Annotated in this window: 52 protein-coding genes and 2 pseudogenes (1 of these 54 cut by a window edge); 32 read left to right on the top strand and 22 right to left on the bottom strand. The window is 72.0% G+C overall.

Going from position 1 to position 55,957, the window contains the following annotated elements; all coding sequences use genetic code 11:
• Both AB0K03_RS23545 and AB0K03_RS23540 read left to right on the top strand, forming a co-directional pair.
• Positions 1-457, top strand: the 3' portion of a protein-coding gene (locus tag AB0K03_RS23545; RefSeq protein WP_364688220.1) for a hypothetical protein. The gene continues 47 nt to the left of window position 1, outside the view; only the last 457 of its 504 coding nucleotides appear in the window; the start codon falls outside the window, past its left edge; it ends in the stop codon at positions 455-457.
• A 1-nt stretch (position 458) separates the two neighbouring features.
• Entirely contained in the window at positions 459-1,046 is a 588-nt protein-coding gene (locus AB0K03_RS23540) for a hypothetical protein (RefSeq protein WP_364688218.1), read from the top strand.
• 21 nt (positions 1,047-1,067) lie between these two features.
• Here AB0K03_RS23540 and mgrA read toward each other — a convergent pair.
• Together mgrA and AB0K03_RS23530 are read right to left on the bottom strand one after the other, a co-directional pair.
• A pseudogene (gene mgrA, locus AB0K03_RS23535) lies at positions 1,068-2,074 on the bottom strand (L-glyceraldehyde 3-phosphate reductase).
• A gap of 35 nt (positions 2,075-2,109) precedes the next feature.
• Complete coding sequence (locus tag AB0K03_RS23530) at positions 2,110-2,535, bottom strand: phage holin family protein (protein ID WP_364688216.1); 426 nt, start codon at positions 2,533-2,535, stop codon at positions 2,110-2,112.
• 122 nt (positions 2,536-2,657) lie between these two features.
• Between AB0K03_RS23530 and AB0K03_RS23525 the strand changes: the two genes are divergently transcribed.
• The 6 genes from AB0K03_RS23525 to AB0K03_RS23500 all read left to right on the top strand — a co-directional run bounded on the left by AB0K03_RS23525 (position 2,658) and on the right by AB0K03_RS23500 (position 7,299).
• The gene (locus tag AB0K03_RS23525) at positions 2,658-3,209 is read left to right on the top strand and encodes a sigma-70 family RNA polymerase sigma factor (RefSeq protein WP_364688214.1); all 552 of its coding nucleotides are present in this window, start codon (positions 2,658-2,660) and stop codon (positions 3,207-3,209) included.
• Positions 3,206-4,009 (top strand): hypothetical protein, encoded by an 804-nt coding sequence (locus tag AB0K03_RS23520; protein ID WP_364688212.1) that lies wholly within the window; start codon positions 3,206-3,208, stop codon positions 4,007-4,009. Before AB0K03_RS23525 ends, AB0K03_RS23520 begins: the two co-directional genes overlap by 4 nt.
• 28 nt (positions 4,010-4,037) lie before the next feature.
• Positions 4,038-4,844, top strand: coding sequence for an ABC transporter ATP-binding protein (locus AB0K03_RS23515; protein WP_364688210.1), 807 nt, complete (start codon positions 4,038-4,040; stop codon positions 4,842-4,844).
• The gene (locus AB0K03_RS23510; protein ID WP_364688208.1) at positions 4,841-6,169 is read left to right on the top strand and encodes a hypothetical protein; all 1,329 of its coding nucleotides are present in this window, start codon (positions 4,841-4,843) and stop codon (positions 6,167-6,169) included. Before AB0K03_RS23515 ends, AB0K03_RS23510 begins: the two co-directional genes overlap by 4 nt.
• Positions 6,166-6,768, top strand: coding sequence for a hypothetical protein (locus AB0K03_RS23505; RefSeq protein WP_364688206.1), 603 nt, complete (start codon positions 6,166-6,168; stop codon positions 6,766-6,768). The genes AB0K03_RS23510 and AB0K03_RS23505 overlap by 4 nt, the downstream gene beginning before the upstream one ends.
• A 264-nt stretch (positions 6,769-7,032) precedes the next feature.
• Positions 7,033-7,299, top strand: a complete 267-nt coding sequence (locus tag AB0K03_RS23500) for a GlsB/YeaQ/YmgE family stress response membrane protein (protein ID WP_364688204.1) — start codon at positions 7,033-7,035, stop codon at positions 7,297-7,299.
• Positions 7,300-7,355: 56 nt separating this feature from the next.
• On the opposite strand, the gene AB0K03_RS23495 is transcribed toward AB0K03_RS23500, so the two are convergent.
• Complete coding sequence (locus AB0K03_RS23495) at positions 7,356-10,013, bottom strand: tetratricopeptide repeat protein (RefSeq protein ID WP_364688202.1); 2,658 nt, start codon at positions 10,011-10,013, stop codon at positions 7,356-7,358.
• A 224-nt stretch (positions 10,014-10,237) separates the two neighbouring features.
• On the opposite strand from AB0K03_RS23495, the gene AB0K03_RS23490 reads away from it, so the two are divergent.
• The 3 genes from AB0K03_RS23490 (at position 10,238) to AB0K03_RS23480 (ending at position 11,589) form a co-directional block, all read left to right on the top strand.
• Entirely contained in the window at positions 10,238-10,723 is a 486-nt protein-coding gene (locus AB0K03_RS23490; RefSeq protein ID WP_364688200.1) for a hypothetical protein, read from the top strand.
• Between the two features lie 48 nt (positions 10,724-10,771).
• A complete protein-coding gene (locus AB0K03_RS23485; RefSeq protein WP_364688198.1) occupies positions 10,772-11,152 on the top strand; it encodes a YccF domain-containing protein in 381 nt (126 codons plus the stop codon).
• Positions 11,153-11,229: 77 nt separating this feature from the next.
• A complete protein-coding gene (locus tag AB0K03_RS23480) occupies positions 11,230-11,589 on the top strand; it encodes a hypothetical protein (RefSeq protein ID WP_364688196.1) in 360 nt (119 codons plus the stop codon).
• 57 nt (positions 11,590-11,646) lie between these two features.
• On the opposite strand, the gene AB0K03_RS23475 is transcribed toward AB0K03_RS23480, so the two are convergent.
• Both AB0K03_RS23475 and AB0K03_RS23470 read right to left on the bottom strand, forming a co-directional pair.
• Complete coding sequence (locus tag AB0K03_RS23475; protein ID WP_364688194.1) at positions 11,647-12,525, bottom strand: SMP-30/gluconolactonase/LRE family protein; 879 nt, start codon at positions 12,523-12,525, stop codon at positions 11,647-11,649.
• A 29-nt stretch (positions 12,526-12,554) separates the two neighbouring features.
• Entirely contained in the window at positions 12,555-13,616 is a 1,062-nt protein-coding gene (locus tag AB0K03_RS23470) for a LacI family DNA-binding transcriptional regulator (protein ID WP_364688193.1), read from the bottom strand.
• A gap of 110 nt (positions 13,617-13,726) precedes the next feature.
• On the opposite strand from AB0K03_RS23470, the gene AB0K03_RS23465 reads away from it, so the two are divergent.
• The 4 genes from AB0K03_RS23465 to AB0K03_RS23450 all read left to right on the top strand — a co-directional run bounded on the left by AB0K03_RS23465 (position 13,727) and on the right by AB0K03_RS23450 (position 18,353).
• Entirely contained in the window at positions 13,727-14,881 is a 1,155-nt protein-coding gene (locus AB0K03_RS23465; RefSeq protein WP_364688191.1) for a Gfo/Idh/MocA family oxidoreductase, read from the top strand.
• Between the two features lie 29 nt (positions 14,882-14,910).
• Positions 14,911-16,032, top strand: a complete 1,122-nt coding sequence (locus AB0K03_RS23460) for a dihydrodipicolinate synthase family protein (RefSeq protein WP_364688429.1) — start codon at positions 14,911-14,913, stop codon at positions 16,030-16,032.
• A complete protein-coding gene (locus AB0K03_RS23455) occupies positions 16,029-16,832 on the top strand; it encodes a sugar phosphate isomerase/epimerase family protein (protein ID WP_364688189.1) in 804 nt (267 codons plus the stop codon). Before AB0K03_RS23460 ends, AB0K03_RS23455 begins: the two co-directional genes overlap by 4 nt.
• 99 nt (positions 16,833-16,931) lie before the next feature.
• Positions 16,932-18,353, top strand: a complete 1,422-nt coding sequence (locus AB0K03_RS23450) for an amino acid permease (protein ID WP_364688187.1) — start codon at positions 16,932-16,934, stop codon at positions 18,351-18,353.
• Here the strand turns inward: AB0K03_RS23450 and AB0K03_RS23445 are convergent.
• On the bottom strand, positions 18,348-18,743 hold the full coding sequence (locus AB0K03_RS23445) for a VOC family protein (RefSeq protein WP_364688185.1): 396 nt from the start codon (positions 18,741-18,743) through the stop codon (positions 18,348-18,350). The genes AB0K03_RS23450 and AB0K03_RS23445 overlap by 6 nt on opposite strands.
• A gap of 114 nt (positions 18,744-18,857) precedes the next feature.
• On the opposite strand from AB0K03_RS23445, the gene AB0K03_RS23440 reads away from it, so the two are divergent.
• Complete coding sequence (locus AB0K03_RS23440; protein WP_364688183.1) at positions 18,858-19,427, top strand: DM13 domain-containing protein; 570 nt, start codon at positions 18,858-18,860, stop codon at positions 19,425-19,427.
• Positions 19,428-19,726: 299 nt separating this feature from the next.
• On the opposite strand, the gene gap is transcribed toward AB0K03_RS23440, so the two are convergent.
• Complete coding sequence (gene gap, locus AB0K03_RS23435; RefSeq protein ID WP_364688181.1) at positions 19,727-20,722, bottom strand: type I glyceraldehyde-3-phosphate dehydrogenase; 996 nt, start codon at positions 20,720-20,722, stop codon at positions 19,727-19,729.
• A gap of 196 nt (positions 20,723-20,918) precedes the next feature.
• Between gap and AB0K03_RS23430 the strand changes: the two genes are divergently transcribed.
• Positions 20,919-21,464, top strand: a complete 546-nt coding sequence (locus AB0K03_RS23430) for a hypothetical protein (RefSeq protein WP_364688179.1) — start codon at positions 20,919-20,921, stop codon at positions 21,462-21,464.
• A gap of 50 nt (positions 21,465-21,514) precedes the next feature.
• Here AB0K03_RS23430 and AB0K03_RS23425 read toward each other — a convergent pair whose 3' ends face one another.
• From AB0K03_RS23425 to AB0K03_RS23400, 6 genes and pseudogenes are all read right to left on the bottom strand, one after another.
• Positions 21,515-22,471 (bottom strand): helix-turn-helix domain-containing protein, encoded by a 957-nt coding sequence (locus AB0K03_RS23425; protein ID WP_364688177.1) that lies wholly within the window; start codon positions 22,469-22,471, stop codon positions 21,515-21,517.
• Between the two features lie 54 nt (positions 22,472-22,525).
• Complete coding sequence (locus tag AB0K03_RS23420) at positions 22,526-22,981, bottom strand: DUF6924 domain-containing protein (protein ID WP_364688175.1); 456 nt, start codon at positions 22,979-22,981, stop codon at positions 22,526-22,528.
• 96 nt (positions 22,982-23,077) lie between these two features.
• Positions 23,078-26,443: a family 16 glycoside hydrolase gene (locus AB0K03_RS23415; RefSeq protein ID WP_364688173.1), complete on the bottom strand. Its 3,366-nt coding sequence runs from the start codon at positions 26,441-26,443 to the stop codon at positions 23,078-23,080.
• Positions 26,444-26,524: 81 nt separating this feature from the next.
• The gene (locus AB0K03_RS23410; RefSeq protein WP_364688427.1) at positions 26,525-26,899 is read right to left on the bottom strand and encodes a substrate-binding domain-containing protein; all 375 of its coding nucleotides are present in this window, start codon (positions 26,897-26,899) and stop codon (positions 26,525-26,527) included.
• Positions 26,865-29,018 carry an alpha-galactosidase gene (locus tag AB0K03_RS23405; protein ID WP_364688171.1) on the bottom strand — a complete coding sequence of 718 codons (2,154 nt, stop codon included), beginning with the start codon at positions 29,016-29,018 and terminating at the stop codon, positions 26,865-26,867. Before AB0K03_RS23405 ends, AB0K03_RS23410 begins: the two co-directional genes overlap by 35 nt.
• A gap of 118 nt (positions 29,019-29,136) precedes the next feature.
• Positions 29,137-29,208: pseudogene (locus AB0K03_RS23400) on the bottom strand (TetR family transcriptional regulator); the annotation flags it as partial.
• A gap of 129 nt (positions 29,209-29,337) precedes the next feature.
• Between AB0K03_RS23400 and AB0K03_RS23395 the strand changes: the two are divergent.
• The 3 genes from AB0K03_RS23395 to AB0K03_RS23385 all read left to right on the top strand — a co-directional run bounded on the left by AB0K03_RS23395 (position 29,338) and on the right by AB0K03_RS23385 (position 32,734).
• The gene (locus tag AB0K03_RS23395; protein ID WP_364688169.1) at positions 29,338-30,741 is read left to right on the top strand and encodes an AMP-binding protein; all 1,404 of its coding nucleotides are present in this window, start codon (positions 29,338-29,340) and stop codon (positions 30,739-30,741) included.
• 4 nt (positions 30,742-30,745) lie between these two features.
• The gene (locus AB0K03_RS23390) at positions 30,746-31,717 is read left to right on the top strand and encodes a pyridoxal-phosphate dependent enzyme (protein WP_364688167.1); all 972 of its coding nucleotides are present in this window, start codon (positions 30,746-30,748) and stop codon (positions 31,715-31,717) included.
• A gap of 81 nt (positions 31,718-31,798) precedes the next feature.
• Positions 31,799-32,734 carry a DUF5995 family protein gene (locus tag AB0K03_RS23385; protein WP_364688165.1) on the top strand — a complete coding sequence of 312 codons (936 nt, stop codon included), beginning with the start codon at positions 31,799-31,801 and terminating at the stop codon, positions 32,732-32,734.
• 67 nt (positions 32,735-32,801) lie between these two features.
• On the opposite strand, the gene AB0K03_RS23380 is transcribed toward AB0K03_RS23385, so the two are convergent.
• On the bottom strand, positions 32,802-33,470 hold the full coding sequence (locus AB0K03_RS23380) for a GGDEF domain-containing protein (protein ID WP_364688163.1): 669 nt from the start codon (positions 33,468-33,470) through the stop codon (positions 32,802-32,804).
• Between the two features lie 767 nt (positions 33,471-34,237).
• Positions 34,238-34,714 carry an Hsp20/alpha crystallin family protein gene (locus AB0K03_RS23375; RefSeq protein ID WP_364688161.1) on the bottom strand — a complete coding sequence of 159 codons (477 nt, stop codon included), beginning with the start codon at positions 34,712-34,714 and terminating at the stop codon, positions 34,238-34,240.
• Positions 34,715-34,924: 210 nt separating this feature from the next.
• On the opposite strand from AB0K03_RS23375, the gene AB0K03_RS23370 reads away from it, so the two are divergent.
• Positions 34,925-36,043: a pyridoxal-phosphate dependent enzyme gene (locus AB0K03_RS23370; protein WP_364688159.1), complete on the top strand. Its 1,119-nt coding sequence runs from the start codon at positions 34,925-34,927 to the stop codon at positions 36,041-36,043.
• 48 nt (positions 36,044-36,091) lie between these two features.
• On the opposite strand, the gene AB0K03_RS23365 is transcribed toward AB0K03_RS23370, so the two are convergent.
• Together AB0K03_RS23365 and AB0K03_RS23360 are read right to left on the bottom strand one after the other, a co-directional pair.
• Entirely contained in the window at positions 36,092-37,417 is a 1,326-nt protein-coding gene (locus AB0K03_RS23365; RefSeq protein WP_364688157.1) for a TIGR04013 family B12-binding domain/radical SAM domain-containing protein, read from the bottom strand.
• A 514-nt stretch (positions 37,418-37,931) separates the two neighbouring features.
• Complete coding sequence (locus AB0K03_RS23360) at positions 37,932-38,681, bottom strand: hypothetical protein (RefSeq protein ID WP_364688155.1); 750 nt, start codon at positions 38,679-38,681, stop codon at positions 37,932-37,934.
• Here AB0K03_RS23360 and AB0K03_RS23355 point away from each other — a divergent pair.
• Positions 38,680-38,811 (top strand): hypothetical protein, encoded by a 132-nt coding sequence (locus AB0K03_RS23355; RefSeq protein ID WP_364688153.1) that lies wholly within the window; start codon positions 38,680-38,682, stop codon positions 38,809-38,811. The two genes, AB0K03_RS23360 and AB0K03_RS23355, sit on opposite strands and share 2 nt — an antisense overlap.
• Here the strand turns inward: AB0K03_RS23355 and bla are convergent.
• The 3 genes from bla to AB0K03_RS23340 all read right to left on the bottom strand — a co-directional run bounded on the left by bla (position 38,795) and on the right by AB0K03_RS23340 (position 41,438).
• Positions 38,795-39,700 carry a class A beta-lactamase gene (bla, locus tag AB0K03_RS23350; RefSeq protein WP_364688151.1) on the bottom strand — a complete coding sequence of 302 codons (906 nt, stop codon included), beginning with the start codon at positions 39,698-39,700 and terminating at the stop codon, positions 38,795-38,797. The genes AB0K03_RS23355 and bla overlap by 17 nt on opposite strands.
• An 88-nt stretch (positions 39,701-39,788) precedes the next feature.
• Positions 39,789-40,766, bottom strand: a complete 978-nt coding sequence (locus tag AB0K03_RS23345) for a CPBP family intramembrane glutamic endopeptidase (RefSeq protein ID WP_364688149.1) — start codon at positions 40,764-40,766, stop codon at positions 39,789-39,791.
• A 21-nt stretch (positions 40,767-40,787) separates the two neighbouring features.
• The gene (locus tag AB0K03_RS23340; protein ID WP_364688148.1) at positions 40,788-41,438 is read right to left on the bottom strand and encodes a hypothetical protein; all 651 of its coding nucleotides are present in this window, start codon (positions 41,436-41,438) and stop codon (positions 40,788-40,790) included.
• A gap of 99 nt (positions 41,439-41,537) precedes the next feature.
• On the opposite strand from AB0K03_RS23340, the gene AB0K03_RS23335 reads away from it, so the two are divergent.
• The 3 genes from AB0K03_RS23335 (at position 41,538) to AB0K03_RS23325 (ending at position 45,236) form a co-directional block, all read left to right on the top strand.
• Positions 41,538-42,149: a TetR/AcrR family transcriptional regulator gene (locus AB0K03_RS23335; RefSeq protein WP_364688146.1), complete on the top strand. Its 612-nt coding sequence runs from the start codon at positions 41,538-41,540 to the stop codon at positions 42,147-42,149.
• Positions 42,150-42,276: 127 nt separating this feature from the next.
• The gene (locus AB0K03_RS23330; RefSeq protein WP_364688144.1) at positions 42,277-43,254 is read left to right on the top strand and encodes a hypothetical protein; all 978 of its coding nucleotides are present in this window, start codon (positions 42,277-42,279) and stop codon (positions 43,252-43,254) included.
• A gap of 5 nt (positions 43,255-43,259) precedes the next feature.
• Complete coding sequence (locus AB0K03_RS23325; RefSeq protein ID WP_364688142.1) at positions 43,260-45,236, top strand: M48 family metalloprotease; 1,977 nt, start codon at positions 43,260-43,262, stop codon at positions 45,234-45,236.
• A gap of 23 nt (positions 45,237-45,259) precedes the next feature.
• On the opposite strand, the gene AB0K03_RS23320 is transcribed toward AB0K03_RS23325, so the two are convergent.
• Both AB0K03_RS23320 and AB0K03_RS23315 read right to left on the bottom strand, forming a co-directional pair.
• Positions 45,260-45,571 carry a MarR family winged helix-turn-helix transcriptional regulator gene (locus AB0K03_RS23320; protein WP_364688140.1) on the bottom strand — a complete coding sequence of 104 codons (312 nt, stop codon included), beginning with the start codon at positions 45,569-45,571 and terminating at the stop codon, positions 45,260-45,262.
• A 162-nt stretch (positions 45,572-45,733) separates the two neighbouring features.
• Complete coding sequence (locus AB0K03_RS23315; protein ID WP_364688138.1) at positions 45,734-46,507, bottom strand: DUF4142 domain-containing protein; 774 nt, start codon at positions 46,505-46,507, stop codon at positions 45,734-45,736.
• Between the two features lie 263 nt (positions 46,508-46,770).
• Between AB0K03_RS23315 and AB0K03_RS23310 the strand changes: the two genes are divergently transcribed.
• The 7 genes from AB0K03_RS23310 (at position 46,771) to AB0K03_RS23280 (ending at position 55,691) form a co-directional block, all read left to right on the top strand.
• The gene (locus AB0K03_RS23310; protein WP_364688425.1) at positions 46,771-47,871 is read left to right on the top strand and encodes a uroporphyrinogen-III synthase; all 1,101 of its coding nucleotides are present in this window, start codon (positions 46,771-46,773) and stop codon (positions 47,869-47,871) included.
• The gene (locus AB0K03_RS23305; RefSeq protein ID WP_364688136.1) at positions 47,868-48,509 is read left to right on the top strand and encodes a CbiX/SirB N-terminal domain-containing protein; all 642 of its coding nucleotides are present in this window, start codon (positions 47,868-47,870) and stop codon (positions 48,507-48,509) included. The genes AB0K03_RS23310 and AB0K03_RS23305 overlap by 4 nt, the downstream gene beginning before the upstream one ends.
• Before the next feature lie 69 nt (positions 48,510-48,578).
• Positions 48,579-50,672 (top strand): molybdopterin oxidoreductase family protein, encoded by a 2,094-nt coding sequence (locus AB0K03_RS23300; protein ID WP_364688134.1) that lies wholly within the window; start codon positions 48,579-48,581, stop codon positions 50,670-50,672.
• Between the two features lie 2 nt (positions 50,673-50,674).
• A complete protein-coding gene (gene nirB / locus AB0K03_RS23295) occupies positions 50,675-53,134 on the top strand; it encodes a nitrite reductase large subunit NirB (RefSeq protein ID WP_364688132.1) in 2,460 nt (819 codons plus the stop codon).
• The gene (locus AB0K03_RS23290) at positions 53,131-53,445 is read left to right on the top strand and encodes a Rieske 2Fe-2S domain-containing protein (RefSeq protein WP_364688130.1); all 315 of its coding nucleotides are present in this window, start codon (positions 53,131-53,133) and stop codon (positions 53,443-53,445) included. Before nirB ends, AB0K03_RS23290 begins: the two co-directional genes overlap by 4 nt.
• Complete coding sequence (locus AB0K03_RS23285) at positions 53,442-54,773, top strand: nitrate/nitrite transporter (RefSeq protein WP_364688128.1); 1,332 nt, start codon at positions 53,442-53,444, stop codon at positions 54,771-54,773. Before AB0K03_RS23290 ends, AB0K03_RS23285 begins: the two co-directional genes overlap by 4 nt.
• Positions 54,774-54,866: 93 nt before the next feature.
• Positions 54,867-55,691 carry an SAM-dependent methyltransferase gene (locus AB0K03_RS23280; protein ID WP_364688126.1) on the top strand — a complete coding sequence of 275 codons (825 nt, stop codon included), beginning with the start codon at positions 54,867-54,869 and terminating at the stop codon, positions 55,689-55,691.
• Positions 55,692-55,957 lie beyond the last annotated feature (266 nt).

Raw genomic sequence — 55,957 nt, 5'->3', positions numbered from 1 at the left:
GCTGGTCACCCGGCTCACCCGGCAGGTTCTCGCGGACACGGCGCCCGAGGAGATCGCGGCGTTCGACGCGTACCGGGCAGGATTCCTCACCGGCGGTGCCGTCGGGGAGGGGCACGGACGAGAAGATCCACTCGGGTTCGGGGTCGAGGCGAGCGGCCTGCTGACCCCGTACGTGGTCGTCGCTGCCACGGCGGCGATCCGGTTGCTGGCCGCCACCTTCCCGAGCGCACCGGGGGCCGAGGCCAAGGTCGCCGCGGCCACATGGTTGCGCCGGCTGCTGGACGGGAACGGTGACATCTCACCCTCGCCGTCCGCGGTTCTGGCCCGGGTGCGCGAGGCCACCTTCCAGGTCTGCCGGCGAACGGGTGTCGATCCCGCGGACGCCCTTCTGGTGTCGGACGCCGTGGTCGGGCGCTTGAGCAGTTCGCGGACCTCGGTCGAACACGGGGGTGGCTGAGGTGAGCGGGCCGGCCGACGCCACCGGTCAGGCGGCTCCGAAACCGGGTGCAGGCAAACGGCGGGGAGATCGTGTCGCCGCGGTGGGTGTCGTCGGAGCCCTGGCCGGCACGTTGCTGGGGGCGGTCATCGCGGGCATTTTCGGCCTGGCGCAGACCCGTACGCAGGTGTCCGGGACGAGGGGCGAGAATCTGCGCCTGCAGCGGCAGGAGAGCTACAGCGCCCTGCTGACCGACTACGTGAGGTTTCAAGCCGCAGCGGACGACTATGTGTCCGCCGTCCTGTACTCGCACGCCACGGGATCCGGCGACCTGGCCGCCAGGTACAACGGTGCTCGGTTACAGGTCGAGCAGGATCTGAGCACTGTCGAGATAGTGGGGTCGCTCCCGGTGACAAGCGACGTCCGGAGGCTGCGGACGTCGCTGCTCATGCTGGATCACCAGCTCGTGCGGGTGACCGTGATCGCGAAAGTGGGTCCCGTCCCGCACGCCGACGATGACCTGAGGGCGGCGCTGGCCGAGGTGAAGGACGACACCACCGTCAACTCACTCCTCCGTCAGGCACGGGAGGATGTCGGCGCAGTGAACTGATGACGTCGCGCGGGCGGGGTCCTACAGGGTGCCTTGGCGGGCGTCCTTCCACAGATCGACCGAGGCCGTGCCGGCCTCGAGGATCTTGTCGATCGAGGCCAGCTCGTCGTCGGTGAAGGACAGGTTGTCCAGCGCCGCGACGTTCTGCTCCAGCTGCTCCACCCGGCTGGCGCCGATCACGAGCGAGGTCACCCGCGGATCGCGCAGCGCCCACGCGAGCGCCATCTGCGCGAGGCTCTGCCCGCGGTCCTGCGCCATGTCGTTGAGCGCGTTGAGCCGCGACACCATGGCGTCGTCGAGCCAGTCGGGATCGAGGGAGGTGCCCGCGGCGGCGCGCGAGCCCTCCGGATGCCGTTGAGGTACTTGCCCGTGAGCAGGCCCTGGGCCAGCGCGGTGAAGCCGATGACCCCGGCGCCGGCCTCCTCGGCCGCGTCCAGCAGGCCCTCGGTCTCGATCCAGCGGTTGAGCATCGAGTACGACGGCTGGTGGATCAGCAGGGGAGTGCCGAGCTCGCGCAGCAGCCCGGCCATCGTGCGGGTGCGCTCGGCGTCGTACGAGGAGATGCCGACGTAGAGCGCCTTGCCCTGGCGGACCGCCGAGTCGAGGGCGGTCGCGGTCTCCTCGAGCGGCGTCGTCGGGTCGAAGCGGTGCGAGTAGAAGACGTCGACGTAGTCCAGGCCCATCCGGCCCAGTGACTGGTCCAGGCTGGCGAGCACGTACTTGCGGCTGCCGCCGCCCTGGCCGTACGGGCCGGGCCACATGTCCCACCCGGCCTTGGTGGAGATCACCAGCTCGTCCCGGTACGGCCGGAAGTCCTCCCGCAGCAGCCGCCCGAAGTTGATCTCGGCGGAGCCGTACGGCGGCCCGTAGTTGTTCGCCAGGTCGAAGTGCGTGATCCCCAGGTCGAAGGCGCGCCGGGCGATGGCCCGCTGCGTCTCGAGCGGCCGGTCGTCGCCGAAGTTGTGCCACAAGCCCAGCGAGAGCACGGGCAGGTCGAGGCCCGAGCGGCCGGTGCGGCGGTACTGCATTCCGCTGGTGTAGCGGTCGGATGCGGCGGCGTAGGTCACTTGCGGCCCTCCCGGGTGGCTGCCTTCACGGTGTCGACGTCCCGCTTCGTGCTCTGGACCGCCTCGGCGGGCACCGGCGGAGTGGCCTGCTGCACCTGCTTGCGGCCCAGCAGCGCGGCCACGCCGGCGCCGGCCAGCACGAGCGCCGTCACGATGAGCGCCGCGAGCCAGGCCGGCAGGGCAAGGGCGAGCAGGGCGCCGATGGTCAGCAGGAGCGTGGAGACACCGTACAGGGCGAGGACGCCGGCGCCGCCGAGCAGGCCCGCGCCGGTGCCGGCCCGCTTGCCCTTCTCCACCATCTCCGTGCGGGCCAGGTCGAGCTCCTGCCGTACGAGCGTGGTGACCTGCTCGCTCATCTGGCTGACCAGCGCGCCGGCCGACGCGTCGGCCGGGCCTTTCAGCCGCATCCGGGTATCGGTCATGGCCCCTGTGCTACCCCCGGTCAGGGCGGATATGCCGGGAGGGGCCGAGGGATCGCCCTAGTTTGTGACCTGGGTCACTCATGATGGAGAACCGTGCGGAGGTGATCACCGTCTTGCCTGGTGTGAGACGAAACCTGGACGCGGCCGACGAGGACGAGCTCGTGCGCCGCACCGCCCGCGGGGACCGGCGGGCGTTCGACGAGCTGTACCGGCGCACCTCGCCGTGGCTCGCCGTGCGGCTGCGGCGCCGCTGCGCCGACGAGGACGTGGTCGCCGACGTGCTGCAGGAGACCTACCTCGCCGTCTGGCGGGCCGCGGGCAGCTTCGCCGGGTCGGCCACCTCCGGCAGCGCGGTCGGCTGGCTGTGGACCATCGCCGCCAACCGGCTGGTCGACGCGTTCCGCCGCCGGGCCAAGCACGCGCAGGTGCCGGCCGTGTCGCTGGTGGAGACCACCGCGCCGGCCGCGGAGGAGGAGGTCATGGCCGCCCGCGTCGGCCAGGACCTGGAGCAGGCCCTGCTGCTGCTGCCCACGGAGGTGCGGCAGGTGCTGCGGGCCATGGTGCTCGACGGCCTCTCCGTACGGGAGACGTCAGTGCTGCTCGGGGTGCCGGAAGGCACGGTGAAGACCCGCGCGCGGCGGGCTCGCATCGCTCTGCGGGAGGCGCTCTCATGACCACTCATCCGAATCTCGCCGTGATCTCCCGCTACGCCCAGGGAGGAGCGGACCTCGACGACGCCACCGTGTGGTCGGTGGAGGTTCACCTCGAGGGGTGCGCCGACTGCCGGGCCCGGCTGGCCGGCAGCACGGCGCCGGACACCCGGGCGCTGCTCGACCGCGTCGCCGCCGCCATGGACGAGGCGATCGTCGCCGGGCCGCCGCCGGCGCCGGTGCGCCGGCCCTGGTCGACCGGACGCCGCCGCTGGCTCGTCTGGGCGCTCGGGCCGTGGCTCGGCATGACCCTCAGCGTGCTGGCCTGTGCGTTGCTGTTGACCATGGCCTGGCCCGGCCTGCCGTCCCTGGTGCTGCTGATCGCGCCGGTGGCGCCGCTGCCCGGCGTCGCGGTCGCCTGGAGCCGCCGGGCCGACCCGGCCTGGGAGCTGATCGTCGGCGCGCCCGGCGCCGGCCTGATGATGCTGCTGCGGCGCACCGCGACGGTGCTCGCCGTGATCGTGCCCGCGCTCGCCCTGACCGGCGCCGGCGCGCGGCAGCCCTTCGCGCTGATGCTCCTGCCTTGTCTGGCCTGCACCGCGGCGACGATCGGCCTGGGCGGCCGCTTCGGCGTCCGGCGGGCCGCGCTCGCCGTCGGCGGGATCTGGGTCGCCGCCGTCGTGCTCCCCACCATCGTCACCGCGGACGTCCCCGTGGTGCTGCGTCCCGCCAGCACCCCGGTCTGGGCGCTGGCGACCGTGGCGCTGGCCGCGTACGTGGCGACCCGTTCCACCGACTACCGCTGGCTGTCCAGCCGTGACTGACCACCCGACCGACCATGGGAGAGAAGTGATGACGCGTACGGTGAGCGCGGCGGAGACCGCCCCCACCACCTATGCCTGGGCGGTCCACGCCGAGGGCCTGCGGGTGCGAGCCGGGCGGCACCTCGCCGTCGACGGCCTCGACCTCGCCCTCGGCACCGGCGTGCACGGGCTGCTCGGGCCGAACGGCGCCGGCAAGACCACCCTGATGCGTGCGGTGGCGACGGTGATCAAGCCCGCCGGCGGGCGGCTGGAGCTGCTCGGCGAGACCGTCGACGGCCGCGCCGACCTGCGACGGGTACGGCGGGCCCTCGGCTACCTCCCGCAGCAGTTCGGGTTCTACCCGCGGTTCACGGTGCGCGAGTTCGTCGAGTACATGGCCTGGCTCAAGGAGATGCCCAAGGCGTCCGTGCCCGGCGCGGTGCAACGGGCCGTCGACCGGGTCGGGCTGTCCGCCAAGGCCGACGCGCGGATGAAGACGCTCTCCGGCGGCATGCTGCGCCGCGCCGGCATCGCCCAGGCGATCGTGAACGACCCCGAGGTGCTGCTGCTCGACGAGCCCACGGTCGGGCTCGACCCCGAGCAACGGCTCGATTTCCGTACGCTGCTGCGCGAGCTGGGCGCCGACAGCTGCGTCCTCGTCTCGACGCACCTCGTGGAGGACGTGGTGGCCGCCTGCACCGACGTGGTCATGATCAACGAGGGCCGGCTGCTCTACCAGGGCACCACCGCGGGCCTGATCGAGCAGGGCGGGCACGCCGACCCGGGCGACAGCCCCGCCGAGCGCGGCTACTCCGCCCTGCTGCGCCGCCACCGCGCGGGGGTGAAGGCCCGGTGACCCGGATCCTCGGCATCGAGATACGCCGCTCCGCCGCGCTCGGGACCGTGCTGGTCCTGCTGGTGGCCGGTGCGATCCTCCTGTACGCCGCACCGCAGCGATGGGCCGCCGGCTGGATGGCCCTGGCCATGGTGCAGCGGGAATACCTGGTGCTGTTGTGGCCGCTGGCCCTGGCCGCCGGCGCGTACCAGGCCCGCCGGGAGCACCGGACCCACGTGGCCGAGCTGTTCGCCAGCACGGCCCGGCCCCGCGCCCAGCGGGTGATCCCCGTCCTCGGCGCGATGGCGATCGCCTCCGTGACGGCCTACCTGCTGGTGATCGCGATCGGCCTGCCCTGGATCGTCGACACGGCCGACTACCTGCCGGCCCGGGTCTTCCTCGTGGTGGCCGTCGGTGCGCTCGCGATGATCGGCGGTGCCTGGCTGGGCCTCGCGGTGGGCCGGCTGCTGCCGTCGGTGGTGACCGCGCCGGCCCTGGCGGTCGCCGGCCTCGGCTTCCTGATGCTCCTGCCGGTGGCGACCAAGAACCGTCCCTGGCTCACGATGGCACTCTCACCGATGTACGGCATGGGCCAGTACACCGACTATCAGACGGTCGGGGTCAAGGCGAGCCTCGCGCAGGTCATCTGGCTCGTCGCGCTGGCGGTCGTCGGCGTGGTCCTGCTCGCCTCCGGCAGCTGGCGCAGTCGCGTGGCGACGCTCCTGCCCGTGGTGCTCGGCGTCGCGCTGGCCGTCTCGGTCATCCCTCGCGACCGGTTCGTGGCCAACCAGACCGACAAGGTCGCCCAGGAACTCGTCTGCGCCGACGGCACCCCGAGGGTCTGCATCAGCCGGATCCACGCCGGCCTGACGCCCGAGATCGTCCCCCAGGCCCGGCAGGCCCTCACGACGCTCGCGAAGCTCCCGGACCCGCCGACCGCCGTGCACGAGGACACCACCACGTACTACCCCGCGTGGTCGCCGGACCCGCAGCCCGGCGTCGTCCTGCTCGACGTCCATGTCGACAAGTACGGCCACCTGGCCTGGCCCAGCCGGGTCGTGCCCGATGTGGTGATCGCGGCGATGACCCCGGGCCGCCTCTGCGAAGACGGGTCCGACTACTCGGCCTCCCGAGCGGCCGCCGCGTACGTGCTCGGCGTCGAACCGGCGGGCGACTGGGGCCAGTGGGGCGTCGTCTCGGATGAGCCCGACCCGGACGTGGGCACCTTTCTGACTGCTCTGCGCAAGCTGCCCGAGCAGGAGGCGCTGGCCCGCGTGGCAGCGCTGCGCCGCGCCGCCGCCGAGTGCGGGGACCTCAGAGCCGCCCTCACCGGGAGGACCCGATGAGGTGGCTGAGGCTGTACCTGCGGTCGCGCCACGTACCGCTGGCGCTGACCCTGGGCGCAGGCGCCATGGTCCTGCTGTGGTCGCTGTGGTCGATCTCCTCGAACTCGCCGGACGCGGGCGCGCCGATGGTCATCCTGACCGTGCTCATCCTCGTCGCGATCGCCGGCATCACCCTCGCCGGCCCGGACGAGGCCCTGGAACGAACCGCGGCCCTGCCCTGGTGGCCCCGCCGGGCCGCACACGTGCTCGTCGCGTTGGCTGCCGTCGTGGTGCTGGTCCTGGTCACCCTGGCGACCGGCGCGCGCTTCGGCCCGGCCATGCTCGTCGTCCGCGACGCGGCCGGCCTCCTCGGCCTGGCCGCCCTGGGCGCGGCCACCCTCGGGGCGACCCGCGCCTGGTTCGCGCCGCTCGGCTGGACCCTCGCCGCGATCGTGTTCCCCTCGGTGGAGGGTTCGGCCGGAGAGGTCGTGACCTGGCAGACCCAGGTGCCCGGCAACGGGCCGGCCGCGGTGACGGCGGGGACCCTCGCGGTGGCGGGGCTGATGGTCTACGCGCTGTCCGGGCCGGTAAGGCCGGCGCCGGCCGAGGCGGCCCTCTAGGAGCCGGGTCGCCGCCCGGACGGCAGTGCGAGTCCGGGCCTTCCTGAGTGGTCGGGGCCGGGGCCGCCGGCGGGTGAGTGGCCCCGGGCCGGCCGCCGCCGGGTGGCCGGTCCGCCCCTGGGGCGGCTGCGGGCCGGGCTGCCGGATGGTCGGCCTCTGCGGGGCCGGTCGCCGGCGGCCCGACGAGGGCCCGGTTCGGTACGAGGTTTGACGGACGCCGATGGAGGGGCACACCTCAGCCGGACCTCGACCCAAGGAGGGGACGTGGAAATCTCCGGCATCATCACCGCCATCATCATCGGTCTGATCATCGGCGCGCTGGGGCGGCTGGTCGTACCCGGCAAGCAGAACATCCCGATCTGGCTCACGATCGTGATCGGCATCGTCGCCGCGCTGATCGGCACCCTCATCGCCGCGGGACTCGGCGTCGCGGAGACCGGCGGCATCGACTGGATCGAACTGCTCATCCAGGTCGTCCTCGCGGCCATCGGTGTCAGCCTGGTGGCGGGCATCCGGGGCCGCCGGCCCTGACCCGGCCCCTACGCTCCGGCGAGCCCGCCGCGCGCGGCAACGGGCTCGCCGGAGCGTCACGCCGACGCCGACGCGCCGGATCGCGGTTCCTCAGCGGTCCAGCGGGCCAACAGCCCGGCGGCCTCCCGCGTGCGCACATGGTCCGCACCCTGGATCTCCCGCATCGCGGCGACGACGGCGTCGAGTTCCGCGGCGGCCCCGCTGTGTTCCCCGGCGCGGTGACGAAGCTCCGCCCGGTGCTGCCGGATGCGCAGGACACGCGGGTGGGCCGGGCCGAACACCTCTTCGGCCAGCGGCAGCAGCGCCGTCAGCTCCGCCCGGCCCTGGTCGGCCTGGCCGGCCGAACCACGCCAGTACGCCAGGTTGGCGCGGAAGGTGATCGTGGTGGGATGACGGCTGCCGAGTGCGTGCTCGGCGTCGTGGACCACTGTGGACAAGTCCCTCACGGCGCGGTCGGGCCGGCCCGCCAGTCCGCACCAGTACGCCAGATTGTGCCGCGTCGTGAGGGTCTCGGGATGCAGCGGGCCCAGCGTCGCGACGAACCCTTCGGTGGCAGCCTCGTACGCCGCGACAGCGCCCCGCGTGTCGCCGGCCTCACCGGTCCAGCGGCCGGATTCCGCCAGTGCCTCGAGCGTCTCCGGATGCCGGGGACCGAGCTCCTCGCTCAGCTCCGCGGCCAGCTCGGTGAGCGAGGCGTACGCACCGGCAGGGTCGCCGCACAGCCCGCGGGAGACGGCCAGGAAGCGCTGCACCCGCAGGCTCAGGCGATGCCGAGGGCCGAGAGCCGTCCCGGCGGCGTCGGCGAGCGACTGCAGGCGGTGGAAGGCGTCCTGGGCGGCACCGACCTCGTACAGCTGGCGCGCTTCGTACAGGCGCGCGGCCAGAGTGTCCGGGTCGTCCGCGCCGAGCAGCTCCTCGGCCCGGCGGCACAGCGGCGTCAGGATCTCCAGCGCCCCGGCGGGGTCGCCGAGGTCACTGATGGCCCAGGCCACCTGGGTCTGCAGGAACACCACGTCGCGGTGCCGCTCGCCGTGCCGGGTGCGCGCCTCCCGCAGCAGCTCCTCGGCGGCGCTGCGGGCCGCAGCCGTACGGCCGGCCGCGGCGAGGTGCTCCGGGATGCGGCGCAGCACAGGGTGCATACCGCCGGCCCACAGGTGCTCGCCTGCCACCCGCCGCAGGGCCGACACCCCGTCGTACGCGGCGGCGTCGAAGCCACTCTCGCCGCCGTGCGCGGCCCAGGCCTCCTCGAGTGCGTTCGCGGCGGCGAGCGCGAGCCTCGCACCGGCTTCGGGAGGCGCCGACTCCCGGACCGCACGCTGCACCAGCGCGTGCATCACGACGACGCCGCGATGATGGTCGACCAGGCTCAGCCGGTGCAGGGCGCGCAGGGCGAGTAGCGCGGAGCGCTCCCCGCCGCCCACCCACTCGCGGGCGGCCGGACCCAGCAGAACCTGCTCCGGGGTGCCGGCCGGGGCGAGGACCGAGACGAGGTCCAGCATCCGCGCGACCGAGCCGGCCGGTGCCAGCAGCGCGGCGCGGTCCGCCGCGAGCCGCCAGGTGGTGGCGACCGTCCCGGCGTGGCCGTCGGCCGGCGACGAGGGCGGGAACAGGTCGGCGAGCTGCTCCCCGGAATCCTCCACCATCCGGTGGTAGGACGCGACGGTCACGCCGGTGTCGATGAGGAACGCGGCAGCCTGCGAGAGCGCGAGCGGAAAGTGCCCCAGGGAATTCGCCAGGCCGGCGAGGTCGGCGGGCTCGGGCCGCCCGCCGGCCGGGTCGAGCGAGAGCCGGCCCAGCAGATACGCCACGGACTCCTCGGGATGGAACATCCCGACCGGTACGACCCGGACCGCCGGGCGCATCATCAGCGCGTCGCGGCGGCGCGTGGTGACGATGACCCGTCCGTGCGCCGCCACCGGCCACAGGCTGTCCAGTTCGGCCGGATCGTCGACGTCGTCGAGCACGACGAGCCAGGGCCGGTCCGGCGCGCGAAGCCACGCCAGCAGCAGATCGGCCTGGGTCTCCTCGTCGTGCCCGAGCGTGCCCCCGTCCGGAGTCCCGGCGGCGAGAGCCCGCCACATGCGGGCGTACGTGCTCAGCACGGACTGCCGGGTGGTCGCCGTCACCCAGGCCAGGAGGCCGCCGCCGGCCCGTGCCCGGTGGAACGCGGCCGCCGCGAGCTGGGTCTTTCCCACTCCACCCGGGCCGGTGAGCAGAACCTGATGCACCGTGTCGTCCCGCAACGCGTCGTCCACTGCGGCACGCAGCTCGGGCCGTTCACACAGCGCCGTGGCGTCGCTCGGTGGGCGGCCCACCACCAGGCATCCCGTCGCCGGGACGGGGGTCGCGGAGGCAGCGGGGCCGGAAGCGTCCTGCACGGGCGCGCGATGCTCCCGGGCGGCTCGCCACAGCCGGCGCCAGGCCTCGGCCGGACTGGCCGGTTCACCGCCCGCGGCACTGCCACCGGTCGCCGCCTCCATCGCCCGGACGACAGCCAGGAGCTGGTCGAAGTCGCGAGGCACTGCACTGCCGCGCAGCCACTCGCCGAGCCGGCGTGGGTTCACCGCGACGCGGCGCCCGGACGGCAGCGGCGCCGCACCGGCGCGACGGGCCAGCGTCTCGTCGGAGAGGTCGGGCAGGCGGTGGCGCAGCCGCCGCAGCGCGGCGGTGAGAGCGGCCCGAGGATCGGCGGGTTGCTGCGTCCCAGGCGACACCGGCGACTCCTCGTGACGGGGCTCCGCGCCGATTCTAGGGGGCCGCACACCCCCGGCGCGTCCCCGGACCGGGCCGCACCGGTGAGGTCGGCCGCGGGCCCGTGAGCTGTGGCGACTCCCGTCCAGCCGGCTTCGGGGCGGACCCGGGGGGTCGACGTCTCGCTACGGTCGGCCCACCTGTGGCCGGAGCAATCCGGCGTCCGACACCGAATGCGAGGAACACCATGCGAAGGACACGGTCCGCCGGCGCCGCGGTCGGTCTCATCCTGCTCGTGGTCCCGTTGAGTGGCGGGTGCGGCGGGGGCGACGAGCCGTTCCCCCTCAACCTTCCGTGCCAGGCGCTCAGCGAGAAGGAGGTCGGGGAGCAGACGGGCGTGGCGGTCACCGGCCGCAGCAGCAGGGTGATCGATCCGACGGTCTACGTCTGTGAATGGACCGCGGCGGGTGGCTCCGACTACCTCGTGCGCCTGCGTACCCAGAACTCGACCGCGATGGTCACCCTCGATGCCACGCTGTACGGCCACAGCGAGCTCCCGTCGCTCGGTGAGGGCGGGAGTCAGGCCCTGAGCATGGACGGCGCCATCCGGACCGTCGAGGCCGTCCGCCACGGCCAGAGCCTGAGCCTGCAGTGCAGGCTGGAGGGGACCGACTGGGCGGACGACGGCTGCGTGAAGCTGGCGAAGCTGGTGGCCGCACGGATGCAGGACTGACGGGCCGCGACGGGAGCGGGACTGGCGTACGGGCGTCATGCTGAACGGGTGCGTCTGATCCTCAACGTTCTGTGGTTCGTCTTCGGCAGCGGGTTCGTGCTGGCCCTCGGCTACGGCCTGGCCGCGCTGATCTGCTTCGCGCTGATCGTCACGATCCCGTTCGGCGTCGCGTCACTGCGGCTGGCCGCGTATTCGCTGTGGCCGTTCGGCCGTACGGTCGTCAGCCGGCCCGGGGCGGGCGCGGCGTCCGGCATCGCGAACATCGTCTGGGTGGTCGTGGCGGGGTGGTGGCTCGCGCTGACGCACATCGTCGCCGGGATCGCCCAGTGCGTGACGATCATCGGCATCCCGTTCGGCATCGCGAACTTCAAGCTCGTGCCCGTCGCGTTCTGGCCGCTCGGACGCGAGATCGTCGACCTCGGCGACTGACCGGCATCACCCGGGCGCGTTCTTCAGATCGGGTGCGCGGGGGCGCGGCGGCCCGCGGCTCGTGGTCCAATTTCGACATGAAGGTGAAGCTCAGCAAGCAGACTCTGCTCATCGCCGGCGTGGTCTGCGTGGCCCTGCTCATCGCCTGGTCGGCCACCCGGTCGTCGGCCACGGCGCAGGGGCCGGGGCGGCTCGACGACGCGGCCGGCCGGGCGTGCTCAGACTTCGCCGGCGGGTACGGGCAGGCCCGGACGAAGACGGCGCGGCTCGCGCTGGCGGACAAGGTGAGCCAGTCGTCGCGCAACAGCGACAACGATGCCGTCCGGGACCAGGCGATGACGCTCGGGCGCAGCGCCGGCGACGGAGGCCGCGAGTGGGAGCGGGACGGGGACGCCTTCGAGGAGGCCTGCCGCGCCGCCGGCTGGAGCGCCGGCTGAGGCGCCGCCGGTCACCGGGGTGAGGGCGCCGCCGGTCGCCGGCCGAGGCGCCGCCGGTCAATGGTCGAGCCGGGCGGGCAGCGCGGGGCGTCCCCGGGCGCCGGCGTCCGTGACCAGCACCGCGCCGTCGTCCGGGCCCGGGTCGGTGAGGCCGCCGCGCCCGCTGGTGACCACGAGCGTGGTGCCCACCAGGCAGACGCTGGTCGGCTGGCGGGCCGGAAGCCGGACGCGGCGGTCTGGGGTGCCGTCCGGCCGGAAACGCTGCACGGCGGACCCGCCGAAGAGGGCGGCCCAGACGTGGCCGTCGGCGTCCACGGTGAGGCCGTCGGGGGCTCCCTCGTCCGGGTCCAGGCGGGCGAAGGGCCGGCGGCCGCTCAGCTCGCCGGTCGCCGGGTCCACGTCGAAGCGGTCGATGTGGCCGAGCGGGGTGTCCGACAGGTACATCGTGCGGCCGTCGGGGCTGAACGCGGGTCCGTTCGCGATGGTCAGGTCGCGCAGCACGGTGCGTACCGAGCCGTCGGGGTCGAGGCGGTAGAGGGCGCCCGCGCGGGGGCTCTGGTCGCAGGCCATGCTGCCGGCCCAGAAGCGGCCCGCGGGGTCGGCGACGCCGTCGTTCATCCGCCACGGGCGGTCCGTCACCGGCTCCGGCGCGGCCAGCGGGTGTACGCCGTCCGCGCCGATCAGCGCGAAGCCGGTGCCGGTGGCCGCCAGCCAGGTGCCCGGGTGCCCGGCCACCTCGGCGACTGCCGCGAGCGGCGCGGGGACGTGAGCCAGCTGGTCGAGGGGCTTCGCGGTGCTCCCCGGCGTACCCGTGGGGGCCGGGGCCGAGAACAGGCGGCCCGCCGGGATGTCGACCAGGATGAGCCGGTCACCCACCCAGCGGGAGCCTTCGCCGAGCTCGAGCCGGTCGGGGGTCAGCGCGGTGACATCGGTCATGGCAGGGTGATCCCCCTGCGCACGCGGTCCTAATCCCCTGGGGGGCGGGTTCGCGCCGGCCGGCGGGTCCTGCCGGCGGGCGGCGGCGGGGCCGTGCTGCCCCGCAAGACCAGTTCCGCGGCCGCGTGCTCCACCGTCGGTCCGGCTTGCGGCTCGCGCAACGCGAGCGACATCGCGCGCACGCCGATCTCCTCCAGAGGCAGGCGTACGGTGCTCAGCGGCGGCGTCACATCCACCGAGATCGGCATGTCGTCGAAGCCGATCAGGCTGACCCGCCCGGGTACGTCGATGCCGCGTTCACGCAGGCAGGCGAGTGCGCCGATGGCCATCGAGTCGTTGAGCGCGGCGATCGCCGTCAGCGACGGGTTGCGGTCGAGCAGCCGGGCCGCGGCCGCCATGCCGCCGTTGCGGTCGAAGCCGGCGTACTCGATGTGCCGGGTTGTGAGGCGGTGGCCGTGCTCGCGGGCCGCGCGGCGCAGGCCGGCGAGCCGGTCGGTGGTCGTGGTGAGGTGCTTCGGCCCGGCGATCACGCCGATCGTGGTGTGCCCGAGGCGGTAGAGGGCGTCGGCGGCGAGGTAGCCGCCGTGCTCGTTCTCCGGGACGATCGCGTCGCCGGCGTGTTCGTGCCGGCCGATCACCGCGACGCGCCCGCCGGTGCTCTCGTAGAGGCGCAGCTTGCGGTCGAGGCGCGCGGTGACGGGTGCGTCGTGGTAGCCCGAGCCGGCGAGCACGATGGCCGCGGTCTGATGAGCGTGCAGCAGGTCCACGTACGCGAGCTCGCGCTCGGGATCGCGGTAGCTGTTGCAGATGATGACGAGCCGGCCGTGGTCGGTGGCGACGCGTTGCAGACCCCGCGTGATCTCGGCGAAGTACGGGTCGGAGACGTCGTGCACGATCACCCCGACGGCGCTGCGGTGCGCGCGGGCGAGCTGCTGCGCGTTGGCGTTGGGCACGAACTCGAGCTCGGCCACGGCCGCGAGCACGCGTTCGCGCAGCGCCTCGCCGACCGGCTTCGGGCTGTTGTTGATGATGCGTGACGCGGTGGCGGTGGACACCCCCGCCCGCCGCGCGACATCCGCCAGGGTCGCCACGCCGATCACCCTAGCCGACCGGAGCCGGGCAAGCGCTTGCCTGAGCGCTCCGCGCGCCGGTAGCCTCCGAGGAAAGCGCTTACCTGACGAGGTTCCGGGAAGGTACGGCCATGACCGCTCGCGTTCCCATCGGCATAGTCATGAACGGCGTCACCGGCAGAATGGGCTACCGGCAGCATCTCGTCCGGTCCCTGCTGGCGATCCGCGACAACGGGGGCGTGCCGCTGGGCGACGGTTCGGTGCTCTGGCCCGAGCCCGTCCTCGTCGGGCGCAGCGAGGCCAAGCTGCGCGACGTCGCCGACCGCCACGGGCTCACCGACTGGACCACCGATCTCGAGGCCGCCCTGGCCCGGCCCGACGTGCGGATCTACTTCGACGCGCAGGTCACCAGCGAGCGGGAGAAAGCGATCCACCTGGCCATCGACGCGGGCAAGCACATCTACACCGAGAAGCCGCTCGCGACGACGCTGCAGGGTGCGGTCGACCTCGCCCGCGCCGCCGACGCCGCCGGCGTGCGCCACGGCGTCGTGCAGGACAAGCTGTTCCTGCCGGGGTTGCGCAAGCTGCGGCGGCTCGTCGACGGCGGTCTCTTCGGCCGCATCCTTTCCGTACGCGGTGAGTTCGGCTACTGGGTCTTCGAGGGCGACTGGCAGGCGGCCCAGCGCCCCAGCTGGAACTACCGGGCGGCCGACGGCGGCGGCATCGTCGTCGACATGTTCCCGCACTGGCACTACGTGCTGGAGCAACTCTTCGCCCCCGTCCGCGCCGTCACGGCCCACGTGGCCACCCACATCCCACGCCGCTGGGACGAGAACGGGGACGCGTACGAGGCCACCGCCGACGACGCCGCGTACGGGATCTTCGAACTCGACGGCGGTGTCGTCGCGCAGATCAACTCGTCCTGGGCCGTCCGGGTCAACCGCGACGAGCTGGTCGAGTTCCAGGTCGACGGCACCGAGGGCAGCGCCGTGGCCGGGCTGCGCGGCTGCAAGGTCCAGCACCGGGCCGCCACACCCAAGCCGGTGTGGAACCCCGACCTGCCGGTCACCCACGCGTTTCGCGCGCAGTGGCAGGAGGTGCCGGACAACGAGGAGTTCGACAACGGCTTCAAGGCGCAGTGGGAGATGTTCCTGCGCCACGTCGCCGAGGACGCCCCGTACACGTGGGACCTGTGGGCCGGGGCGCGCGGCGTGCAACTGGCCGAGCTGGGACTGCAATCCGCCCGCGAGGGCCGCCGCGTGGAGATCCCGGAGCTGGAACGGTGACCGCGACCGTGCTGCTGCCCGGCGGACCGCTGACACTGTCGGGCTCGGGCTCCGGATACGCGACCCCGGGAACGCGGTTCACGAGCCGGATCGCGTACGCCGCGGCGCACGTGGTCGCCGACCCGGACGCCGAGAACGTGCCCGGCGCACCGCCCGTCCTCGACTGGGAGGCGACACTGGCGTTCCGGCGGCACCTGTGGTCGTACGGCTTCGGCGTGGCCGAGGCGATGGACACCGCGCAGCGCGGCATGGGCCTCGACTACCCGGCGGCCCGCGACCTGATCCGCCGTTCCGCGCGGGAGGCGGCGGCCGTGGGCGGCAGCATCGTCGCCGGCGTGGCGACCGACCAGCTCGGTCCCGGCCCGGCCACGCTCGACGACATCCACAAGGCGTACGCCGAACAGCTCGCCGACGTCCAGGAGGCCGGCGCGGGCCCCGTCCTCATGTGCAGCCGGCACCTGGCCGCCGCCGCCACGAGCGCCGAGGACTACCTCGACATCTACGGCCGCCTCATCGCCGACGCCGGCCGCCCGGTGATCCTGCACTGGCTGGGCCCGGCCTTCGACCCGCTGCTCGGCGGCTACTGGGGTGCGGACGACCCGGCCCGCGCCGCGGACACGGTGGTCGAGCTCGTCGCCGCCCACCCCGCCAAGGTCGACGGCATCAAGCTCTCGCTGCTCGACGAGGCGTTCGAGGTCGCGCTGCGCCGGCGCCTTCCCGCGGGCGTACGCCTCTACACCGGCGACGACTTCAACTACCCGGCGCTGATCCGCGGCGATGATCACGGCCATTCGGAGGCGCTGCTCGGCGTGCTGGCCGCCATCGCCCCACCCGCCGCCGCGGCGCTCCGGGCCCTGGACACCGGCGACGTCACCGCGTACGAGAAGATCCTGGAACCGACCGTGACCCTCGCGCGGCACCTCTTCGCGGCGCCCACCTGGTTCTACAAGACCGGCATCGTGTTCCTCGCCTGGCTGGCCGGCCACCAGGACCACTTCCTCATGGCCGGGGGAGTCCAGAGCGGACGGTCGCCGCGTCATCTCGCCCGGCTCCTGCGGCTCGCGGACGCGGCCGGCGTGCTGCCCGACGCCGAGCTCGCCGCCCACCGCGCCCGCGCATGGGCGGTCACCGCGGGGGTGGCGCAGCGGTGAAACGCTTCTCGTTCAACCAGGCGACGGCCAAAGGCTGGCCGCTGCCGGACCTCGCGGCCGGCTGCACCGAGGAAGGCGTCACCGCCGTCGGGCTCTGGCGCGAAGACGTCCAGGCGTACGGGGTGCAGCGCGCGGCCGGCCTCATGCGCGACTCGGGCCTCGCCGTCACCTCGTTGTGCCGCGGCGGCTTCTTCCAGCACCCGGGCTGGCTCGACGACAACAAGCGTGCCATCGACGAGGCGGCGGCCCTCGACGCCCCCGTGCTCGTCCTCGTCTCCGGTGGCCTGCCCGCGGACAGCCGCGACATCGACGCCGCCCGCGCCCACGTCGGCGCGGCCCTCGAAGAACTCGTGCCGCACGCCCTCGCCAACGGGATCCAGCTCGCCCTCGAACCGCTGCACCCGATGTTCTGCTCCGACCGGTGCGTGGTGTCGACCCTCGGGCAGGCGCTCGACCTCGCCGCGCCGTACCCGCCGCAAGCCGTCGGCGTCGTCGTGGACACGTACCACCTGTGGTGGGACGACGACGTCTGGGCGCAGATCGAGCGCGCCGGCCGCGACCGCCGGATCGCCTGCTTCCAGGCCGCCGACTGGCTGACCCCGCTCCCGGCCGGGGTGCTGCTCGGCCGCGGCCTGCCCGGGACGGGCTGCATCGAGCTGCGCCGCTTCCGCGAGGCCGTGGACGCGGCCGGGTACACCGGGCCGGTCGAGGTCGAGGTGTTCAACGAGGAGCTGTGGGCCCGTCCCGGACGTGACATCCTCGCCGAGACGATCGCCCGGTACCGCGCACACGTCGCCTGACATCCATGTCTGTGGATGCGCTCGGGTCGCCGGCATGGTAGGCCGTTCACAGGAGGCGCCCCCTCGCGGGCCGCCGGGGCCACCGTGGGGGGAGACCGAATGACAGAGACACCGGAACGGTTCGGCCGCGGATCGGGTCTGTTCCGCCGCAAGCCCGTCGAGGACCTCGACGAGGAGTCCACGAGCGGTCTCCAGCGCTCGCTGGGCCTGTGGCAGCTCACCGCCATCGGCATCGGCGGCATCATCGGCGCCGGTATCTTCGCCCTCGCCGGCGCGGTCGCCCACGAGACGGCCGGCCCGGCCGTCCTCATCTCCTTCCTCATCGCCGGCGTCGCCAGCGCCGCCGCGGCGCTGTCCTACGCCGAGTTCGCCGGCCTCATCCCGCGGGCCGGATCCGCCTACACGTACGGCTACGTCGTGCTGGGCGAGGTCGTCGGGTGGTTCATCGGCTGGGACCTGCTCCTCGAGTACACGGCCATCGTGTCGGTCGTCGCCATCGGGATCTCCGGCTACTTCTCGTTCCTCGTCTCCGAGATCGGCATCGACCTGCCGAACTGGATGCTCGGCGCGCCCGGGACCGGTGACGGCCACGTGGTCGACCTGTTCGCCGTGCTGCTGTGCCTGCTCATCGCGTACCTGTTGAACCGGGGGATCCGCGAGGCCGCACGCGCCGAGACGGCCGTGGTCGGCATCAAGATCGCGGTGGTCCTGCTCGTCGTCGTGGTCGGCTTCTTCCACATCAAGACGGCCAACTACCAGCCCTTCTTCCCCTTCGGCGTCGGCGGCGCCATCACCGGCGCGGCCACCGTGTTCTTCGCGGTCTTCGGCTACGACGCCATGAGCACCGCCGCCGAGGAATCCCGCGACGCCCGCCGCCACCTCCCCAAGGCCATCGTCTACTCGCTGGCCGTCTCCATGGTCCTGTACGTCCTGGCCACCCTCGTCCTCACCGGCATGCAGAACTACCGCGACATCAACCCCACCAGCGGCTTCTCCTCGGCCTTCGCCTCGGTCGGCCTCTCCGGCCTCGCCGACGTCATCGCGGTCGGCGCCATCATCGGCATCCTCACCGTGATGTTCACGTTCATGCTCGGCGTCACCCGCGTCTGGTACGCCATGAGCCGCGACGGCCTCCTCCCGCCCTGGTTCGCCCGCCTCCACCCGGTGCGCCGCGTCCCGACCCGGGTCACCTGGATCGTCGGCGTGGCGTCCGCGATCATCGCGGGCTTCCTGCCCATCCGGGAGGCGGCGGAGCTGACGAACATCGGCATCCTGCTCGCGTTCATCGTGGTCTGCGTGGCGGTGATCGTGCTGCGCTACCGGCGGCCGGACCTTCCCCGGACCTTCCGGCTCCCCGGGATGCCCGTGGTCCCGGCGCTGGGCGTCATCTTCTCCATCTGGCTGATCACCTTCCTGTCGCCGGTGACATGGGTGCGGTTCGTGGTGTGGTTCCTGCTGGGGGCGGTGGTGTACTGGACCTACGGGCGGCGGCATTCGCTGCTCAACCGATCGTCTTCATGACGTCCTGGGTTTTTCGGTCTTCATGACCTCCTGGACCGTGCGGGAGAGGATGCAGAACTCGTTGCCCTCGGGATCGGCCAGCACGACCCACGTCGAGTCAGGGGCCTGACCCACGTCGGCCCGGCGTGCCCCCAGGCCGATCAGGCGGTCGACCTCCTCGGCGGCGGTGCTGCCGTCCGCTCGCAGATCCAGGTGCAGGCGGTTCTTGACCGACTTGCGCTCCGGGACGGGGACGACGTCGATGGCCGGCCACGCCGCGTCGGCGGGGCCGATCGTCACGATGCCGTCGCTCTCCTCGAGGACCGTCCAGCCCAGGACGGCGATCCAGAAGTCGGCGATCCGGCGTGGGTCCAGGGCATCTATGGCGATCGTGGCTATCCGGCTGGTCATGCTTCGGGTTTATCACCGGGGACCGTCCGGGGTGGCCCCGCGCCGGAAAGCGTATGAAGTCGGTAAGGAGTTGATCTCTTCCGTCGCCCGGCCGCGCCCGGTTGACTCGATCCCGTGATCCGACGACTTCTCAGCAGACCCGTGACCTGGCTGGTGATCGCCGCGCTCGGTGCCGGCGCGGCGGTCGGCTTGTTCTGGTTCCAGCCGTGGCGACTCGTCACCAACACCACCGTGGCGGATCAGCTCTCCGCGGCCGATTCACCGGCCTCGGTTCCCGCCGCGGCGCCGTCCTCGGCAACACCTCCAGCGGAGTCCCCAGCCGGCTCTTCCACCAAACCCGTCGTGGTGCGGGAGGGGACGTTCGTCAGCCACGAGCACGACACCACGGGCGCCGCCCGTCTCGTCCGTAAGGGCGACGGCACCCACCAGCTCGAGCTCGTCGGTCTCGACACGTCGGACGGGCCCGACCTGCGGGTGTGGTTGACGGACCAGAACGCCATCACCGGCACCAAAGCCTGGAGCATCTTCGACGACGGCCGTCATGTGGAACTCGGCCGTCTCAAGGGCAACCGCGGCAACCAGGTCTACCCGGTCCCGGCCGACGTCGAGCTGGACAGCTACCGAAGCATCAGCATCTGGTGCAAACGCTTCTCCGTATCCTTCGGCGCGGCGCTCCTGCAATGAGCCACGCCGGCGCACCACCACGCGACTCGGGCTGCTCCGCGCTTCGGGTTCCGCTCCGCCGTCGTGGGCCGCGGGGCTGGCGCGTTCGGATCATCGCGAGCCTGTTGTGCCGGCAGTCTGGACCTTCACGCGTCCGGGCCGGGGCGCGGCTGGACAGCTGTCGCTTCCGGCGTCGCCGGCGGTTGCCAGGTCCGATCCCGATGCCGGCTGCCGCGGCGGAAGCACAGGCTTCCGCCGCGGCCCGGGCATGCCGCGCCGATCCCGTCGGCGTCGGGCCGATCCGCCTGCCCGTGACAGGATCAGGCGGCGAGCAGCTCCAGTGTGTCGATCACACGGTGGGAGAAGCCCCACTCGTTGTCGTACCAGGCGACCACCTTGACATGGCGGCCGTCGACGCGGGTGAGGGCCGAGTCGAAGATCGACGACGCCGGGTTGCCCGTGATGTCCGACGACACGAGCGGGTCCTCCGAGAACTCGAGGACGCCGGCGAGCGGCCCCTCCGCCGCGACGCGGTAGGCCGTCAGGACCTCGTCGCGGGTGACGTCGCGGGAGACCGTCGTGTTGAGTTCGACGAGCGAGCCGACCGGGACCGGGACGCGGATCGAGTCGCCCGACAGTCTGCCGTCGAGGGCCGGCAGGACGAGGCCGATGGCCTTCGCCGCGCCCGTCGTGGTCGGCACGATGTTGACCGCGGCCGCGCGGGCCCGGCGCGGGTCGCGGTGCGGGCCGTCCTGCAGATTCTGCTCCTGCGTGTACGCGTGCACCGTCGTCATGAAGCCGTGTTCGATGCCGGCGAGCTGATCGAGCACCGCGGCGAGCGGCGCGAGCGCGTTGGTCGTGCAGGAGGCGTTCGAGATGATCGTGTGCTTGCTCGCGTCGTAGGCGTCGGTGTTGACGCCGTACGCGAGCGTGACGTCGGCGCCGTCGGACGGGGCGCCGACGAGGACCTTGCGGGCGCCGGCGTCCAGGTGGGCGCGGGCGGCCCGGGCGGACGTGAATCGGCCGGTGGCCTCCAGCACGACGTCGACGCCGAGTTCCGCCCACGGCAGGTGCGCCGGGTCGCGTTCGGCGAGCACCGTGATGCGGCGGCCGTCGACGACCAGGGCGTCACCGTCCACCGTCACCGGCCGCCCCAGCCGCCCGGCCGTCGTGTCGTACGCGAGCAGCCGCGCCAGAGCGACCGGCTCGGTGAGATCGTTGACCGCGACGACCTCGAGCTTGCTGTCACGGTCGAGCAGGGCACGCAGGACGTTGCGTCCGATGCGGCCGAATCCGTTGATCGCGATACGAGTCATGCCCTCAGATTCGCCTCCGGTGCCCCGCCCGGGACAGCGGCGCGAGCGCCACGGTTCGCAAGGATCACGCCACGGCCGGCTGTTGGTCACGCTTCCGTGTGTCAACCATCAGGTGCGCGACTGTCGGGTATCTGCCCGCCCGGCGGCCGCGGACGTGGGATCTTGCGGTATGCACCCGCACCGTACCGTCGGTCCCGTGGTCGTGGCGCTGATCGCCTCGACGTTGCTGGTCGCCGGCTGCCAGAACAAGCCGGACGACTCCACCCCGGTGACAGCTTCGACGACACCGCCTGCCGCGACGCCGACCGGCGAGGAGCACACGCCCGCCACCTCCGGCACGAAGCCGGGAACATCGGGTACGAAGCCGGCGACGTCCGGCACCCAGGCCGCCATCGGGGACGGCCGCTGGCCCGCGTATGTGACCGCTGTCGGCGAGGGCACGCTCACCATGGACCTCGTCGAGTTCCTGACCGGCGACAAGGCCGCGAAGGAGTGGAAGAATCGGTACCCCGACTCCGGCGACGAGACGCCGCCCAACGACTACCTCATCGTCAACGACAACAAGAAGAAGCGGACCCTGCCGCTGGCCGCCAAGGTGCCGGTGCTGGTGACCGACGGCGGCTCGACCGCGGACAACGAGGTGGGGGTCGCCGGGCTCAAGGAGCGGCTGGAGCACAGGCTCTACTGGCTGACGGTCAAGGACGGCAAGGTCGTGAAGGTGCAGGAGCAGTTCCTGCCGTAAACCGGGTCCACAGCGAAGAGCAGCGCCGGCCGGCAGGTCGACCGCGTGGGTCATTCGCCGTTGGCGAAGGTGCGGCGGTAGTCGCTCGGGGTCGTTCCCAGGATGCGCTGGAAATGCAGCCGCAGGTTCGTGCCCGTTCCCAGGCCCACGTCCGCGGCCACCTGCTCCACGCTGCGCTGCGACCGTTCCAGCAGCTCGCGGGCCATGTCGATGCGGGCGCGCAGGACCCATTGCATCGGGGTGTGGCCGGTGTCCTCGACGAAGCGGCGGGAGAACGTCCGGGGCGACACCGCTGCGTGGCGGGCGAGGATGTCCAGGGTGAGGGGTTTGCCGAGCCGGTGCAGGGCCCATTCGCGGGTGGCGGCGAAGCGTTCGCCGAGGGGTTCGGGGACGCTGCGGGGGACGTACTGGGCCTGGCCGCCGCTGCGGTAGGGGGCCGCGACCAGGCGGCGGGCCGCGTGGTTGGAGGCGGCCACGCCGAGGTCGCCGCGCAGGATGTGCAGGCACAGGTCGATGCCCGACGCGGCGCCGGCCGAGGTGAGGACGCCGCCTTCGTCGACGAACAGGACGTTCTCGTCGACCCGGATGCCGGGGTGCTTCGCGGCGAGGGCGCGGGTGTAGTGCCAGTGGGTCGTGGCGCGTCTGCCGTCGAGGAGGCCCGTCGCGGCCAGGGCGAACGCGCCCGTCGAGATGGCGGCGAGGCGGGCGCCGCGGGTGTGCGCCGCGGTGAGGGCTTGCACGACGGCCGGGGGCGGGTCGTCGCGGTCCGGGAAGCGGTAGCCGGGGACGAACACGATGTCGGCCCACTCGAGGGTGCCGAGGCCGTGGGCGACGTGGTAGGAGAGGCCGTCGCCCCCGGTCACCAGGCCCGGCGCCGGGCCGCACACCCGGACCTCGTACGGCATGCTGGCCCGGGTCGTGAACACCTGAGCCGGGATGCCGACGTCGAGCGGTTTCGCCCCGTCGAGGACGAGGACGGCGACGCGGCGCAGGCGAGACTCCGGCACGCGACCCAGCGTAGACAAAGCGGGGGGACGCCACGGGTGATGAGCGCGGCTGTGTCAGACCCCGCGGTACCACCCCGACGGGTCGCGCTGAGCCATCGCTGCGAACTCCGGGAAGTCCATGTTCGCGATGAACAGGTTCGCGCTGACGTCGAGCACCCCCGCCGGCAGCACCCGGAACTCCCGGCCGTTGCTCAGCTCGTACGCGTGATCCTCGGGGTCCTCGCAGTCCTCGCGCCGCACCGTGGTGACCGCGAGCAGCGGGTGCGGGTCTTGCATCGTGGCGGCGTCCGCGATGAAGACCACGCCGTCGGGGTGGTCGCGGGGCGTCGCGGCCAGGACGTCGTCGACGGTCGCGCCGTTCCAGGCCGGGCCTTCCACCAGGTGGTTGGCCGAGTCGGGATCCGCCGACAGGTGCGCGACGACGGCACGCCACGCGGTCTCGTCGGAGTAGTCGGTGCGGACGACGAGGGTGCTGTCGCCCACGTCCTCCGCGGTGATGACCGGTCTCATGCCGCGATTGTGGCGACCCGGGCGGGCGTCATCCAGGGGCGCACGGGCGCGATGTCCGTTGGGGCAGGGGCCGGTGCGCGGCCCCTGCCCGTACGGTCAGGCGGGTTCGATCCAGATGTTGCGGTAGCGCACGTTCGCGCCCGGATCGCCATGGTCCTGCAGGCGGATCGGCAGGAAGCCCGGTCCCTCCGCGGCGCCGTTGCCGGTCGGGCCGTCGATCTCGACGTTGTCGTGGACCGTCGTGCCGTTCCAGACCACGGTGACGCGGGCGTTCTCGGTCTTCGCCGAGCCGTTGTAACGGGCCGCGCGGAACGTGACGTCGTACGTCTGCCAGGTCTCCGGCGCCGTGCCGGCGTTCGCCGACGGCGCCCGTTTCTGGTAGATGGCCCCACACTCGTCGTTGGCGAGGGTGGCTTTGTCGTACGTGTCGAGCACCTGCAGCTCGTAGCGGTCCTGCAGGTAGATGCCGCTGTTCGCCCGTTGCTGCCCGGTCACGTCACTGGGCAGGTTGGGCAGCCAGAACTCGGCGTGCAGCTTGAAGTCGCCGTACGTCTGCTTGGTCCGCAGGTCCCCGCCGAGCACCTCGGCCGAGCCGCCGGAGACCGGCCAGGCCGGCGCGCTGCCGTCGGCGTTCTGGAAGGCGTTCAGGGTGCCGCCGTCGAACAGGGTGACCCGGCTGGTGCCGTTGTGGGTCCAGCGTTGCTGGGCCACGTTCGCCCATTCCCAGAGTTGCACCGGCGTGCCGTCCGCGCTGGAGCCGCCGGCGGCGTCGAGGACCTTGCCGGACTGCGGGTTGAGCAGCGAGCCGTTGGCCTGCTGCTGCCACACCTGCGCGGCGCTGTTGTTGCAGGTGTAGAGCTGCACCTTGGTGCCGTTGGCGGTGCCCGCGTTGTCGATGTCCAGGCACTTGCCGAGGGCGCGCAGCGTGTCGCCGTCGCGGGTCCAGCTCTGCGCGGACGAGTTGTTGCAGGTGTACAGCTGCACCTTGGTGCGGTCCGCCGCGTTCGCGTTGTCGACGTCGAGGCACTTGCCGCCGATGCCGGTGATCGTGCCGGTGCGGGGTGCGCCGGGAGAGGAACCGGCGGAGCCGACGGTCAGGTTGTCCAGGTTCACGTGCCCGACGTCGCCACTGTCCACTTTGTACGCGATGGTGTTGCCGCCGGCCCGCAGCGTCACGGTGTCGGCCTTGATGGCCCAGGTGTCCCAGTTCCCGGTGTCGGCGAGGCTGAGCTGGCGTACCTTGCTGCCGTTGACGTACAGGCTCACGGTCTTGGCGCCGGCGGACGGGTTGGGGCCGTTGCTGAACCGCAGGGAGACCGGGTACGAGCCGGCCGCCGGCACGTTGACGCTGAACGTGGTGGCCGCGCCCACGGTGCCGTAGCCGGCGACGAAGCCGGAACCGGTGTAGCCGGTGTGGTCGGTCGCCACGCCCGCGCCGCCGCTGAGCCCGGAGTTCTCGGCCTCGACCTGGTCGGTCTTCAGCGTGGTGCCGTCGGCGAGGCTGTTGAGGGTGTACCAGGCCTCGGTGCTCCACAGCGACGCGCCGGACGTGGAGGTGAACGGGCGTGGCGAGCGGACGTGCACGACCCGGCCCGGCTTGAGCCCGTTGAGCTTGAGGGTCACCTTCAGCCGGTCGGCGGAGAGGGTGGCCGAGGCCACCGGCAGCGTCTCCTCGTCCACCTTCGGGCCCCCGTACGCCGGGGTCGGCACGTAGCGCCACTGCTCGGCGCGGTACCGGGCGGCCAGGTTCGCGGCGGTGTCGGCGGACACGGGCTGGGTGTACTCGAGCTCGAAGCCGCCCGCGACCGCCCGCATCGCCTTGATGTCGAAGACGCCGCTGCCGTTGGGCGTCAGCTTCTGCAGGCCGTACGTGAGCTTGCCTTCCTGACCCCAGTTGCCGCCCGCGCCGAGCCCGCCGACGTAGAGCGCGCCGTCCGGGCCGAGGCTCGTGCGCAGCACGCCCATCTCGAGGCCCTGGGTCATGCGGAAGACCGCGCCCTGGTACTGGCCGTTGATCTTCTCCAGGTAGGCGCGCTGGATCCCGCCGTACGTGACGTCGCCGAAGATCATCTGACCCGCGTACGGGCCGGAGTCGAGCATCAGCGGGGTGCTGGGCGAGTTGGCGATCTCGTTCTGCGGCAGCCACAGCACCGGCTGGGTCACCGGCTGGCCGTCGAACGGGCCGTCGGGGTCGGTGTAGTGGCCGAAGAACCGGTCCTGCTTGATCTGCACGAGCTTGGAGGCGGGCAGCCAGCCGCCCTGGTTGTCGGTGACGAAGACGTCGCCCTCGGGACCCCAGCCGATGCCGTCGGGGGTACGCAGGCCGCCGGCGACGTACTGGACCGCACCGGTGGACCGGTTGATCTTCAGGCTGGTGCCGCGGTTCGCCGAGCCCTGCGGCACGGTGGTCGCCCCGCCGAGGTCGATCGAGACGGACAGGTTCAGGTAGAAGTAGCCGTCCTTGTAGAGCAGGCCGAACGCGAACTCGTGGAAGTTGCCGTCGAACGGCCACGTGGCGACCCGGCGGTACTGGTCGATGACGCCGTCGCCGTTGGTGTCGTTGAGCTCGGTCAGCTCGTGCTTCTGCGACACGTAGATCGTGCCGTCGACGATCTTCAGCCCCATCGGCTCGCGCAGGCCGGTCGCGATCTTCTTGTACGTGACCTGGCTGGGCGACGTGGCGCCGGTGACGCCGCTGAGGACGTACACCTCGCCGGCGACGGTGTCGCTGCCGCCCCAGGTGGCGATCGCCAGGCGTCCGTCCGGGAACCAGTCCATCGCGCTCACCTGCGGTTGGAAGCCGTTGGGGCGCAGGCTCGTCAGCGTGTAGCCGGGGTGGACCGAGGTGAGCGGCAGCCCGTCGCCGGGGGAGTCGCCCGAGGCCTCGCACTCCTTACGGCCGGGCGCGGTCACCCGCACCACGCCGGCATCGGTGCTCAGCGCGGACGTGGGCACGACCGAGAAGGAGCCGGCGCCGGGCGGCTGCCACTCGAGGGTGAGCTGCTGGCCGCCGTCGCGTTCGAAGAAGTCGGCGTGCAGGGCGTGGTAGCCGGTGGTCAGGCTGACGGTGCCGGTCACGGCGGTGGGTCCGTGCGCGCCGTCGTTGTTGATCACCGTCGTGCCGTCGATCTGCAGCCGGGAGCCGTCGTCGCTGGTGAGCCGGAAGGCGTACGACCCCGCCGTGGCGACGTTCAGGTTGGCGATCACTTCGGACTGGAAGTGGTCCTCGAGGCCGAAGTCCGCGGCGGTGGTCCAGTTGATCGACGGCAGAAGCTTGTCGACGTTCGGGGTCTGGCCGGACTTCAGCGTGCAGATGGAGTCACGTGACGTCTGCAGGTCGTACGTCCGCAGCGTCACGCCGGGCTCCTGCGGTGGGACGGCGGCGGCCGAGGGGGTGGCGGTGAGCAGGCTGCCGAGGACGGCCGCGCAGGACACCACGGAGAGCGGGAACAGTCTTCTCATCGAGCGCTCCAATGGCAGCGACGAGTATCAATGGCGTCACGTTAGGTCTCTTTCCTGTAGCAGTCCATAACTTCGCCACCATCAATGAGAACTTTTGTCTTCCGAAACAAAAGTCCGCGGTGCCGGGCCGGTGGAGTCGCGGATCATCAGCGTGTGCCCGGTGGGGCGCCGTCGTGGACGCCCTGACGGCGGCTTGAGGGCCGGCTCCAGAGCCATCCGGCCCATGCCGGTCATCGGCAGCCGTACGGTCGTCAGCGACGGCGCCAGGTCCGCGGCGACCGACACGTCGTCGAAACCCGCCACCGACATCCGCTCGGGGACCGGGATGCGCCGCGCCGCTTCGGCACCGACCGCCGGGGCGAGCTGTACCTGCTGGCCAAGGCGAACGGTAAGGGGTGGGGACGCGGCCGCAGTCGCGTTCCTACACCGCGTCGGCGCGGTAGAGGACCACCTGATCCGGGTGGACGCGCGGGCAGGCCACCCCCGCCCGCTCCAGCGCGGCCCCCGTGAGCACCTGACCCGATCGGTCCTCGCCCCACCAGCGCGGCGGCAGGAGCCCCGACGGCGGGCCGCCGACGAGCACCGGGCGCAGGCGGTAGCGGCGGCCGGGGTCGAGGCCGCGAAAGCGCAGGCGGACCGCCGGGTCGGGCAGGATGCTGTCGGTCACCGCCATGGCGAGCAGCGCGCGGGAGCGGTCGGGCGCCACGACGCCGTGGACCAGAACGCGGTCGTCGTAGCCGTCCATGCGGACCAGGTCGCCGGCGAGCAGCAGGGCGCGTTCCCGCTTGTAGAAGGCGATCCAGCCGGCCAGATCGGCGAGCTCCCCGGCGGTGGCCTCCGCGAGATCCCACTCGATGCCGAGGTGGCCGAAGACGGCGGTCGCGGCGCGGAAGCCGAGGTCGTGCCGGCGGCCGGTCACGTGCGAGCGCCCGGAGGCGATGTGCGAGCCGAGGTATTCCGGCGGCACGAGCTGGGTGGTCCAGCGCAGCATCCGCTGGCGGTCGTGCGGGTCGATGTTGTCGGAGACCCAGATCCGGTCGGTGCGTTCGAGCACGGCCAGGTCGACCCGGGCGCCGCCGGACGAGCACGACTCGATCTCCAGCTCGGGGAACGTGTCGCGGAGGTCGTCGAGGAGCCGGTAGAAGGCCAGGGTCTGCGCGTGCACACCGGGACGGCCCTGACGGGTACGGTCGCCCGCCTCGACAAGGTCGCGGTTGTGGTCCCACTTCACGTAGCCGATCGCGTACTCCTTGAGGATCGCCACCATCTGCGACTTGACGTGCTCGTACGCCTGCGGGATCGCGAGGTTGAGGACCTGCTGGTGGCGCGACTCGACGGGCCACTCCGGGCGGGCCGCCATGATCCAGTCGGGATGGGCGCGGGCCACGCCGGAATCCGGGTTCACCATCTCCGGCTCGAACCAGAGCCCGAACTGCATGCCGAGGGCGCGCACCCGGTCGACGAGCGGGTGCAGCCCGTCCGGCCACACATCGGGGGACACCACCCAGTCGCCGAGCCCGGAACGGTCGTCGCGCCGCGAGGAGAACCAGCCGTCGTCGAGGACGTACCGTTCCACGCCGAGGGCGGCGGCGCGTTCGGCCAGGTCGAGGAGCCGGTCGGGGTCCTGGTCGAAGTAGACGGCTTCCCAGACGTTCAGGGTCACCGGCCGCTGCGCCGGGACGGGACGTTCGCGGGCGCGCAGGTGGCGGTGGAAACGGCGGGCCACCTCGTCGAGGCCCGAGCCGTACGCTGCGTACACCCAAGGGCTCTCGTACGCCTCCCCGGTCGCCAGCCGCACCTCGCCCGGCAGCAGCAGCTCACCGCCGCCGAGCAGGCGTTCCCCGGTGAACACCTGCTCGGCGTAGTGCAGATGGTTGCCGCTCCACGCCGTGTGCACGGCCCAGACGTCGCCGCCCGCGAAACCGAACCCCGCCGTCCCGGCGTGCAGCAGGTACGCGCTGTCCGCGCCGGTGCGGCCCTTGCGGTTCTCGCGTACGTGCGCGCCGAAGCCGAAAGGGCCGCGCTGGGGCACGCGCTCTAGGGTGTGCCGGCCGCCGAAGTCCAGCAGCTCCACCGCCTCGGACGGCACGGGCAGCGCCAGCACCAGCTCGTCCAGCCCGTACGTCTCGGGGGCCAGGTTGCGCACGGCAGCGCGTACCCGCAGCAGGCCCGGCGGCAGCATCTCCAGCACGACCCGCAGTTCCAGGCGGCCGGCGTCGTCGGCCGCCGTGACCTCCAGACGGCCCGCACCGGCGGCGGTGAACCCGCCCACCGGCAGCCCGTCGAGCGTGACCGACGTCGTGGTGAAGGCGGGCGACCAGTCCACTCCCGCGAAGGAGCCGCTGAGCCCGGTGCGGCCCAGCCAGCCGGTGCGGTGCTCGGGCAGCAGCGCGACCCGTGGGCGCGGCTCGGCATCGTCGGACCCGGCCACGGGGTACGACGTGGCGGTCAGCGCGGCGGCCAGCTCCGCATCCAGCCCGGGCAGCTCCGGACCCCAGTAGGTGACGGCGGGCAGCCGGCGTTCGCTGAGATCGGCGAGGACCGTCACACCGCCCGCGGTGAGGGCCACGGTCACCCGGGTCTCCTCCCGCCGTGCTGAACGATCGATCTGCAGCATGCGGGCCCGCCGGAGACCGGTCAAGCGACACGGCGGGCCGGCCGCTGCGGAGGTCGTCGAAGCAGGACTCGAACAGCGCCTGCTTGTCCCGGAAGTGCGCGTAGAACGTGGAACGGCCCACGTCGGCGCGGTCCAGGACGTCCTGCACGGTGATGCGCTCGCCTGCCGTACGAGGACGCCACGTTCGACCCGATCGTGTCGTTGCTCAGTCAGCACCACTGGGCCGACGTGCCCGCAGCCGTGCGCGGCCTGCGCCGGGATAGGGAATCATCGGGGCATGCGGTTGCTCGGAGCCCTGCAGGACCAGGCGGATCTCGATCGTGCGGTCACCGCGCCCGGCGGCGTGCTGTCGCGGCACGAGCTGCTCGGGTGGGCGTCGGCCGTCGCCGCCGACCTGGCCGGTGTCCGGATCGCGGCGGTGCATGCCGTGCCCGGGCTGCCGGCCGTCGTGGCGGTCACCGCCGGGCTGCTGGCGGGCGTTCCCGTCGTGCCGGTGCCGCCGGACGCGGGCGAGCTGGAGCGCTCGCACGTGCTGCGCGACTCCGGGGCGGACGTGCTGCTGTCCGACGATCCCGCCGTGGCTGGGACGAGCGGCCTTCCCGTCGTCCCGGTCTCGCGGCGGCACCGGTCCGGGACGCCGCCCGGCGAGGCCGCCGCGGCCGGGCCGGCGCTCGTGCTCTACACCAGCGGCACGACCGGGCCGCCGAAGGGCGTGGTGCTCTCGCGCGCGGCGATCGCGGCCGACCTCGATGCGCTCGCCGAGGCGTGGGAGTGGACCGACGGCGACACGCTGGTGCACGGGCTGCCGCTGTACCACGTGCACGGGCTGGTGCTCGGGGTCCTCGGCGCGCTGCGAACCGGGTCGCGGCTGGTGCACACCGGACGGCCCACCCCGCAGGCGTACGCGGCAGCCGGCGGCACCCTCTACTTCGGCGTGCCTACGGTGTGGTCCCGGGTGTGCGCCGACCCGGCCGCCGCCCGGGCGCTGCGCGGCGCACGGCTGCTCGTCTCCGGCAGCGCCGCGCTCCCGGTTCCGGTCTTCGACGACCTGGTCGCGCTGACCGGCCAGGCGCCCGTCGAGCGGTACGGCATGACCGAGACCCTCATCACCGTCAGCGCCCGCGCCGGCGGCGAACGCCGTGCCGGCCACGTCGGGCTGCCCGTCACCGGCGTCGAGACCCGCCTCGTCGACGACGCCGGCGCCCCGCTGGCCGCCGGCACGACGGCGATCGGCCGGCTCCAGGTCCGCGGCGCCACCCTCTTCGACGGGTACGTCCGCAGCGACGGCGGCGTCACCCCCGCGCCGCTGACCGACGGCTGGTACGCCACCGGCGACGTCGCCACGATCGGTCCCGACGGCTGGCACCGCATCGTCGGGCGTGCCTCCACCGACCTCATCAAGACCGGCGGATACCGGGTCGGCGCGGGCGAGGTCGAGGACGCGTTGCTGCTGCATCCCGCCGTACGCGAAGCCGCCGTGATCGGCACCCCGGACCCGGATCTGGGCGAACAGATCACCGCCTACGTGGTCGCGGACGGCCCGGCCGCGCCGGACGAGCTCGTGGCGTTCGTCGCCGCCCGCCTGGCCGCCCACAAACGGCCCCGCGTCGTGCACCTGGTCCCGGACCTCCCGCGCAACGCCATGGGCAAGGTCCAGAAGAGCCGCCTGAAGGAGAGCTGACGACGTGCCCATCACCCTGACCGACGTACAGGCCGCGGCCCGGCGGCTGGACGGCGTCGCCAATCGCACGCCGGTGCTGCGCTCGCGGACCCTGGACGCCCTCGTCGGCGCCGAGGTGTTTCTGAAGTGCGAGAATTTCCAGCGTACGGGCGCCTTCAAGTTCCGCGGGGCGTACAACGCGTGCGCGCAACTCGGGCCGGAGCAACTCGAGCGGGGGATCGCGGCGTACTCGTCGGGCAACCACGCCCAGGCGGTCGCGCTGGCCGCCCGGGAGCTCGGCAGCCGGGCCGTCATCCTCATGCCCGAGGACACCCCCGCGTCCAAGCAGGCCGCCACCGAGGGATACGGCGCGGAGGTCGTCACCTACGACCGTTACACCGGCGACCGGGTCGCGCTGGGTGCCGCGCTGGCCGCCGAGCGGGGGCTCACGCTGATCCCGCCGTACGAGCACCCGCACGTGATGGCCGGGCAGGGGACCGCGGCGCTGGAGCTGCTCGACGAGGTCGGCGAGCTGGACACGCTGGTCGTGCCCGTGGGCGGCGGCGGGCTCATGGCCGGTTGCGCGACCGCCGCGACGCAGGTGCGGCCCGGCATCCGCATGATCGGCGTGGAGCCGGAGGCCGGGGACGACACCCGCCGCTCGCTGGCCGCGGGCGCGCGCGTCACGATCCCCGTACCGCGGACCATCGCGGACGGTCAGGCCGCGCCGACACCCGGCGAGCTCACCTTCGCGGTCAACCGCCGCCTGATCGACGAGGTCGTGCTCGTCAGCGACGACGACATCCGTACGGCGATGCGCCACGCCTTCGAACGCCTGCGGATCGTCATGGAACCGAGCGGCGCGACCGGCCTCGCCGCCCTGCTGGCGAAAAAGGTGCGCGCCGGCGGGCGTGCCGGGGTCATCATCTCGGGAGGCAACATCGACACCGCCCGGTTCGGCGCCCTGCTCGCAGGCCCCGGCCCTACTGTCGGGTAGCTGCCTCTCCACTGGTCAACCGGGCGGTGTTTGAGCAGGGTGAAGCACCTGACGGGACTATCGGGGGGCCGGGGGGCCGAGATGACCACGACAGTGCAGTTCGATCGCGGGGGCGTGCAGAGCAGCGCCGAGCTGCTGCGCGAGGAGCGGCGCCGGATCGCGCGCGACGAGCCCGGCCTGGTGCCCGCGGGGCGCGGCTGGGAGCCCGCCTCCCGCGAGATGGCCGACCTGTGCGCCTGCCGGGTCGAGACCATCGGCGACGTGCTCCGCGGGCTGCGCAAGGCGCAGGAGATCATGGACAAGCTGCCGCCCCCGGCCGCCAACCGCGTGGCGTCGTTCAACTCGCTCTACTTCACCATCACCGACCGCGTCGCCGGCGCGCTCCAGGGCAGCGAGGTGCACGACCCCGAGTTCCTCGAGCTGCTCGACGTCGAGTTCGCCAAGCGGTACTTCGACGCGCTGCGGCTCTGGGGCGAGGAGAACCGCGCCACCCCGGACGCCTGGGAGGTGCTCTTCCGCCGGGCCCAGGACAAGCGGGTCAGCAAGCTCGCCGCGGCGATGCTGGGCGTCAACGCGCACATCAACCACGACCTGGCCTGGGCGCTGACGGCCACGTGGCGCCGCACCGGCATGACGCCGACCGAGGACGACCCGATCCACCCCGACTACCTGCTCGTCAACAAGATCTTCTACCAGGAGATCCCGCGGCTGCGCCGCCGCTACTCGACGCCCCTGCAGATGCGCATCGACGCCCTGGTCGGCGACCTCGACGACTGGAGCCAGCGCGTCCTCGTGGCCGCGACCCGCGCACACGCGTGGGAGCAGGCGCTACGGCTCTGGGAGCTGCGCGAGGACGACGAGGACCTGGCCCGGGCGGCGCTGGTGATGGACCGCGCCTCCGCGTACGTGGGCGAGCTGCTCATCACCGGCGACGGCGTCGTGAACCGCACGGGCGCCGCCCTGCGAGCCGGTCGCGACGTCTGCCGCAGCGGCCTCCGCCGCATGTTCCGCCGCTGACGGCCGCTTCTCAGCGGCCGATTGCCGGTGCGTCGCCGCCTGCCCCCACTGGGCCGCCGGCTCTGTCCTACTCGGCGATCAGGCGGTTACGGCCGGCGCGCTTGGCCTCGTACAGGTTCTTGTCGGCGCGCCGCAGCACCGCGGGGGCGTCGTCGCCCGGCCGCAGCACGGCCGTCCCGATGCTGGTGGTCACGCTCAGGCCTGCGGCGACGCTCTCCCAGGCGTACGCGTGGATCGCTGCCCGCAGGGCCTCGCAGCACCGCGCCGCCTCCGCACAGGCCACGTTCATGATCAGGATGAATTCCTCCCCGCCGTGCCGCCCGGCGTGCCCGTCGGCCTCCGCGAGGATCGCGGCGACCCGGCGCAGCACCACGTCGCCGACCGCGTGGCTGAACGTGTCGTTGATCAGTTTGAAGTGGTCGAGGTCGAGCAGCGCGACGCTCACCGGGCCCCGGCGGGCCGGCGGCGTGTCCAGCGCCGCCGCCAGGCGGGCGTCCGAGCGGCGCCTGTTCCACAGCCCGGTCAGCGCGTCGCGCTCGGCCATCTCGCGGAACCGCTCGGTGGTGCGCTGCGCCTCGTCGACCGCGTACTGGGCGTGCGCGACGCGGGCCACGACCTCGCTGCGCTCGGAGCGGCGCAGGGTCCAGGCCTCGTGGAAGTCGACCATCTCCTGGTACGCGGCGCGGAAGTCGCCCAGCTCGACGTGGCAGCCGGCGATCATGCGCAGCGCGAGCACCTCGCGGGCCTGCCGTACGCCCTCGGCGACCCGCCCGCCCCTCGTGGGGGCCGAGGACGAGTCCGGCGCGGGCGCCGGCCACGTTGAAGTAGCGCAGCGAGACCGCCCCGGTTGTGCAGCTCGGCGATGACGAGCCGGCCCAGGTCGGCGTGCCGGCGGTCCCCGGTGGCCTCGGCCCGGCGTACGAGGTCGGCGGCCCGGTCAGCGAGCCCCGGCGTGACTGACGTAGACGTCCGCGACCAGGCTCTCGATGGTGGCTTCCACGGTCTCGGCGCTCACGTTCACGCTCCGGTCCATCGGCGCCAGGGTGGCGACCCTGAGCGCTTACGGCGCGACTCTCAGCGCACGACCCTAGTACGCCGGGGCCGGGAAGGGGAGGAATCGGGCGCTGGGCGGTCCGCTCCTGTCGGTGAACGGCGCTCCGGTTCGGCGTGGGCCGGGGAGCGTACCCGGCCCCGGGCGGGCGCACCGCCCGCCCGGGAGGGGTACTCGCAGCGGACGAACCGCCCGCCTGCGGTGAGGAAGCGGCGAGCGAACCGCCCGCCTGCGGTACGGAAAGCGGCGGGCGAACCGCCCGCCTGGAGTGGGGGCCTGCCGGGCGCGGCGTGGGCTCCGCACCCGGCAGGTTCGTTGCGCCGCCGGGCCGGGGCGGCGCGGGGAGGAATACCGATGTGAGCAGCGGTGGGCGGCCTGACCATCCCGAGGTGGAAGGTGTGGCCGGGCGGGCGCACCGCCCGCCCGGCCGCCTTACCAGAGGTGCGAGGGGATCAAGAATGCGAGATGACGGGCGCGTCCTGTGCCGTGCCCTCGAGCACCTGACGGTCGTGGCCGGCGCTCCGGGAGATCTCGATGCGGCGGGGCTTGGCCGCCTCGGCGACGGGGATGGTCAGCGTGAGCACGCCGTCCTGCCAGGTCGCGGAGATCTTGTCGAGGTCGAGGCCGTCGCCCAGGGTCAGGCGCCGTTCGAAGGTGCCGGTGACCCGCTCGCGGCGCAGCCACTGCACGTCGTTGTCGGTGCGCGGGGACCGCTCCGCCCGGATCGTCAGGACGTGGTTGTCCACGTCGACCTGGACCGAGCCGGGGTCGACGCCGGCGAGGTCGCAGTGCATGACGAAGTGGTCACCGGAGCGGTACAGGTCCATCGGCATCGCCACGGTGGGGGCGCCGGCGGCACCGGAAGCGGTGCCGAACATCTGCCCGGCCAGGCGGTCGAACTCGCGGAAAGGATCGAAAGTCAGCACCACGGATGCACCTCCTCGTGAGGCCCGCCGGCCGGTCCGGCGGGCGCGTGGCGCTCGGCGATCGGATCAGCTCTGCCGAGGGTCGTGCAGCACGCCCGAGGTGGTTCATCACCGTGGTTGAGCTGCAGCGACAAGTCATTATTTAGCACTGTCGGAGGGTGAGTGCCAAGCCCTTCCGGCAAGATTTTTCCGCCGTCTGCGAGGATCGGCGGCATGACCTCGCTGCTCGACCGGTCCGGCCGCGAATACCCCCTGGGCGAGCCCCGCTGGCGCGGGGACGACGGCTCGCCGCTCATGGTGGCTGCCCTGCCGGGGATCACCCGCGACGACATCGACACGGCCGTACGGTCCCAGTGGCGCTACGCCGCCGCGCTGCCGCCGGGGCTGGGGCGGCCGGTGACGCTCGGCGAGGGGACCACCCCGATGCTGCCGCTGGAGATCGACGGCTCGGTGGTGCACGTCAAACCCGAGTGGTTCAACCCGACGGCCAGCTTCAAGGACCGCGGCACCAGCGTGATGATGTCCGCGCTGCGCCACCAGGGCGTCGGCGAGATGCTGGAGGACAGCAGCGGCAACGGCGGCTCGTCGGTCGCGGCGTACGCGGCGGCGGCCGGCATCCGGGCCACCATCCTGGCCCCGGCGAGCACCTCCCCGGCCAAGATCCAGCAGAGCCGGCTGCACGGCGCCACGGTCGACCTCATCCCGGGCAGCCGCCAGGCCACCGCGGACGAAGCCGTACGCCGCTCCACCTCGACGTTCTACGCCAGCCACAATTGGCACCCGTTCTTCCTGCAGGGCGTCAAGCTTCTCGCGTACGAGATCTGGGAGGACCTCGGGTTCGCCGCGCCGGAAGCGATCGTCGTGCCGTGCGGGGCCGGCAGCCTGGTCCTGGGGATGCACCTCGGCTTCGGCGAACTGCTGGCATCGGGCGCGATCACCCGCCGGCCCCGGCTGCTGGTCGCGCAACCGCGCAACTGCAGCCCGCTCGCGGCGGCCTTCGCCGCCGGAGCCGAGTCGGTCACGGCAGGGGAGTGGAGCCCGACGATCGCGGAGGGTACGGCCATAGCCCGGCCCGTCCGCGACCGAGAGGTACTCGGGGCGGTCAGGGCATCGGACGGCGCCATGACCACCGTGACGGAGACCGACATCGCGGCGGCCACCCGCGAGCTCGCCGCCCGGGGCCTCTACGCGGAACCGACCAGCGCGATGGTCCTGCCGGCCGTGCGAGCCTTCCGCCAGGCCGGTGCGCTGCGGCCGGGCGACACCACGGTCCTGATCCTGACGGGTACGGCGCTGAAGGCCGCCGACGCCGTCTCCCGCCTCCTGGACTGAATCAGCAATTCCCGGCCGGTGGCAGCGTGGCCAGCCTCGTCAGCTGCATCAGCAGCTCCCAGCCGGCGGCAGAGTCGGCAGGATCGTGCGGCTCCGACCCGGACGGGGGTACGCCTCGGCGGCCGCGGCCAGGCGTACGGCATGGTCACGCTGCTTCTGCCAGTGACCGTAGAGCGCGCCCCGCTGCGACAGCCGGTCCACCTCGGAGATCGTCGCCGGGTCCACATCGCCGGGCGGGGCGTCGCGCCACGGCGTTCCGGGCAACGGCATGAACGTGTGGGCATGGATGCGCGCGCCCAGGTCGGCCAGCTCTCGGGCGAGCCGCAGCGAATCGTCGACGTCGTCCCGGTTCTCGCCCGGCATCCCGAAAATCATGTCCACGTTGATCTGGAAGCCCTCCTCGATGCCGAGCCGAGCGGCCCGCTTGACCTCCTCGACCCCGTGCCCGCGCTTGGCCGCGTCGAGAACCCGGTCGGACCCGGACTGCGCCCCCACGATGATGTTGTTGTTGTCGCAGTACTTCTTCACCAGCCGCAAAGCGTCCCGGCTGACATGCTCGGGCCGGATCTCGCTCGGGAACGACCCGAAGAACACCCGCCCGTTCGGCCCGATCCCCTCCCGGCAGCTCGCCAGCAACTCCTCGACCGCGGCCAGGTTCGGCTCCTCGGTCTGGCTGCCGTACGACAGCGCGGTCGGCGTGATGAACCGGACGTCCCGCAGGCCCCGCTCCCGCATCCGATCGACATGCCAGCGAACGTTCGCGACGCTCCGATGCCGGAACCGTGCGGAGAACATGAATGGTGTCTGGCAGAAGCGGCACGAGAAGACACATCCTCTCGTGATTTCCAGAGCGTTGAAACGGTCCCATCTCAAGGAGAAGCCGCGGAAGTCGTCGAGCGGCCGGCGCTCGGGACGGCCGGTCTTGATGATGTCGCCGGCATCGTCGCGGTAGGCCAAGCCGGTGATGCCGGCGGGTTCGCCGACGGCGTCGACGAGCTTGAGGAGGGTGGTTTCTCCTTCGCCGACCGCGGCGATGTCCCAGCCGGCGTCGAGGGTCTGCATCGGCTCGGCGGTGGCGTGGACGCCGCCGGCGATGTGGAGCACGCAGGGGCCGTCCGCGAGCTCACGGATGCGGGCGAGCTCTTCTGCGAGTGCTGCGGCGTCGGGGGAGTAGAAGGACCACAGGACGAGCACCTTGGCGCCGGTGGTGAGCGCGTTCTGGATGTGTTCGGCGGTGGATTCGGGGGTGTCGCCGAAGCGGACTTCGTATCGGGTGGTGGTCTCGTGCTGCTCGAGGGCGCCGAGGAGTACGTGGAAGCCGTACGTGACGGCTTTGCGGTAGCGCAGCACCAGGACCAGGTCAGGACCACTCATCCGGCGATTTTGCCAGTTCGCCGAGGGGGATCTCGACTGCGGGCCGTCGGAGTGTCGGCCGTCGCGAACGGTTCGCTCATGTACGTCGGCGGCCGCCTGATCAGGTGGGTGCTGACCGTGCTTGTGTGGGATTGGCAAGGGCACGCCTGAGACCCGATCGCTTGACGAGGCACTGTTGGACTCCGGATGCGACCGATCTCCGATCGTCACGCCGCAGCTTTCGGCTCAGGCGAGTGCGCTTGCCCAGGCGGCACGCACCATCGGGGGCAGAAGAGTTCGTTCGTCGGCGTCAGCGGACGACGAGGAAGATGGGGCTTGTCGGCCGAATGCAGCCAGCCTCGGGCCCGCAGCCAGGAGAATCATTGCCAGCCGGAGTTACCGGACTCCAACCAGTGCCACGCCGGCGAGTCTTCCGCAGAAACATGGGGTGGACGCGCTCGAGGACGTCTTCGAAGCGGCTCAGTGGACGTTTTCAATCCGAATAGACCTTCTGCGATCTGAGCCCTTCCCTAGCCTAGAGCGGCAGCAGGTCGTGGGCGAGCGCGGCCTTGATGCGTTGCTCTTCCGGTGAGCCCGTCTCGTGGGGGAACCCGCCGTGGGCGAAGGTGTAATTGAGGTACGAGACGAACGGTGTGGTCGTGTCGGAGACGAACAATGCGTCGGTGGAGTCGTCGGGCAGGATGATTCCGTACGGGTCGCCGCCGCTGGTGTTCTCCTTGTGCAGCTGGTCCGGTGCGACGGGCAGCACGAACGGTCCGGGGTCGTCGCGGTCGTCGACAGACTCCTGCCACTGCTCCCACTCCTCAATGATGTAGTCGCGCATCGACGACTCGGGGTACCGCGAACCTTCCAACTCGACGACGAGTGGATCGCCGGACGCTGAGGTCGGCCACTTCGGGTGGGTGCCGACGAGCCAGACATCGCCGACCAGTCGCATCCAGGACAGGACGGTCATCGGGACACTGCCGAACCGTTCCTCGAGCCAGGCTGCGCTGTCGGCCGCCGTGACGGTCGGCGGCATGTGCGGTGTCTGAGAGATCTGCCTGTCGTCGTTGCTGTGGAAGCGGTAGCCGTCGTCGGTGAGCCGCTCGACGATGGTTTCGACGTTCTGCCGGGCGCGGCGGGCCATCTCGTCGCAGACCAGCTGCGCCTCCCGGGCAAGCTCGGGCCTGCTGCGCACCGCAGAACCCAGCTCGCGCAACTCGCGCCAGACCTGTTCGCGCTGACCCTTCTGATAACGACTGAACCACTCCGGTGACGTCATGGCGAAGATCGTGCCGTATCCGTACGTCACTTCCGCGCATGTGGTCGTGGGCCGACTGGCGCAGCGTGACGTCGGCCTCGCGGCGCGGGTCGGCGTCGGTCACGGCCACATGGTCACAATGCGGCGATGACGACCTCGGCAGCCCGGGCGATGAGGGCGTTGTCGTACGTGGCGTCCTTCTCGTCGCGGCTGGACAGCACTGCGAGGACGATCGGCGCGCGGTCCGGGGGCCAGAGCACCGCGATGTCGTTGCGGGTGCCGTAGCCTCCGGAGCCGGTCTTGTCCCCGACGACCCAGCCTTCGGGGACACCGGCGCGGATCAGCTCGCCGCCGGTGGTGTTGGCGCGCAGCCAGCCGGTGAGCACGTCGCGGTCCGCCGGTTCGAGGGCGTTGCCGATGGCGTACGCCTGCAGGTCCTGCGCCATGGCCCGGGGGGTACTGGTGTCCCGGTGGTCGCCGGGAATCGCCTCGTTGAGCTCGGTCTCGTAGCGAACCGGGTTGGTGATCTTGTCGCCGAGTCTGCGCAATTCCTGCTTGAGCCTCTGTGGTCCGCCGAGATGGCGCAGCAGGAGGTTGGCGGCGGTGTTGTCGCTGTACCGCAGGGCTGCGTCGGCGATCGCGCGCAGCGTCATGCCGTCGGCGACATGCTGCTGCGTGATGGGCGAATAGGTCACCAGGTCAGCTGCCGAGTACCGCACCACCTGATCCAGCTCGGTGTCGGTGGTGTCGTCGAGGACCTGCGCGGCGGCCAGCGCCTTGAACGTCGAGCAGTACGCGAATCGTTCGTCGGCCCGGTGGTCGACCGTCCGGCCGGTGCCGGTGTCGATTGCGAAAACCCCGAGGCGTGCGTCGAATCGCTCCTCGAGCTGCCGGAATTCGTGGTCCGGGTCGGCCGCGGATGACGGGTGGACCGTCACCGGGCGGTCCCGTATCGGCTCTTCGGCCGCTTCGACGGTGCCGCACGCGCCCAGCGCCAGCACTGCCACCGCGGCGGTCAGACGGTGTGTCGCAGAAGTCATCCTTGTTCCTTGTCACGTGTGGGTTCGTGTTCACCGACCTGCATCGGGACGACGGCAGCGTGTTCCGGCATTCGGCTGAGGCGCTCCTTCATGCTCCGGTGTGAGGAGGTGTCTGACTGAGGCTCGTCGTCCGTGCTGGTCCTGACTTTCGGGTGCACCACCAGACGGCGGTGGTGATGACGATGACGGTGATGGTGGGGATGAGCAGGTACGGCGTGCCGACTCCGGCTGAGCGGTCCTGGGTTGCACTGCCCAGGTCTTCTCGGAGAGTGATGGCCAGGATGAACGTGAACGTGTTGAGTACGGCGTGGAGCATGACAGCGATCTCCAGCCCGCCGGTGCGCCAGGTGATGACGGCCAGTGCTGTCCAGAGCACGAAGTACCAGACGACGATGTACGGATCTGTTGCGCCGTGGACGGCCGTGAACAGCGCGCTGGAGACCAGTACCCCGGCGATCAGTCCTGCCCGTGGGTCGCGGGTCCAGCTTCCGATGACCCGGAAGATCAGCCCACGTACGCCATATTCCTCGCCCGCCGACTGCAGCGGAGTGAACAGCATCGTGGTGATGAAGAGGGCGATGAGGTCGGTGTGCGACCACGGGAACTCGTCACCGGGCGTGGGGCCGCCGAGGGCGTTGGCGACCAGCCAGGCGGGACCGAGGACGAGCAGGGATTTGCCGAGCAGATCGAAGCGGAACCGCGACGTCACGGAGTGCAGGGAAGCGCCGGGTACGCCGTAGAGCCACCGCTGGATGAGCATGCTCCATGGGACGAGCAGGCCGAGCGAGATCATGGAGCTGGCGTGGGAGAGCGGCGTGTAGTCGGTGCCGCCCAGGATGGGCGGTGTTTTGCCCTGCTGTACGTCGATGAGCGCCGTTGCCCTGCCGATGGCGGTCGGAAAGATGACGAGCCCGGCCAGCAGCAGGGCGATCGCGAGGATGCCGCGCCCGATCCGGCGTTCGTCGGCTGCGAGGACCCGGTGATATTCCACGGCGGCGGGGACTGGCGGCCCGTTGCGGGGTTCGCTCGGAGTCAGCGGCCAGTTCGGCTTCACGGTCGTAGTCATGACGTCCTCGTCTCGGTGTGATCATTTGCCGGCGTGATCGAGCAGGCCGTAGCGCAGGCGAAACGCCCGCTCGGTGCTTGCGAGTGCGGCCCCGACGGCGAGGGCGAAGTTGAGCCAGATCGGCAGGTGCACGGGCGAGTCGAAACGCCCGATCTTCTCGGTGATCGGAGCGATCTCGGAGAGGGGTTCGGCGAGTTGCAGCAGGTTCAAGCCCACGCCGATGCTGAGCAGCAACACCGAGAGAAGACCGAGCGAGCGGCTCAGCGTCGGGTGGTCGCGTGCGATGCGGGCCCGGCGCCCTTCGGCGGAGCGCGGGTCCGGGATGAGTTGGCGCTCCGCGCCGGCGGTGGTGACGTAGTGGCAGCGCTTGATCCCGAAGGCGCTGATTGCCACTTCGATGGTGCCTCCCTCGACCGGGAAGGCCGCCGGGAGCTTGGACTCGGCGTGATGTCTGCCGTCGAGATACAGGTGGGCTCGTGCTTTGCCGCTGCCGGTATCGGAACGGTAGGGAAGGTTGACGGCGTAGACCGTCTGCCGATCATCCGGCTGCGGGAGCGGGAGGTAGAACACGGCGCGGAAGGGCAGCTGCCACCACCGGAGAGGTTTCAACGCCCGTCCGTTCCCGGGCTTGATGCGCTTGGCTGCTCGCCCTTGCCGCCAGTCCCCGACCATGCTTTACCGCCCCTCCTCGATCACCGCTGACCCACTAACACGCTGTACTAGTGACGACGCTAGCACGGCGTACTAGTACGATGTAATAGGAGGTGGCCCATGGCGCAGGACCACAGCGGTATCGGCTCGCGAGAACGGATCCTTGCGGCTGCGGCGGCGATGCTTGCCGAGGATGTGACAGCCACGCTGAGCGTGCGTGCTGTCGCGGCACGCGCCGAGGTGAGCACGGGCTCGCTCAGATTTCACTTTCCGACCCAGCGCGCCCTGCGAGACGCCGTACTCGCCCGAATCTACGGCGGCTTGTTCTCCGACGATCCGATCCAGGATCGATCGCTACCCGCCCGCGATCGACTGGTCAACTGCCTCCGGCAAGTCCTCGCCCCCGCCGGTGTCGGGCAGCAGGCACGCGAGGCGTGGACCAAGGCATACCAGACGTATATCGCGTCCGACCCGACCGACGAGGTGCGCACGGCATATCTCGCCTTGGAGCGGGAAGGCCGGCGCCGTATCGAGTACTGGCTGACGGTGCTCGCCGACGAAGGCGCGCTGCCCGAAGAAGACCACACCAGCCGGGCGAGATTCCTGTCGACCGTCCTCAACGGACTGTCGATCGAACGAGCGCTGCCCGCCGAGGACTCCATCCTGCAGTCCGAGACCGAAACCCTGTATACGGCTGTCGATTGCATCCTGACCGCAAACCAACGCGAGTGAGGACACGGGTGGCGGCCCACTGGAGCCGAGCAGCCCTGCCCGGGCGGGTCGGCTGGCGCACCCATCACCCGGTGCATGGCCATGGCTGCCCTGCGCTGCGCCACCAGGTCCGCGTTGATCACCGGAGATGCTCCGTGGGCGGACCGGCCACCAGGTTGCCGCACCCGGACGGCTCCCGTGCCGGGCGGCGCTGCCCCTGCACGGCCTGTTCGGCGGTGGTGCCGCGGCGCGCGACAACGCCGATGACCTGCCCGTGGTTGTTGATATCGACGGCGGCGCTGTCCATGCCACCGGGCACGGGCAGCAGCCGGTAATCCCCCCGCTGCCACAGGAAGGCGCGCCGGTTGCCGTTGTCGTAGTACGCGGTCCCGATGACCTGGCCATCTCCACCCTCCTCTCGGACGGGCCGATACGGCGGAGGGCGGGCGACCCGAGGTTCTCGCGATGGCCGGTACGTGATCCGGACTGCAACAATGACGGCGTGTCGTCCACAGTGCAGCGCTACGTACTGATTGGTCGCCGGCGTCGTCGGGAGATGGTGCTGGACCTGGCTCGGGCCGCGGTGACCGAGGCAGCGCCGGAGGAGCTACCGCTGTTCGACCGTACCGCCGGCGCCTTGCTGCGTCGCCGTGGCCGGCCGGCTTTCCGGCATCGCGACGTCCTGAGTTCCGGGCTCGAACTCACCTTGCACACGGTGACGGAGGTGGCGCTGGCTGCGGCGTCGGCCGGGGCCGGGGTGTTCCTGGCGACCGGTGTCGAGCAGCTCAGTGCCGGGTTCTGGGGAAGGCTGGCGGGTCGGCTGCGCCGGCGCGGAAGGCGCCGCGCGGCCGGCGACGCCGCTGCCGCCACCACGGTGGCCGCGCTGTCCGTCGCCGACCTCGAGCGGGTACGTGCCGCCGCGAGCCACGCCGCTCGGAGCGCAGGCGTGGCCGAACACACCGCGACTGTGATCGCCGAGGCGATCGTCGGGCGCCTCGTCCTCGGTCGGGGCGCCGGGGCCATCACCGGGCCGATGGTTCCGCCCGCAGGCGAGGCCTCCGCTCCCGACGGCGTGGCGGGGTTGGAGACACCCGGCATCGGCCCTTCGCCGAAGACGGACGGCTGACCGGGATGGCGGCCCCGCCCCTGCACGGCCCGCGCGCCGGGTCGGCAGTGGAGCGGCGGACCGTTCCGGGCACCGGGCCGTGGTCGTCGAGTACCACGGCCCGGTTCGCGGTCCTGGTGATGCTGATGCTGACGGTCACGGCGGGCATCGGATCGCTGTGGCGCGATGCCAGTCAGCCCTGGCTGGACGAAAGCAGCGCCTGCCACCGCTCGCTGGAGGCCATCCGGTACGAACTGATGGGTGACCATCAGCGGCGGGCCGCATTCAATGGGCTCGCTTCGCCGGCCGAGACACCGTGGGCGCCTGCATCAGGTGCCGGCTCACCAGCCGAGCAGGCGACATGGCTGGTGCTCCTTCCCACGCTGACCCGCGAGGAGCTGCGGCGGCGCCAGCCGGAGTGCTTCCGGACACCGCTCCCCTTCGGGGATCGGCTGGAGTTTGCCCTGCCCGCCGCCGTGGCCGCCGCGGGCTTGCTGCTGTACGGATTGATGCCGCACTGGCGGATCTGCAGCCGGCGGCTTCTGCCACTCGCCCGGGTGGCGCCCGCCGAGCTCACTGCGGAGGTACGCAGCATGGCGGCGGATGTCGGCGTGCGCGCCCGGTTTCTGGTGCATCCCGTCGATCCCCGGGTGGACGGGGTGGCGTTCGGGCACGTGGGTCGCCGGTACGTGGCGCTCAACCGGGGGGTGCTCCGGCTGTACCGGGTCGACCCTGACGGCTTCCGGGCCGTGGTCGCGCACGAACTGGGCCACCTGCACAACCGCGATGTGGACCTGGGCGGGCTCACTGTGGCGTTGTGGTACGCCTACCTGCTGGTCGTGGTCGCCCCCACCCTGTTCCTGGTTCCGGACTGGACCGGCACGGAGGATCTCTTCTTCGGTACGCGCTCGGCCAGCCTGGGGGCCTGGCTGCACATGGCCGCTCTCACCGCGGTGATCTACCTCGCCCGTAACGGGGTGTTGCAGACCCGGGAAATCTACGCCGACCGCTTCGCCGCTGCCGCGTATCGCAGGCCGCTCGAACTGCTCCTCCGCCGCGCTGTGGCGGAACACGACGCACCTGTCGGCTGGAACGCCGACGACGTCCTACCCGACCCGCGCACCCGGCGGAGCCCCGGGCACCTGTGGCGGCGCTTCGTCCGTGCCCACCCTGCGCCGACGGACCGGTACATCGCCCTCCAGCGTGACCAGTACCGGTTCGAGTTCAGCCCCGGCGGCATGTTCGCCCTGAGTGTGGCCGTCATGCTGGTGTTGCCGGTCTGGCTGAACGAGACCAGCGTCCAGATCAAGAAGATCTTGCTGGCCCGGGGCGACCTCACCCCGGAGACGATCTGGAGCGAGGGGATGAGCGTGTACCCGGCGCTGGCGATCCTGGTCACCGTGCCGCTGGGCGCCGGACTGGCGGCCGGTGTGGCGCGGATCGCCGCCACCGCACCGCGAAGGCAGGCCGTGCGTCATGCGCTCGCACTGGCACTCGCGTTGGCCGCCGGGCTGGTGATCGGGGAGCTCGTCACGCCTGCCGGCACCCGGCTGGCCCCGCTGAGCCCGTACGCCGACGGCTGGCGATGGACCCTCCTGGTGGCCGCGGGCGCCCTCACCAGCGTCCTGCTGCTCCTGCTCACAGCCTGGTCCTGGCACCGGACGACGCGAGGACGGTGGCCGGGCCCGGCGTCGATCCTGGCCGCCGGCTACGGCGCGACACTGATCACCCTGTGGCTACCGGGGCTGATCGCCGCCCGCTACACCTCGCTCGGCACGCGGGACACCCCGATCTCCCTCCCCGCCCTGATCGACCTCGCCGTGGCATGGCTTCCCGACGGGCTCACCGGTTTCGCCGTACTCGCCGTCGCCGGCATCCCGGCGGCCGGGCTCGTGGCGTCGGTCGGCGCCGCGGTCTGGGGGCGGAGCCACCCGTCCCTGGCGGCCGGCCCGCCGCATCCTCCCGGGCAGCGCGATGAACCACTCACACGTCCCGGCGGATGAGCGCTGCGCCGGCATCTGCCCGATCACTCGGTGAACAGGCTGAGCAAGTCGCCGATGTGCCGGTCCGCTTCGGCGGGGTGGCGGAACCGGCCGGCCGGGTTGACGGTGTACTGATTACGGCGCCCGACGCGTTCGCGGGTGAGGTAGCCGTCGGTTTCGAGGTCCGTGACGATGGCTTGCGCGGCGCGCTCGGTGATGCCGATGGTGTCGGCGACATCGCGCAGGCGCACGGTCGGGTCGCGGGCGATGGCCAGCAGGACGTGGGCGTGGTTGGTCAGGAAGGTCCAGCCCCGTACGCCCGATCCCGAGCTCTTCGCCGCTTCCGGCACCGACATCTCTCGCTCCCATCCGCGTCCGCTCCCGATCAAGGTACCCGGATGAACGCGCACGACGGGACGAGAACGGCGTTGGTGCGCTCTGTTCGGGAGCGGGTGTCGAAGACGGGCGGACGCGGCCGGCCGCCGCGCCTGGACACCCGCCCAGCGGAGTGTGGGCGATCAGGACTCGAAGTACCGGCCCTGCTGCCGTCGGTAACGCCGCCTCGGATCCTGCGACAGCCGCCGCATCGTGAACGCCGTTCCGGCCACGCTGGCCAGCGCGACGACGACGATCAACAGCATCGATGTACCGGTCAACGGCGACAGCGTCTCGGAGTTGGCCGCCGGGGCGACGCGCGCGGTGCTCGCCGTCCCACCGTTGGCGGCTGCCGGCGGTGGTGCCGTCGGCAGCGCGGCGAAGTTCACGATGCCGCTGCTCTCCAGCAGGGTCATGTGCGTCATCACGAACTGGTTGGTGCGCTGCGCCAGCTTGCGGATCGTGTCGTTGCGGGTGCTGGCCCGGATGGTCGCGATGGCCGGGAAGATCTTGCCGTGAGCGGCGCGGAGCCGGTCGATGTAAACCTTGTCGAAGTCCGTTCCCTCGGCGTTGGCCATCTCGTCGAGCCACCCCTGCTGGTCCGAGTTGGGCTCGTCCGGCAGGGGGATGTCCAGCTTCTTCCCGGCGTCACGGACGAATCTGTCCAGAACCCGGTGCTGAGCCGCGATCTCACGCCCGATGGAGCGGATCCGGGGGTCGTCCGATCTCTCCTGCGCCATCTCGCCCGCGGGAATCTCCCACAACCCGGCGAGGCGAACCTTCGTCGCGAAATCGCGGTCGGCGTCCGAGAGATCGCCCCTGCCACGGTCGCTCAGCAGCCCGCTCGGCGGCGCCGGGACGCCGGGCTCCGCCCGTGCGGCCTGTGGATCGAGCAGGGTCGCTGCCACGGCGACCATCGCCGCACCCCAGAGCCAACGACGCCACGACAACATCCCCGGGACGGCCAACACGTGAATCTCCATTCGTGAATTCACAGTCAATGCAGGCTGGAGTACGGACGCCGGCCCGCTCGGGATCAACCCATGTCGGAAGTAGTTGCCAGAGGCGGTCTCACCGGGGGCGGGGTGCGGAAGTGATGCCGCGTTATCACCGGGGAAACATTCGAGATCGCGGGACGAAATAGCAGCTGGCGAGCATCGGACGGGTGACCGTCGACCAGATCGCCGATGCCGGCCCGCTTGCCGGGTTCACCGTGGCCGTGACCGCCGAGCGGCGGCGGGAGGAGCTTTCCGCCCTGCTGGAGCGGCGGGGAGCCCGGGTGGTGGTCGCCCCCGCCATCACGATCGTGCCGTTGCGGGACGACGAGGCCCTGCTGCACGCCACCGAGGCGTGTGTCGGACTGGCGCCCGACATCGTCATCGCCACCACCGGGATCGGGTTCCGGGGGTGGTTGGAGGCCGCCGAGGGCTGGGGGATGGGTGACACGCTGCGGGCCGCGCTGGGGCGGGCCCGGTTGATCGCTCGGGGCGCGAAGCCGTGCGGGGCGATCCGGGCCGCCGATCTGACGGAGGACTGGTCGGCCGCGACCGAGTCGTCGGAGGAGATTCTCGAGCGGCTGCTCGCTCAGGGGGTCGCGGGGCGGCGGATCGCGGTGCAGCTGCACGGGGGGCCGCAGGCCGGCTTCACCGAGGCGTTGCGGGCCGCCGGGGCCGCGGTGGTGGAGGTGCCGGTCTACCGGTGGACGCTGCCGGCGGATGTCGCGCCCGTACGCCGGCTCGTCGGCCAGCTCACCGCCGGGCAGGTCCACGCCGTCACGTTCACCAGCGCCCCGGCCGTGCAGGCCCTGCTCGACATCGCCGGGGAGGCCGCCGGCGAGGTGCTGGAGCGGTTCCGGGGCGGGACCATGGCGGCCTGCGTCGGGCCGGTCACCGCGGCGCAGCTGGTGGAGGAGAAGGTGCCCGTCGTGACGCCGCACCGGTCGCGGCTGGGGGCGCTGGTCAAGGTGGTCACCGACGAGCTGCCGCGGCGGGCCGTCCGGCTGGCCGTGGCCGGTCAGGAGCTGGAGATCCGGGGGCACGCGGTGCTGGTCGGCGGCCGGTTGCAGACGCTCGCACCGGCGGCGATGGCCATCCTCAAGACGCTGGCGTCGCGCCCGGGGGTCGTGGTCTCCAAGGACCGGCTGGCCGAGGCGTTGCCGCGGGGCACCGACGGGCACGCCGTCGACGTGGCGATCGCCCGGCTGCGCACCGCACTGGGCGGCGGTGGGCACATCGAGACAGTGATCAAACGGGGTTACCGGCTGAGGGTGGACGAACCGTGACAGTGCTGCTGGCGGTCGCGCACGGTACGAGGTCCGCGGCCGGCCAGGCGCAGATCCGCGATCTCGTGGACCGGGTCGCGCTCCGCCGCCCGGACGTCGACGTGCGGCTGGCGTACGTGGATGTGCAGCAGCCCCGCGTGGGCGAGGTCGCCGACACCCCGGACGCGGTCATCGTGCCGTTGCTGCTGTCGGCCGGTTATCACGTACGCGTCGACATCGCGGAGGCCGCGGCGAGCACCGGAGCACGAGTTGCGCCGCCGCTGGGCCCGGACCCGGTCCTCGTCGACATCCTCCGGAAGAACCTGCCGGGTGAGGACGCCGTGGTGCTGGCCGCGGCCGGCTCCTCCGATCCGGCATGGCGCTCCGATGTGGACCGGGTGGCGGCCGAGCTCGGCGCCACGGTCGCGTACGCCTCCGGCACCGAGCGCCGCGTCCCCGAGGTCGTCGCCGAGCTGCGGGAGAGCGGCGCCGAGCGGGTGACCGTGGCGGCGTACCTGCTGGCCGAGGGGCTCTTCTACCGGTCGTTGCACCGCGCCGGCGCGGATCGGGTCGCGCCGCCGCTGTGCGAGGACCCGGCCGTCGTGGACCTGGTGCTGACCCGGTACGCCGATCTCACAATGGCCGCCGGCCGGTTGTAGGGATTTGCGTACGCCGGCGCAACGGGGACGCGCCGCTGATCGAAACGCCGCACCAGCACGATCGGTGGCGTGACGGTGACCGAGACCCATTGCCCGTACTGCGCTCTGCAGTGCGGTATCCGGCTGACGCCCGAGATCCCGCGGGTGCGGCTCGAGCCCGCCGAGTTCCCGGTCAACCGGGGCGGGCTGTGCGCCAAGGGCTGGACCGCCGCGGAGCTGCTGGACCACAAGGACCGGCTGCTCACCCCGCTGGTCCGCAAGACGCCGGGGGACCGGACCAGCCCGCTGCGCGAGGCCACCTGGGACGAGGCCCTGCAGCGGATCGTCACCGCGATCCGGGCCGGCCAGGAGAGGTACGGGCCCGACAGCGTCGGCGCGTTCGGCGGTGGCGGGCTGACCAACGAGAAGGCGTACACGCTGGGCAAGTTCGTCCGGGTGGCGCTGCGCTCGGCGTCCATCGACTACAACGGCCGGTTCTGCATGTCCTCGGCCGCGACGGCCGCCAACCGGGCGCTCGGCGTGGACCGGGGGCTGCCGTTCCCGCTGGAGGACCTGGCGAGCGCCCGTACGGTCCTGCTCGTCGGGGCGAACCCGGCCGACGCGATGCCGCCGTCGATGCAGTACCTGGACGCGGGGCGGGCCGAGGGCGCCCGGCACATCGTCGTGGACCCGCGGCTGACGGCGACCGCGAAGGGCGCGTACCGGCATCTGCAACCCCTGCCCGGCACGGACCTGGCGCTGGCCAACGGCCTGTTGCACATCGCGGTCCGGGAGGGCCTGGTCGACGAGGACTACATCCGCGAGCGCACGACGGGCTTCGAGGCGGTCCGCGCCGCGGTCACCTCCTACTGGCCCGAGCGGGTCGAGCGGATGACCGGCGTCCCCGAGGCGCATCTGCGCGAGACGGTCCGCCTGCTGGCGACCGAGAAGCCGGCGATGATCCTCACCGCGCGGGGCGCGGAACAGCACAGCAACGGTACGGACACCGCCCAGGCCTACCTCAACCTCGCCCTCGCGCTGGGCCTGGTGGGCCGGCCGTACTCGGGCTACGGCACGATCACCGGCCAGGGCAACGGGCAGGGCGGCCGCGAGCACGGGCAGAAGGCCGACCAGCTGCCCGGTTACCGCCGCCTCGACGACCCGGCCGCCCGCGCGCACGTCGCGAAGGTGTGGGGCGTCGACCCCGACGAGCTGCCGAAACCCGGCAGGAGCGCGTACGAGATGCTCGACCGCCTCGGCACCGACGGCGGCGTCCGGGTGCTGCTCGTGCTGGCCAGCAACATCGCCGTCTCGGCGCCGCACGCCACCCACGTCATCGACCGGCTGCGCGCCCTCGATCTGCTCGTGGTCAGCGACATCTTCCTCTCCGAGACGGCCGCGCTCGCCGACGTCGTGCTGCCGACCGCGCAGTGGGCGGAGGAGGAGGGCACGATGACCAACCTGGAGGGCCGGGTCATCCGCCGCCGCAGCGCCCTGCCGCCGCCGCCCGAGGTCCGCACCGACCTGCGCTTTCTCAAGGACCTCGCGGACCGCCTCGGGCGCGGCGAGTTCTTCAGCGACGACCCGCGCGAGGTGTTCGAGGAGCTGCGCCGGGCCAGCGCCGGCGGGATCGCCGACTACGCCGGCATCACCTGGGAGCGGGTGGAGGCCGAGCAGGGCGTCTTCTGGCCGTGCCCGAACGAGGACCACCCCGGCACGCCGCGGCTGTTCGCCGACGGCTTCCCGACCCCGGACGGAAAGGCCCGTTTCGTACGGGTCGAGCACCGCGACCCGCACGAGCTGCCCGACCGGAGTTACCCGTACGTCCTGACGACCGGCCGGACGATGCAGCAGTACCAGAGCGGCAACCAGACCCGCCGGATCGCCGCGCTCAGCGTGGCCACGCCGGAGCCCCGCGTCGAGCTGCACCCCGATCTGGCGCGGCGGCACGGCATCGCCGACAGCGACATGGTCGAGCTGCGCAGCCGCCGCGGCCGGGCGTTCTTCCGGGCCCGGCTGAATCCGGGGATCCGCCCGGACACCGTCTTCGCGCCCTTCCACTGGGGCGGCGACAACGCCGTCAACGCCCTCACCGATCCCGCGCTCGACCGGCATTCCCGGATGCCGGCGTTCAAGGCGTGCGCGGTCGCCATCGCGCGTACCCAAGAAGAAGGGAGCTGCTGAGCATGCAGCAACCGCGTCTCGTGATCATCGGCAACGGCATGGCCGGCGCCCGGACCGTCGAGGAGATCCTCGCCCGTGACGGCGGCTTCGCCGTCACGATGTTCGGCGACGAACCGTACGGCAACTACAACCGGATCATGCTCTCCAACGTCCTCGCGGGCGTGGAGGACGAGTCCGGCATCTTCCTCAACGACCTGTCCTGGTACGCCGACAACGGCATCACCCTGCACACCGGCACCCGGATCACGCGCATCGACCGGGCCGCCAAGGTGGTGTACGCCGAGGACGGCAGCGCGACCCCGTACGACAAGCTGATCATCGCCACCGGCAGCCGCGCGTTCGTCCCGCCGATCCCCGGCATCCACCGCCCCGGCCGCGGCTACCACCAGGGCGTCTTCGCCTTCCGCACGCTCGACGACACCCGCGCGATGATCCGGTACGCCCGCGAGCACGAGCGCGCGGTGGTCATCGGCGGCGGCCTGCTCGGCCTGGAGGCGGCCCGCGGGCTGCAGAACCACCTGAGCCACGTGACGCTCGTGCACGCCATGGGCCACCTGATGAACACCCAGCTGGACGCCGAGGCGGGCGCGACCCTGCAGCGCAGCGTCGAGAAGCTGGGCATCGAGGTGGTGGTCGACGCGCAGACCACCGAGATCCTCGGCAAGCACTCGGTGACCGGAATGAAGCTGGCCGACGGCCGGACGATCCCGTGCGACGTCGTGGTGGTCGCGGCCGGCATCCGCGCCAACGCCGACGTGGCGCAGGCCAGCGGGTTGCCCGTCGAGCGCGGCATCGTGGTCGACGACCAGATGCGGGTGCAGGGCGAGGCCGACATCTACGCGGTGGGGGAGTGCGCCCAGCACCGCGGCGAGACGTACGGCCTGGTCGCCCCGCTCTGGGACCAGGCCAAGGTGCTCGCCGACCACATCACCGGCCGGGATCCGCACGCGGCGTACCACGGCTCGCGGATCGCCACCAAGCTCAAGGTCGCCGGCGTGGACGTGGCCGCGATGGGCGTTCAGGCGGCCGAGCGCGACGACGACGAGACGCTGGTGTTCAGCGAGCCGCGCAAGGGCGTCTACAAGAGCATCGTCATCCGCGACGGGCGCCTGGTCGGTGCCACGCTCGTCGGTGACGTGCGCAAGTACGCCTTCCTCATGCAGGCGTTCGACCGCGGGCTGGCGCTGCCGGAGGAGCGCGCCGAGCTGATGTTCGACCTGGGCGGGCCGCCCGCCGAGGTCAGCCCGGCCGAGATGCCCGACGACGCGCAGGTCTGCAACTGCAACGGCGTCAGCAAGGGTGCGATCTGCTCGACCGTGCAGAGCGGCTGCAGGACCGTCTCCGGCGTCATGGACAAGACCCGCGCCGGCAAGGGCTGCGGTACCTGCAAGCCCCTCGTGCAGCGCATCGTCGAGTGGGCGGCCGGCGGCGAGGTCGAGGAGGATCCGGCGGCGAGCTGGTACGTCCCCGGCGTACCCATGCCGAAGCCGGAGCTGATGCGAGCGATCCGCGAGCACGGCCTGAAGTCCGTCTCCTCGGTGTTCGCCACGCTCGTGCCCGGCGGCAAGGAGGACGCCAAGAGCAAGATGGGCCTCGCGTCGCTGCTCAAGATGATGTGGGGCGGCGAGTACGCCGACGAGCGCGACGCCCGGTTCATCAACGACCGCGTGCACGCCAACATCCAGCGCGACGGCACCTTCTCGGTGGTTCCGCAGATGAAGGGCGGCGTCACCACCCCGGCGCAGCTCAAGCGGATCGCCGAGGTGGCCGAGAAGCACGCGGTGCCGATGGTCAAGCTCACCGGCGGGCAGCGCATCGACCTGCTGGGCGTACCCAAGGAGAAGCTGCCGCAGATCTGGGCGGACCTCGACATGCCGTCGGGATGGGCGTACGGCAAGAGCTTCCGCACCGTGAAGACCTGCGTGGGCTCCGACTTCTGCCGCTTCGGCGTCGGCGACTCCACCGCGCTGGGCATCGCGCTGGAGGAGCGCTACCAGGGCATCGAGGGCCCGGGAAAGATGAAGCTCGCGGTGACCGGGTGCCCGCGCAACTGCGCCGAGGCGTACGTGAAGGACCTCGGTGTCGTCGCCATCGACGGCGGCAAGTGGGAGATCTACGTCGGCGGGGCCGCCGGCGCGCACGTGCGCAAGGGCGACCTGCTGGCCACCGTGGACTCGGCCGACGAGGTCATCACGCTCACCGGGCGGTTCCTGCAGTACTACCGCGAGAACGCCAACTGGCTGGAACGCACCTATGCATGGGTCCCCCGGGTGGGCATCGAGCGCATTCGCGAGGTCGTCGTCGACGACGCCGACGGCATCGCCGCCGACCTGGACGCCGCGATGGACGCCTCCGTGGCCGCCTACCGGGACCCGTGGAAGGAACGTGCCGAACCCGTGACACCAGGACAATTCCGGACCTCGCTGCCGCTGGTGTTCCTGCCCCAGGTGCCGGTCCGATGAGCATCCGGCTCGGTTCCGTTCACGACATCCCCCGGGGCGAGGGGCGCACGTACGCCGTCGCCGGGGAGATGGTCGCCGTCTTCCGGCTGCGCGACGGCTCGGTGCGCGCCGTGTCCGCGGTCTGCCCGCACAAGGGCGGCCCTCTCGCGGACGGGCAGATCGACGACGAGGTCGTGATCTGCCCGCTGCACCTGACCGCGTTCGACCTGACCACCGGCTGTGCCCGCGGCGATCTGCCGCCCCTGAAGGTCTACCCCGTCGCCGTCGACGCCGACGACATGCTCGTGATCCCCTCGGAGGTACTGCTGTGAGCGCCACCACGTTGGAACGTCCCGCCGTCAGCGTCCGCGGTCATTGGATCGACGACTGGCGGCCCGAGGACCCGATCTTCTGGGAGCAGCGCGGCGCGGCGATCGCCCGGCGCAACCTCACCTTCTCCATCTTCTCCGAGCACATCGGCTTCTCCGTCTGGACGTTGTGGTCGGTGCTGGTGCTGTTCCTCGGGCCCGCGTACGGCATCGACCCGGCCGGGAAGTTCCTGCTCACCGCGGTGCCCGCGCTGGTGGGGTCGGTGCTGCGGATCCCGTACACGTTCGCGGTGGCCCGGTTCGGCGGGCGCAACTGGACCATCATCAGCGCCTCCCTGCTGCTCGTCCCGGCGGTGCTCGCCGCGTTCCTGATCAAGCCGGGGGTCTCGTACGGCACCCTGCTGCTGCTCGCCGCGGTGGCCGGCGTCGGCGGCGGCAACTTCGCCTCCTCGATGGCCAACATCAACGCGTTCTACCCGGACCGGCTCAAGGGCTGGGCGCTGGGCATCAACGCCGGCGGCGGCAACCTCGGCGTGGCGGCGGTGCAGCTGGTCGGGCTGTTCGTGCTGGCGGTCTTCGGCGCCGGGCATCCCGGGATCGTGGCCGGTATCTACATCCCGCTGATCGTCGTCGCCGCCGCCGGCTCGGCGGTGTCCATGGACAACCTCAGCCAGGCCCGCAACGAGAAGCGGGGCATGCGGGACGCCGCGCGCCGGCCGCACACCTGGATCATGTCGCTGCTCTACATCGGCACGTTCGGCTCGTTCATCGGCTTCGGCTTCGCGTTCGGCCAGGTGCTGCAGGTGCAGTTCGGCGACGTGTTCAGCACGCCGGTCAAGGCCGCGTACCTGACGTTCCTCGGCCCGCTGCTCGGCTCGCTCATCCGCCCGGTCGGCGGGGCGCTGGCCGACCGGCTCGGCGGCGCCCGCGTCACGTTCTGGAACTTCGTCGCGATGGCAGTCGGCGCCGGGATCGTGCTGCTCGCCTCCCAGCTGCACTCGCTGCCGCTCTACCTGGTCGGGTTCGTCGCGCTGTTCGTGTTCAGCGGCATCGGCAACGGCTCGACGTACAAGATGATCCCGCGCATCTTCGCGCTGCAGAACCCGCACGACGAGCACGAGGCCCGCCGCCTCTCCGGTGCGGTCATCGGCATCGCCGGCGCGATCGGCGCGTTCGGCGGGGTGCTGGTCAACCTGGCGTTCCGGCAGTCGTTCCTGGAGTACAAGACGGCCGACGCGGCGTACGTGGCGTTCATCGCCTTCTATGCGCTGTGCGTGCTGGTGACGTGGGCGGTGTACCGGCGGCCGGGCCGCAGCCTCACCGGCGTGTGACGCCGTGCGACTACGATGGCGCGAGCAGATCTCCCGGACGGCTGTCCGCGGGACCTGCTCGCGCCTCGATGTCATGGACGACGGGAGAACGTGGTGGGTACGGACGGCGAGACCTGGCCGGGCGGCGCGGTCCGCATCGACGCGACCAAGCCGCACCCGGCCCGGCGCTACGACTACTGGCTGGGCGGCAAGGACAACTTCCAGGCCGACCGCGAGGCAGCCGAGGCGATCGCCGCGGTCTTCCCGCACATCCGCACCGCCGCCCGCGAGAATCGCGCCTTCATGCGCCGCGCGGTCCGCCACCTCACCGCCGAGGCCGGCATCCGGCAGTTCCTCGACATCGGCACCGGCCTGCCCACCGCGGAGAACGTCCACGACGTCGCCCAGGCCGTCGCCCCGGAATCGCGCATCGTGTACGTGGACAACGACCCGCTCGTCCTCACCCACGCCCGGGCGCTGCTGACCAGCTCGGGAGCGGGCCGCACCGCGTACATCGACGCCGACGTACGCGAGCCCAACGCGATCCTGAACGACCCCGCCGTGCTCGAGACGCTGGATTTCTCGCAGCCCGTGGCGCTGCTCCTGGTGGCGATCCTGCACTTCGTCGAGGACCACGAGGACCCGTGGGGGATCGTGCGGCGACTCTTCGCCGCGATGCCTGCGGGCAGCTACCTGGTGCTGTCGCACGCGACGTTCGACCCGCTCGACCCGGAGACGATCGCGGCGATGAACGCGGTGAACGAGCCGATCAAACCGCGGTTCTCGCCGCGCCCCTGGGCGGAGGTCTCGCGGTTCTTCGAGGGCCTCGAGGTGCTCGAGCCGGGCATCGTCTCGGTGTCGGACTGGCGGCCCGAGCCGGGTCCGCGCCCGACGCCCGCCGAGGCCACCGGCTACGGAGCTGTCGCCCGGGCCCGCTGAGTTCTCGCTTCACACCTCGCGGCGGGCCGGCCCCGCGCTCGGTCCGGTTCGGCATGGCTGTCAACCTGAGTTGACGCATGAGTTCTGTCGACCTGCGGTGACGCCGAAGGCTGGTCTCTTGACCGCCCGAAGAGGGGCGCATAGATTCCTGTCATTGCTTCCGGAAGAACCCCGAAAGTTTCGGACCTGCGTCATCGTCCTCGTCGCAAGGAGTTCCGATGCGTCGTCTTTTGATCTCCCTTTCCGCCGTCAGCGCTGTCGTGCTG

It is taken from the genome of Actinoplanes sp. NPDC049316, assembly GCF_040677315.1.
Classification (GTDB): Bacteria; Actinomycetota; Actinomycetes; order Mycobacteriales; family Micromonosporaceae; genus Actinoplanes.
This window is presented reverse-complemented; position numbering and strand designations above follow the sequence as displayed.

What these genes read in the sequence shown, in the direction of transcription:
- AB0K03_RS23530 (WP_364688216.1), bottom strand. Translation starts at nt 2,535, where the DNA reads ATGACCGATACCCGGATGCGGCTGAAAGGCCCGGCCGACGCGTCGGCC.
- AB0K03_RS23520 (WP_364688212.1), top strand. Translation starts at nt 3,206, where the DNA reads ATGACCACTCATCCGAATCTCGCCGTGATCTCCCGCTACGCCCAGGGA.
- AB0K03_RS23515 (WP_364688210.1), top strand. Translation starts at nt 4,038, where the DNA reads ATGACGCGTACGGTGAGCGCGGCGGAGACCGCCCCCACCACCTATGCC.
- AB0K03_RS23505 (WP_364688206.1), top strand. Translation starts at nt 6,166, where the DNA reads ATGAGGTGGCTGAGGCTGTACCTGCGGTCGCGCCACGTACCGCTGGCG.
- AB0K03_RS23490 (WP_364688200.1), top strand. Translation starts at nt 10,238, where the DNA reads ATGCGAAGGACACGGTCCGCCGGCGCCGCGGTCGGTCTCATCCTGCTC.
- AB0K03_RS23480 (WP_364688196.1), top strand. Translation starts at nt 11,230, where the DNA reads ATGAAGGTGAAGCTCAGCAAGCAGACTCTGCTCATCGCCGGCGTGGTC.
- AB0K03_RS23475 (WP_364688194.1), bottom strand. Translation starts at nt 12,525, where the DNA reads ATGACCGATGTCACCGCGCTGACCCCCGACCGGCTCGAGCTCGGCGAA.
- AB0K03_RS23465 (WP_364688191.1), top strand. Translation starts at nt 13,727, where the DNA reads ATGACCGCTCGCGTTCCCATCGGCATAGTCATGAACGGCGTCACCGGC.
- AB0K03_RS23450 (WP_364688187.1), top strand. Translation starts at nt 16,932, where the DNA reads ATGACAGAGACACCGGAACGGTTCGGCCGCGGATCGGGTCTGTTCCGC.
- AB0K03_RS23445 (WP_364688185.1), bottom strand. Translation starts at nt 18,743, where the DNA reads ATGACCAGCCGGATAGCCACGATCGCCATAGATGCCCTGGACCCACGC.
- gap (WP_364688181.1), bottom strand. Translation starts at nt 20,722, where the DNA reads ATGACTCGTATCGCGATCAACGGATTCGGCCGCATCGGACGCAACGTC.
- AB0K03_RS23420 (WP_364688175.1), bottom strand. Translation starts at nt 22,981, where the DNA reads ATGAGACCGGTCATCACCGCGGAGGACGTGGGCGACAGCACCCTCGTC.
- AB0K03_RS23415 (WP_364688173.1), bottom strand. Translation starts at nt 26,443, where the DNA reads ATGAGAAGACTGTTCCCGCTCTCCGTGGTGTCCTGCGCGGCCGTCCTC.
- AB0K03_RS23395 (WP_364688169.1), top strand. Translation starts at nt 29,338, where the DNA reads ATGCGGTTGCTCGGAGCCCTGCAGGACCAGGCGGATCTCGATCGTGCG.
- AB0K03_RS23385 (WP_364688165.1), top strand. Translation starts at nt 31,799, where the DNA reads ATGACCACGACAGTGCAGTTCGATCGCGGGGGCGTGCAGAGCAGCGCC.
- AB0K03_RS23370 (WP_364688159.1), top strand. Translation starts at nt 34,925, where the DNA reads ATGACCTCGCTGCTCGACCGGTCCGGCCGCGAATACCCCCTGGGCGAG.
- AB0K03_RS23365 (WP_364688157.1), bottom strand. Translation starts at nt 37,417, where the DNA reads ATGAGTGGTCCTGACCTGGTCCTGGTGCTGCGCTACCGCAAAGCCGTC.
- AB0K03_RS23355 (WP_364688153.1), top strand. Translation starts at nt 38,680, where the DNA reads ATGGCGAAGATCGTGCCGTATCCGTACGTCACTTCCGCGCATGTGGTC.
- AB0K03_RS23360 (WP_364688155.1), bottom strand. Translation starts at nt 38,681, where the DNA reads ATGACGTCACCGGAGTGGTTCAGTCGTTATCAGAAGGGTCAGCGCGAA.
- bla (WP_364688151.1), bottom strand. Translation starts at nt 39,700, where the DNA reads ATGACTTCTGCGACACACCGTCTGACCGCCGCGGTGGCAGTGCTGGCG.
- AB0K03_RS23345 (WP_364688149.1), bottom strand. Translation starts at nt 40,766, where the DNA reads ATGACTACGACCGTGAAGCCGAACTGGCCGCTGACTCCGAGCGAACCC.
- AB0K03_RS23340 (WP_364688148.1), bottom strand. Translation starts at nt 41,438, where the DNA reads ATGGTCGGGGACTGGCGGCAAGGGCGAGCAGCCAAGCGCATCAAGCCC.
- AB0K03_RS23335 (WP_364688146.1), top strand. Translation starts at nt 41,538, where the DNA reads ATGGCGCAGGACCACAGCGGTATCGGCTCGCGAGAACGGATCCTTGCG.
- AB0K03_RS23330 (WP_364688144.1), top strand. Translation starts at nt 42,277, where the DNA reads ATGCTCCGTGGGCGGACCGGCCACCAGGTTGCCGCACCCGGACGGCTC.
- AB0K03_RS23325 (WP_364688142.1), top strand. Translation starts at nt 43,260, where the DNA reads ATGGCGGCCCCGCCCCTGCACGGCCCGCGCGCCGGGTCGGCAGTGGAG.
- AB0K03_RS23320 (WP_364688140.1), bottom strand. Translation starts at nt 45,571, where the DNA reads ATGTCGGTGCCGGAAGCGGCGAAGAGCTCGGGATCGGGCGTACGGGGC.
- AB0K03_RS23315 (WP_364688138.1), bottom strand. Translation starts at nt 46,507, where the DNA reads ATGGTCGCCGTGGCAGCGACCCTGCTCGATCCACAGGCCGCACGGGCG.
- nirB (WP_364688132.1), top strand. Translation starts at nt 50,675, where the DNA reads ATGCAGCAACCGCGTCTCGTGATCATCGGCAACGGCATGGCCGGCGCC.
- AB0K03_RS23290 (WP_364688130.1), top strand. Translation starts at nt 53,131, where the DNA reads ATGAGCATCCGGCTCGGTTCCGTTCACGACATCCCCCGGGGCGAGGGG.